The sequence below is a fragment of the Pseudomonas sp. GW456-L12 genome, assembly GCF_059424045.1.
The window spans coordinates 1-54603 of the sequence record NZ_JBWKZA010000027.1; the positions used below are offsets into that span (position 1 = coordinate 1).

The window sequence follows — 54603 nt, forward strand, 5'->3', positions numbered from 1 at the left end:
GTGGCGGCGGCCCACGGATCAATGCCGGAGTGAGGGCATGCCGAGCCTTAGCGAGGCACCGAGTGGTGGGGCAAGAGCGTTTTGCTTACTTTTGCGCTCTTCAAAAGTGAGCCGCCGTAAGGGCGGAACCCTAAGCCGCCGTTACCGCAGAAACGGATATGTACACAAACCAAAAAATACTTGATCGCGATCAATGGCAACCCAACCGCCACTCCGTAATCTCACTGCATCTTGTGTCTTAAGAACTAAAAACATCTATATGTAGTATCTGGGGGGTCAAATGCACAGCACGCTGATCAGGGTGGGCAACAACCGCCTGCACAAACGCGATGGCAGCCGGGTTGCCTTCGATGCGGACAAGATCCGCCAGGCGTTGATCGCCGCCGGCAAGGCCAGCGGCGAGTACGCCGAAGTCGAGGCCGAGAGCTTGCTCAAGGCGGTGCTGGCCCATCTTGAGGGGCATGCGCGGCTGCATGTGGAGCAGATCCAGGACCGGGTCGAGCGGGTGCTGATGGACGCCGGGTTCTTCCTCGCCATGCGCGCCTACATCGTCTACCGCGAACAGCACGGGCGCCTGCGCCGCGACCGCAAGACCCTGGTCGAAGTGGCGGCCTCGATGAACGAGTACCTCGACCGCGAGGACTGGCGGGTGCAGGCCAACGCCAACCAGGGGTATTCCCTGGGCGGGCTGGTGCTCAACGTGTCCGGCAAGGTCACCGCCAACTACTGGCTGGACGAGGTCTACAGCCAGGAGATCGGTCGCGCCCACCGCGAGGCCGACCTGCATATCCACGACCTCGACATGCTCGCCGGCTACTGTGCCGGCTGGTCCCTGCGCACCCTGTTGCATGAAGGCCTCAATGGCGTGCCGGGGCGGGTCGAGGCCGGGCCGCCCAAACACCTGAGCAGCGCCCTGGGGCAGATGGTGAATTTCCTCGGCACCTTGCAGAACGAATGGGCCGGGGCCCAGGCCTTCAGTTCCTTCGACACTTATCTGGCGCCCTATGTGCGCAAGGACCGCCTGAACTACCCGCAGGTGCGCCAGGCGATCCAGGAGTTCATCTACAACCTCAACGTGCCGTCGCGCTGGGGTACCCAGACCCCCTTTACCAACCTGACCTTCGACTGGGTCTGCCCGGAGGATCTGCGCGAGCAGGTCCCGGTGATCGGCGGCGAGGAAATGCCCTTTGCCTACGGCGAGCTGCAAGCGGAAATGGACCTGCTCAACCGCGCCTATATCGAAGTGATGCAGGCCGGCGACGCCAAGGGCCGGGTGTTCACCTTTCCGATCCCGACCTACAACATCACCCATGATTTTCCCTGGGACAGCGAGAACGCCGACCGCCTGTTCGAGATGACCGCCCGCTACGGGCTGCCGTACTTCCAGAACTTCCTCAATTCGGACATGCAGCCCAACCAGGTGCGTTCCATGTGCTGCCGCCTGCAACTGGACGTGCGCGAGCTGCTCAAGCGCGGCGGCGGGCTGTTCGGCTCGGCGGAGCAGACCGGCTCGCTCGGCGTGGTGACGCTCAACTGCGCGCGCCTGGGCCATGTGTTCAAGGGCAATACCAGCGGCCTGCTGCAACGCCTGGACGCGCTGATGGAACTGGCGATGGAGAGCCTGGAGGTCAAGCGCAAGGTGATCCAGCACCATATGGACGCCGGCCTGTACCCCTACACCCAGCGTTACCTGGGCACGCTGCGCAATCACTTCTCGACCATCGGCCTCAATGGCCTGCACGAAATGCTGCGCAACTTCAGCGGCGACGAGCAGGGCATGCACACCGAACAGGGGCGCCAGTTCGCCCTCAGGCTGCTGGACCATGTGCGCGCGACCCTGGTGCGCTTCCAGGAAGAAACCGGCCACCTCTACAACCTCGAGGCGACCCCGGCCGAAGGCACCACCTATCGCTTCGCCAAGGAGGACCTCAAGCGTTACCCCGGCATTCTCCAGGCCGGCAGCCGTGAGGCGCCGTACTACACCAACTCCTCGCAGTTGCCGGTGGGGCATACCGACGATCCGTTCGAGGCCCTGGAGCTGCAGGACGAACTGCAATGCAAATACACCGGCGGCACCGTGCTGCACCTGTACATGGCCGAGCGGATTTCCTCGACCGCGGCCTGCAAGCAGCTGGTGCGCAAGGCCCTGGGGCGCTTCCGCCTGCCGTACCTGACGGTGACCCCGACCTTTTCCATCTGCCCGGTGCACGGCTACCTCGACGGCGAGCACGAGTTCTGCCCCAAGTGCGACGAAGCCCTGCTGCAGGCCCAGGCCTCGGGCGCTGTGCACTGACCTACCTTTCCCAACCGCAAGGAGTTCCACCATGAACCCACAGCACACACTGCCCCAGGCGCAACGCCAGCGCTGCGAAGTCTGGACCCGGGTGATGGGTTATCACCGCCCGGTCTCGGCCTTCAACCCGGGTAAACAGTCCGAGCACCGCGAGCGCGTGCACTTCACCGAACAGGCGACCGCGGCCGGTTGCCAATGAGCCGAAAGATGCGGGTCGGGGGCATGGTGCCCCTGACCACTCTCGACTACCCGGGGCTGCTCGCCTGCGTGCTGTTCTGCCAGGGCTGCGCCTGGCGTTGCCGCTACTGCCACAACCCGCAACTGATCCCGCCGCGTGGCAGCGAGGAGCTGGACTGGTGCCGGGTCCTGAGTTTCCTGCAACGCCGCCAGGACCTGCTGGACGCGGTGGTGTTCAGTGGCGGCGAGCCGACCCTGCAGGATGGTTTGCCGGCGGCGATGGATGAAGTGCGGGCCATGGGTTTTCGCATCGGCCTGCACAGCGCCGGCATCAAGCCGGCGGCCTTTGCCCGGGCGGTGGCCGGCGCCGACTGGGTCGGCTTCGACGTCAAGGCCCTGGCCGAAGACGGCCCGATGATTACCGGCGTGCCGGGCAGCGGCAAGGCCAACTGGCGCAGCCTGGAGCTGCTGCTGGCCAGCGGCGTCGACTATGAATGCCGTACCACCGTGCACTGGCACCTGTTGCAGCCGGCCCGCCTGCTGCTCCTCGGCCAGCGCCTGCAAGCCCTGGGGGTCAAGCGCTTCGTGGTGCAGATGGTGCGCACCGCGCGCATGCTCGACCCGCAATTGTCGAGCACGCCGCAACAGGTGCTGGTGCCGGACCTGTGGCAGCACCTGCGCGAGATGTTCCCGGTGTTCGTGCTGCGCGGCTAAGGCGCTGGCGCGGATGGAACGGTCGCCGCCGGGGAGGGCAGGCGACCCCTTCGATCAATCGGCCTGCGGCTCGCCGGGGATCGCGATTTTCTGGTCCCCCAGCCAGCGCCGGGCGCCGCAGCCGTTGCGCGAGTAGATGTCCTCGGGGTTGTTGAGCTGGCAGTGTTCCATCGACATGCAGCCGCAACCTATGCATTCCTCCAGGCTCATGTTCAGCCGTTCGAGTTCGGCGATGCGTTGCTGCACCCGGGTTTTCCAGGTGGCGGTCAGGCGCCGCCAGTCCGCGCCCGCCGGGGCGGTGTTGATGGGCAGGCCGGTCAGTTGCTGGATGATTTCATCCAGCGAGAAACCGATGCGCTGGGCGAACACGATATAGGCGACCCGCCTGAGGATCGAGCGCGGGTAGCGGCGGTGGCCGCTGCCCACGCGGATCGAGTGGAGCAACCCGCGGGTCTCGTAGAAACGCAGTGCCGAAGCCATGACGCCACTGCGCCGGGCCACTTCGGTGATGGTCAGCAGCGGTTCGCTGGGCTTTTTCATGGGGCCTCCGAAGGGGCTTTACTTAAAGTTAACTTTAACTTTTATATTCCGTCTGCCTATAAATCAATACCTCTGGTGCAGCGGGAGTCCACGTTCATGAATCGAATTCGCCGAGTAGTCGGTCGAGGCTGTTCTTCAACCCATCGATTGGGCGCGTTGTGCCTCCTCTTGGCGCTGGGCGGCTGTAACGAAAAGGGCGAGCCGGTCGCCGCCGCGGCGCCGGTGGTCGAGGTGACGACCGTGAGCGTGCAGGCGGTGCGTGAGTGGGACCTGTTCAATGGCCGCATCAGCGCGATCGACGCGGTCGACCTGCGGCCACGGGTCAGCGGTTATGTCGACCGGGTGGCGTTTCGCGAGGGCGACGAGGTGGAAAAGGGCCAGACCCTGTTCGTCATCGATCCGCGCCCTTACCGCGAGGCGCTGGCCAGCGCCCAGGCCCGGCTGGCCCGGGCCCGCGCCACGGTGCGCCTGGCCACCGAGCAGGACCGCCGCGGCCAGGCCCTGGTCAAGCAGTCGGCGCTGTCACGGGAGGAGGGCGACATTCGCAGCGCCTCCCTGGCCCAGGGCGTGGCGGACGTGAACGCGGCCGTCGCCGAGGTGGCCACGGCCCAGCTCAACCTCGACTTCACCCAGGTCCGCGCGCCGTTTTCCGGGCGTGTCGGCCGGGCCATGCTGACCCTCGGCAACCTGGCCCAGGCCGACCAGAGCGTGCTGACCAGCATCGTTTCCCAGGACCCGATGTACGTCTATTTCGACGCCGACGAGCAGAGCCTGCTGCGCTACACCGAGCTGCTGGGCAAGGGCCAGCGTCCGGGGGTGAGCAATACCGTGCGGGTCGGCCTGGCCAACGATGTCGGGACCTTCCCCCTGACCGGCACCGTGGACTTCCTGGATAACCAGGTCGACCCGGCCACCGGCACCATCCGCGTGCGCGCGGTGCTGCCCAACCCCGAGCGCCGGCTGACCGCGGGCCTGTTCGCCCGGGTGCGTCTTGAGGGCGGCAGCGAGACCCGTGCGGTGCTGATCGACGACCGCGCGGTGCAAACCGACCAGGACCGCAAATACGTGTACGTCATCGGCCCGCAAAACCAGGCCCTGCGCAAGGACGTGACCCTGGGCCGCCAGCTCGATGGCCTGCGGGTGATCAGCGCCGGGCTGGCCGCCGGTGATCGGGTGGTGCTGAACGGGGCGCAGAAGATCTTCTACCCGGGCATGGCGGTGGAGCCCAAGGAAATCGCCACGCCGACGCAGCAGGCCGCGGCCGCCGCGCCCCAGACACCTTTGGCGAATTAAGGAAGAGCGGCCATGGATTTTTCCAAGTTTTTCATCGACCGACCGATCTTCGCCATCGTGCTGTCGATCATCATTTTCGCCCTCGGCCTGATCGCCATCCCGGTGCTGCCGTCGGGGGAATACCCCGAGGTGGTGCCGACCAGCGTGGTGGTGCGCGCCACCTACCCGGGGGCGAACCCCAAGGAGATCGCCGAGTCGGTCGCCGTGCCCCTGGAAGAGGCGATCAACGGCGTCGAAGGGATCATGTACATGAAGTCGGTCACCGGCTCCAACGGTAGCCTGGCGCTGAGCATCACGTTCGTCCCCGGCGTCGATCCGGACACCGCCGCGGTGCGCGTGCAGAACCGCGTGAGCCAGGCGCTGTCGCGGCTGCCGGAAGAGGTGCGGCAGTATGGTGTGACCACCCAGAAGCAATCGCCGACGCCGCTGATGTACGTCAGCCTGCTGTCCCCGGACAACAGCTACGACTCGTTGTACCTGCGCAATTACCTGACCTTGCACGTCAAGGATGAGCTGTCGCGGCTGTCCGGGATCGGCGATGTCGGGGTCTACGGTTCGGGCGACTACGCGATGCGCATCTGGATGGACCCCAACAGCCTGTCGGCCCGGGGACTGACCGCGGCCGACGTGGTGAACGCGATCCGCGAGCAGAACGTGCAGGTCTCGGCCGGCCAGCTGGGCGCCGAGCCTTCGCCCCAGGGCGCCGACTTCCTGGTGTCGATCAGTGTGCGCGGGCGTTTGCGCAGCGAGCAGGAGTTTGCCGATATCGTCCTCAAGAGCGGGGCGGACGGGCAGTTGGTGAAGCTGTCGGACGTGGCGCGGGTCGAGCTCGGCGCGGGCGACTACACCCTGCGTGCGCGCCTGGACGACCGCAACCAGGCGACGGTGGGGATTTTCCTCTCGCCGGGGGCCAACGCCTTGCAGGTCGCCGAGGCGGTCTACGGCAAGCTTGACGAGTTGTCCCAGCGTTTCCCCGAAGGCGTGGCCTACAAGGCGGTGTGGGACCCGACGGTGTTCGTCCGGGAATCCATCAGCGCGGTGCAGCACACCCTGATGGAGGCGGTGGTGCTGGTGGTGCTGGTGGTGATCCTGTTCCTGCAGACCTGGCGCGCCTCGATCATCCCGCTGATCGCGGTGCCGGTGTCGGTGATCGGCACCTTCGCCTGGCTGTATTTGCTGGGGTATTCGATCAACACCCTGACCCTGTTCGGCCTGGTGCTGGCCATCGGCATCGTGGTCGACGACGCGATTGTGGTGGTGGAAAACGTCGAGCGTTTCATCGAGAAGGGCTATGACCCGCGGGAGGCCGCGCACCGGGCGATGAAGGAGGTGTCCGGGCCGATCATCGCCATCGCCCTGGTGCTGTGCGCGGTGTTCATTCCCATGGCCTTTCTCTCCGGCGTCACCGGCCAGTTCTACAAGCAGTTCGCAGTGACCATCGCGATTTCCACGGTGATCTCGGCGATCAACTCCCTGACCCTGTCGCCGGCCCTGGCGGCCAAGCTGTTCAGGCCCCACGGCGCGCCGCAGGACTGGCTGGAGCGGGGCATCCAGAAGGTGTTCGGGGGCTTTTTCCGCGCCTTCAATCGGATGTTCAAACGCCGCTCCGATGGTTATCACGGCCTGGTGTCCTACTCCCTGGGGCGGCGCGGCTCGGTGTTCTTCCTCTACGCCTTGCTGCTGATCGGCACGGCCTGGCTGTTCAACCTGGTGCCGGGCGGTTTTATCCCGACCCAGGACAAACTCTACCTGTTCGCCGGCGCCAAGCTGCCGGAAGGCGCGTCCCTGGCCCGCACCGATGCGGTGACCAGCGAGCTGATCGAGACGGCACTCTCGGTGGAGGGTGTGGAGACCGTGCCGGCCTTCAGCGGCCTGAATGCCTTGCAATCGGTCAACACGCCGAACGTCATGGCCGCCTACGTGATCCTCAAGCCGTTCGACCAGCGTCAGCGCGGCGCGGTGGAGATCAATGCCGAACTCAACGCCAAGCTGTCCCAGGTCCACGAAGGTTTTGCCTATGCGCTGTTGCCGCCGCCGATCCAGGGGCTGGGCAACGGTTCGGGCTATTCGCTGTACCTCGAGGACCGCGCGGGCCTGGGTTACGGCGCCCTGCAGAATGCCTTGAGCGCCTTCCAGGCCGCGGTGGCGCAGACCCCGGGCATGACTTACCCGGTCAGCTCCTACCAGGCCAACATCCCGCAGTTGGAGGTGCAGGTGGACCGGGTCAAGGTCAAGGCGCAAGGGGTGTCGTTGAGCGATGTGTTCAATACCTTGCAGACCTACCTGGGCTCGGTCTACGTCAATGACTTCAACCTGTTCGGCCGGGTCTACCGGGTCATGGCCCAGGCCGACAGCTCCTACCGGCAGACCGCCGAGGACATCGCCAACCTGCGGGTGCGCAACGACCGGGGCGAGATGGTGCCGCTCGGCGCGATGATCACCGTGACGCCCAGCTACGGCCCCGACCCGGTGGTGCGCTACAACGGCTACCCGGCGGCCGACCTGATCGGCGACTCCGATCCCAAGCAGCTGTCGTCGGGCCAGGTGATCGCCAAGCTGGAAGAGATCGCTGCCCGGGTATTGCCCCGCGGCATCACCCTGGAATGGACCGACCTGAGCTACCAGCAGGTCACCCAAAGCCATGCCGCGGCGGTGGTGTTCCCGCTGGCGGTGATGCTGGTGTTCCTGGTCCTCGCCGCCCTGTACGAGAGCTGGACGCTACCCTTGGCGGTGATCCTGATCGTGCCGGTGTGCATGCTCGCGGCCTTGTCGGGGGTGTGGCTCAGCGGCGGCGACAACAACGTTTTCGTCCAGGTGGGGCTGGTGGTGCTGATGGGGCTGGCCTGCAAGAACGCGATCCTGATCGTCGAGTTCGCCCGGGAGCTGGAGCTCCAGGGCAAGGGCATCATCGAGGCGGCGCTGGAGGCCTGCCGCTTGCGCCTGCGGCCGATCGTCATGACCTCGGTGGCGTTTATCGCCGGCTCCGTGCCCTTGCTGATCGGCAGCGGCGCGGGCAGCGAGATTCGCCGCGCTACCGGGGTCGCGGTGTTCTCCGGCATGCTCGGGGTGACCCTGTTCGGCCTGTTCCTGACCCCGGTGTTCTACGTCGCCTTGCGCAAGCTGGCAGTGCGCTACGCGCCGGCGGTCACGGCGTAACAGGTGGCCCGGGGTGCCAAGACGGGCGCCCCGGGCCTGTCATTCTTGACCACGATCAAGGGCCTTTCCCTGTGGGCGTCGTAGCCTGGGAGCCATTCCCAGTCCCACCCGCACCCCGGGGAACGCCATGGCCAAGAGTTTTCCCATCAGCCCCAAGCACCCCGAACGCATCTGCTGGGGCTGCGACCGCTACTGCGCGGCCAATGCCCTGGCCTGCGGTAACGGCTCGGACCGCACCATGCACCCGGCCGAGATGCTCGGCGACGACTGGTACCTGCACGGCGACTGGGGCATAGAGCCGCCGATCGCGTCGGACAAGGCGCTGGACGAGGAGCGGTCCTGAGCCGGCGCCTCGCCGGAAGGCCGGCGCGCTCACAGCCCGCTGCGGAGCAGTTCCAGGAACCGCGGGCTCGCGTCTATCGAATTGTGCCCCGCGCCCGGGACGACCTCGAGCCTGGCCACGCCGGGGGCGAAATGCGCATAGAGCGTCTCGGTGCTCGAACGCGGGATGACTTCGTCGTGTTCGGCGGCGATCAGCAAAGTCGGCACGGCGATGCGCGGTGCGTATTTCCAGGATTCGAACTTGTCCTGCAGCAGCCACCTCACCGGAAGATAGGGAAACTGGCTGGCGGCGAACTCCTGCAGGCTGTGGAACGGCGTGATCAGCACCAGGCGCGATGCCGGACGCTGGCTGGCCAGGCGCACGGCGACAGCCGCGCCGAGGCTGCGCCCGACCACCACGATATGCGGGTGGGCGGCTTGCACCTTGTCGAACAAGGCCATGGCATCGCGCGTGATGGCCGCCTCGGAGGGCGATCCGGAACTGCCGCCATAGCCTCGGTAGTGCAGCAGGTAGAGCGCATGCTCGGGAAAGGCCCGGGTAAATTCCGGCAGGTTGAGGGACACGTCCTCGGCGTTGCCGCCGAAGTAGAGCAACGCCTTCGGGCCGTCGTGGGGCCTCACGGAAACCAGCACCTCGGCGTCGGCGACCGGCAGCCTGAGCAGCGTGGCGGGGCTGGCGATGGCGCTAGGCTGGGGGAAGTAGATGAGCGAACGCTGCAACGCCCACGCCGCGACGCAGAGCGCCAGGTACAAGGCGCCGAGCAATGCCAGGAACGAAACCATTCGTGACATGTGGCTCACCTCCGTTGGGCGACGAAGCGCTGCTGAACGACCGCCGGCGGTCGCTTGCGGCGCCCCAGGATAGGCTCATATGCCGGCATTGCGCACTCGACCCGGCGCCCGGGGTTGGCGTCGGCGCCTGCTCCGCTAAGCTTGTGGCATTGCTCACCGCCAGAAGGATCGTCCCCAGCCAGGCGCAGCGCAAAACGCCAGGACGGCGGTAGACGGCGAGCCGGGAACTATCGGAAAAGTTCCCCGCTCTTAATTGATTAGAGACCTGATCCGACGGGTGACATTCGGCCCGACAGTATCGGCGATCCCCCAATCAGTGGCTGCGCACGGATTCTTTCATGGACGAACGATTACCCGAGATACCCGGCTACAGCGTGCATAGCCGGCTTGGCCAAGGCGGGATGGCCGAAGTCTACCTGGCAACCCAGGAGTCGCTGCACCGCAAGGTGGCGGTGAAGGTACTGCTCAACGCCAATGACGAGGCGTTCAGCAAGCGCTTCATCCGCGAGGGGCATATCGTCGCCTCGTTGCACCACCCCACGATCATCACCATCCACGACATCAACAGACTGGCCGATGGCCGCTACTACCTGGCCATGGAGTTCGTCGGCGGCGGCGACCTGGCCCAGCACAAGGGCGAGGTGTTCGAGCCGACGCGCGCCCTGGATATCGTCCGGCAGATCGCCACCGGCCTCGCCGTGGTGCATGAGCAGGGCCTGATCCACCGCGATATCAAGCCGGCGAACATCCTCTTCCGCAGCGACGGCACGGTGGTGATCACCGATTTCGGCATCGCCAAGGCGCTGGAGATGGACAGCGAGCTCACTGGGCTCGGCATCGCGGTCGGCAGCCCGGCCTACAGCAGCCCGGAACAGACGCAGTGCCAGCCGCTGGATATCCGCACCGACATCTACAGCCTGGGCGTGATCTTCCTGGAGATGCTCATCGGCACCAATCCGTTCCGCGGTGCCAGCTATACCCAGACCGTGATGAACCACGTGCAGATGCCGGCGCCGAGCTTGCCGGCGCACATCAGCCCGTACAAGGCGCTGCTCGAGCGGATGCTGGCGAAGGACCCCAACCAGCGCTTCGCCGACTGCCGGGCGCTGTTGCAGGCACTCGATGAGCTGGACCAGCCAGAGCAACCGGACGAACCGGACGAGCCCAGCGAGGTGGAGCTGGAATCTACCCGCTTCGTGCCGGCCCTGATCGATCCTGCGCCGCCCCAGGCCGAGCCCGAGCCCGAGCCTGCCCGCCGGCGCAGCCCGAACAGGCGCCTGGCACTGTGGGCACTCGGCAGCCTGCTGCTGCTCGGCGCGGCCAGCGGCACCGGCCTGTACCTGCAGCAGCGGATCGAGATCACCGAGCTGCTGGCACATGGCGAACAGCGCCTGGCGGCGGGCCAGCTGGTCGAGCCGGCGCAGGACAATGCCGAGTATTTCTTCAACCAGGCCTTGCAGCTCGACGAAGCCAGCGCGCAGGCCCGGCAAGGACTGCAACGGGTAGCTGCGGCGCGGATCGCCGGCTACCGGCAACTGGCCGAGCAGCGCATCGCCGAAGAACACCTGCTGGAGCCCGAGGATGACAGCGCGGTGTTCTATTACCGGCAGATACTCGACCTGGAGCCGAGTAACGCCCAGGCGCTGTCCGGGTTGAACCAGGTGGCGCTGCTCTACGCCGAGATGAGCGAAAGCGCGTATGCCAAGGGCGATAAAGACCTGGCGCGGGCCTATATCAAGCATGGCCTGGAGGCCCGTCCGGACAGCCCCGAACTGCTCGCACTCCGGGACCAGCATGAGCAGCGCAAACGCACTGGCCAAGCGCCGCGCCCGTCCGCTGCGCCGCCTTCCCCGCGGCCCTCGGCACCTCAATCGACCGGCGAGCGGGCGGAACAGCCGAATGCGCTCAAGCGCCTGTGGAACAGGCTCTTTTGAGGTGACCAGGGCACGCGGAGCCGAGGCCGAGACAAAAAAGGCTATGTCTCAATAGCGTGTTGCAAGAACCCGTCTGAAAGGTAGGCATCCACCCAGGAGGCCTACCGATCATGGATACGCAAGCCTTTCACCACTGGCTGGCGTCGTCGCGCAGGTCCGGGTGGTCGCGCTCGCGGAAGCGGCGCAGTCCTTCCTGGGTTTCCGGCTCATGGATGGAGCGGTTGAAGCACTCGGCTTCGATGCGCAGGCCCTCGGCCAGGGGCTGGCCGTAGCCGCGGATGACCGCCTCCTTGTCCGAGCGCATGGCGGGCTGGGGCAGGGTGCAGAGCAGATGCGCCAGTTCCAGCGCGCGCTCCAGCGAGCGGCCCTTGGCGACGACCTCGTTGACCAGGCCGATAGCCAGCGCCTCGCTGGCGCAGATCACCTTGCCAGTGAGGATCAACTCCAGTGCCCGGCCCATGCCGACGATGCGTGGCAGGCGCTGGGTGCCGCCATCGCCCAGGCCGATATTCCAGCGGCGGCAGGTCACGCCGAAGGTGGCGTGTTCCTCGGCGATGCGCATATCGGCGAAGCAGGCCCACTCCAGGCCGCCGGCGTAGGCCACGCCATTCACCGCGGCGATCACCGGCTTGTAGATATCCGTCCAGCGGCTCGGGCCGATGATCCCGGGGCGCTCGCCGCGATTGTGCGCGGCGATCTCGTCCGGGGTGGTGGGCACCAGGTCGAGTGCCGCCTTGAGGTCGCCGCCGGCACAGAAGGCCTGGTCGCCGGCACCGGTGATGATGGCCACGAGGGCGTGCGGATCGTCGCGAAAACGGCTCCAGGCCTCGATCAGTTCCAGGTGGGTGGTGGGGCCGATGCAATTGCGTTTCTGCGGCCGGTTGAAGCGGATGATCCTGATCGGTCCCTGGGTTTCGTAGTCGATTTCGGTGAAGGCCATGGCCGCCGCACCTCCTGTGGTTGGCGAGGGATATCCAGTACCCGGCCAGGCTTTCGGGCGCAGGTAAGGCACAACCTGCGAGTGTAGCCGGCGGGTTTTCCCGGTCTCCCCGGTCGGCCGATGGTTACCGATCGGAGGTCTGCAGCTCGCCTTTCGCCAGGGCGGATGGAACGGCCTCGATCCTGGCCAGGCGCCGGAGCAGCGGGGTGGTCATCAGGGTGGTGGCGATGGCCACCATCAGCAACAGGAAGAACGCGCTCTGGGAGATCAGCCCCATGTCCAGGCCCACGGAGAGCACGATGATCTCGATCAGGCCACGGGTGTTCATCAATATCGCAACGCTGCGCGAGACCTCCACGGACAGGCCGGCCAGGCGTCCGGCGAGGTAGCAGCCGGCGGTTTTACCCAGCACCGCGGCGACGAAGAAGGCCAGCAGCCACAGCCAGCTGTCGAGCGGCGCCAGGGCGCCGAGGTCCATCTTCAGGCCGGTGGCGGCGAAGTAGAAGGGCACCAGCCCGATGTTGACGAAGCCTTCCATATGGCGGTACCAGTGCTGGCGCCGCTCGCGCAGCAGCCAGCCGGCGATCAGCCCGCCCAGGGCGCTGTGCAGGCCGATCAGGGTGGTGATCCAGCCGCACAGCAGGGCGGTCGCCAGCATCAGCGCCATGCTCATATCGGCGGCGGGGGCCGCGCCGCGGGTCGCGGGCAGCCGCGTAAACAAGGTGTGCAGCAGCGGGCGCAGGCCCCAGCGGGCGAGGGCGAGGAACAGGACGATGAAGGTCAGCTGGCGCAGCACCCCGAACAGCGAGCTGTCGCTGCTGGACAGGGCGACGATGACCGTCAGCAGCACCCAGCCAATGATGTCGGTGATGGCGGCGGCCGCGATGCCCACGGTTCCGGCCAGCGAGTGCTCCAGCCCCAGGTCGCTGATGATTCGCACCAGCACCGGCAGAGCGGTGATCGACAGCGCGATGCCGCAGAACAGCACATAGCCGAGCCGGGGTTGGGCGGGCGCCAGGGCGCCGTGGGAGAGCAGCCCGACCATGGCCCCGAGGGCGAAGGCCAGGATCACTCCGCCGGCGGCCACCGAGAGGGCGCTGAAGCCGATCTTGTGGCTGCCCAGGTGGTTGCTGTCGAAGCGCAGGCCGATCTGGAACATCAGCAGGACCAGGCCGATATTGCCCAGGGTCTCGATGCCCAGGCGGATGGCCGCCGGAAAGACCGCGGCATGCCACTGCGCGCCGAGGGCCAGCAGCAGGCAGGGACCGAGCAGGATGCCCACGCAGATTTCGCCGATCACCCGCGACTGCCCCCAGCGGGCCAGCAGCGCGCCGCACAGCTGGCTGGCGACGATGATCACCGCCAACTGGAAAAACGGCAGGGCTGAGAACAGTTGCTGGAGCGTCGACATGGCGTCCTCCGCCTATTTTTCCGCGAACGACTCCGCGGCCGTGGTCAGGGCGCCCAAGCGGCGCCGCGCCGTTTCGCCAAAGGGTTTCGAGCGCCGGCTCTGGGCATCGATCTGCACGATCACGGTGCTGGCCAGGGCCGCGCAGCGACCGTCCTGGAACAGCGCCTGCTCCAGGGTCATCGAGCTTTTGCCGAGGGTCGCGACCCGGGTGCCGATCTGCACCGTGCCGGGCCAGCGCAGTTCGGCGCGCAGGTCGAGCTCCAGGCGCGCGATGACAAATTCGCTGCCGGGCTCGGCGAGCGGCGCATGCGGGTCGTAGATGATCTCCACCCGCCCGGTTTCGAGGAAGGTGGCGAACACCGCGTTGTTCACATGGCCCTGGCGGTCGGTATCGGCGTAGCGGATCTTGTCCGAGGAACGGACGGCGAAGTCATGCAGGGCGGGATCATTGGACATGGCGTGCTCCAGTCTCGAGGGGGGTGGCCAGGGTGGCCGCGCGCGCCAGCCCGCCAAAGGCGTCCAGCAGGCGTTCGCGCCAGGCATGCAGGGCGTCGTTGGGGGCCAGCAGTTCTTCGCCGCTGGTGCAGCGCGCCCACATGAACATGCCGAACACACAATAGTCGGCGTAGGCCGGGGCTTCGCCGGCCAGGAAGGGCTGGCCCTTGAGGGTCTGGCGAAGCGGGGTCAGGACCTGGCGCAGCTGTTCCAGATGCTGGGCCTGGGGGGCCACCAGCTGTTCCAGCGAGGTGCCGAAGTGCGCTTCGCGGGAGCTGCGGAAATAGGCCCGGTCCTCGGCGGCCAGTTGTGCGTAGACATCCAGCAGGATCACCCGGGCCACGGCGGGCAGCAGCATGCTGTCGGCCCAGCGGTTGACGAAAGTCGACAGTGCGAGGGCCTCGCGGCCACCGAACAGTGACGGGCGCTCGGGGTAACGCTGTTCCAGGTGCAGGGCGATGCGCCAGGAGTCGCTGATGCTCTGGTCGCCATCCACCAGCACCGGGACCGCGCCTTGTCGGGAGAAGGCGATACGCGCCTTGTCGCTGAAACGCCAGGCGATGCGCTGGCTTTGCAGCCCCTTGTGGGCCAGGGCCATGCGGGTCTTCCAACAGTGCGGGCTGAAGCGCAGGTCCGGGTCGGCGCCGGCCAGTTCGTAGAGAGTCAGGGATGCGCTGCTCATGCTTGGTTTTCCTTTGCTGTGGACTGTGCTTGCGCTCCGCTCATGCAGGTCGTTCATGGCGTGGGTCCTGGCGGCCGGGGTGTCGGCTGGCCGATGGCGCCCGGCAGCGGGCGCGGGCGTTGCGGCAGCAGGGTCAGGAGCATGCCGGCGGTCACCACCAGCAAGCCGGCGATGGCGCTGCTGTCCGCTTGCTCGCCGAGCAGCAGGGCGGCCAGCACCATGGCCGTGCCCGGCACCAGCGCGGCGAAGGTGGAACCGAGCGAAGCGCCGAGCAACTGGACCGAGCGGCTGTAGAAGAACAACGCCACCGTCGACACCAGCAGGCCCTGGTAGACCACCTGGATGCCGATATCCCAGAGCGGCGCCTGGAGGATCCGCAGCCCGCTGCTGGCCAGGTAGAGCGGCAGGTACAGGACCATTGAGCACACCGAGACGATCGCCGTGGCGTGCAGAGCGGCGCTGCCGGACCATTTCGACACCAGGGTATAGATCGCCCACAGCAGGCCGCCGAGCAGGAACATCAGGTAGGCGTAGGGCGAGGCCTGGGCCCCGGCGAAACTGTGCCAGCCGGCCAGCAGCACGCCGCCGATGATCAGCGCGGTGCCGGCGTTCGCCCGGGCGCCGAGGCGGGTGCCGAACAGCCGCGCGCTGATCAGGATCGACAACAGGATCATGCTGCCGGGAGTCACCACCGCGAACAGCTCCACCGGGGCCAGGGCCAGCCCCTGGGCCACCACCAGCATGTACGGCGCGCCGATGCCGATGACCATCAGGCCGATGGTTGTCCAGCTCAGGCCCCGGCGGCCATGGCGGAGCAGGTAGGGCAGCAGGATCAGCCCGGAGACGCTGTAGCGGATGCAGGTGATGTCGTAGGCATCCAGCGGCGTGCGGGTCAGCCCCAGCCGGGTGACCACCGGGAACGCGCCCCAGATCAAGGCCGCGGCGAGGCCGCACAGAATGCCGGCCCAGCGCTGTTCGGGACTGACGGTAAGCGTCATGAGCGGGTCCTCGCTGCGGCGTCCCGGGGGCTAGCGGTGGCCGATCTTCACCGAGCCGGCGTTGCCGCGCTTGCGCAGGTAGGCGTACTCGATGTCGTTGAGCAGCATCTGCGCCCGGTTGATGTGGCGCGAGGCGTAGTTGACGCTGGTGAGGAAGTGCGCCAGCTCCTCGGTCTCGGCGAAGTGGCCGTTGTCATGGGCGACCTTGGAGAGGTCCAGGTTGCGGCGGTTCTCCAGCTTGTCCAGGTAGTCGATGTCGATCACCCGGAACGCCGCGCCGATGCTCAGGCCACGGGCATTGAGCACCTTGTGCCATTCGAAGGGCGGGTTGATCAGCACATCGCCCGGTTCGACGTAGACGGTGTCGGCCTCGTAGTCGCCGCCTGGTGCCTCGCGGCCGCTGCTGGTTTCGAACATCAGGTCGTAGTCGCGGAACTGGTCGCCCAGCTGGGGCGGGCGGGTGCTCCACTTCTTGGTGCCGGCGATCATCACGAAAATATTCAGGGTCGGGAAAATGTGCCAGTCGCTGCCCACCGCGCCGCGGGCCGGCTCGCCGTATTCCTGGGTGCTGTAGCCGAGGAACATATGGCCGGTGACTTTCCAGGCGTCGATGTTGAACCAGGGTTTGCTGAAGACGTGCTGCTTGACCAGGTTGAAGGCGTCCTTGCCCCACTCGTAGGGGTCGTTGTAGCTCGAGGAAATGGTGCCCAGGTGCGAGTAGACGTCGAGGTGGTGGGTGAAGATGTCGTCGAGGAATTCCTGCCCGGTGCCGACGCGGCCGGTGACGTAGTTGTAGTCCGAGGCGCCGTTTTCGTCGCGCATCGACACTGGCTGGTCGCCGGACTTGACCCGCCATTGCAGGTTTTTCCCCGAGCCGACCTGATCGAAGAATGCCCGTTGCGAGAATTCCTCGCCGATGGGCGCGAGTTTGCGCAGCAGGGCCGGTTTGCTGAACCCCTCGGTGAAGCGCTCGACCTTGTCGCGGGTGAGCTCGCCCTTGTGCTCGGAGGGCTCGATGACGTTGATGTAGCCATACTGGATACGACTGTTCGAAACCATTTCGTAGACTCCTTTTTCCTGACGTAAAAAGAGAAAACCGCTCGCGCCCACGACCGTTGTTACCGGGCGTGACTGCGCAGGTGAAGCCGACTTCCTTCCGTGGTGCGGAACGAAAGTCGTGGACCAGTACATCAAGCATGCTTACCGGACAGCGCCTATCGGCTATGATTGACAAGGCTGTCAAAGATCGCAGTGTTGGTATCTTTGACAACGTTGTCAACAATTATGTGAGCAGTGATTTTTATGGCGGGTGTCAGGCAGTTTGACGAAGAAAAAGTGTTGTCGGCGGTCCTTGAAGTGTTCTGGCGCAAGGGCTGGCAGTCCACCTCCATGGCCGACCTGGCCGAGGCGGCCGAGGTCCAGCGCGGCTCGCTGTACCATGCCTACGGCGGCAAGGAAGCGTTGTTCCTGCTGGCGTTCGAAGCCTACGCCACGCGCTTTTTGGGCAACGCCGCCAAGGCCCTCGAGGCCGCGGATGCCGAAACCGCGCTACGGCGGTTTTTCCAGGTGGCGATCAGCAACATGACCAGCGGCACACCGGCCAAAGGCTGCCTGACCACCAAGACGGCCACCGACGCCGACACCATCGGCCCACGCATCCAGCAACGCTTGCGCGAGCTGCTGGACGCCCTGCAACTGACCATCAGCACTGCGCTGTCGGCCGAGCGAATCCGGGGCGACCTGGTCCTGGCGCCGAATGAAGCGGCGCAGGTCATGGTCACCTTCACCCGCGGGCTGGCGGTGATGGAGCGCATCTACCAGGAGCCGGAGCGTTTGCGCAGCACGGCCGACTCCCTGGTGCGCATGCTGGTGCCGAGCGTCCAGGCGCGGGCCTGAGCCTCTGCGCCGCTTTAGCGGTTGTCGCTCCCGAGCGACTGCTTCCAGTCCCGCAGCACCTCGATCAGGGCGCGCAGCTTGGGCGGGACGTGCCGGCGGTTGGCGTAGTACAGCCACATGGCCGGCAGCGGCTGGCAGGTGCCGGGCAGGACTTCCACCAGCTGGCCGTTGGCGAGGTCGTCGGCGATCCGTTCGCGAATGAACACATGGGCAATGCCCACTCCGGCGCGGGCGGCCTCGATCACCGCCTGGGTGTCGGTGCTGATGAAGCGCCCGGGCACATCCAGCTTCACCTCGTGCTGGCCGTCGTGCAGCTGCCATTTGTGCATCTGCCCGCTGCTGGGAAAACGAAAGCGCACACAGCAATGCTGGTGCAGCTCGTCGATGCTGCGCGGCGCCGGGTGGCGCGCCAGGTACTGCGGGCTGGCCACCAGGGCGCATTGCAGCGGCGGGGTGATCTGCACCGCGTGCATGCCCGGGTGCAGGGCGTCGGCCAGGCGGATACCGGCGTCGAGCTGTTCCTTGACGATGTCCACCAACTGATCTTCGTAGCGTATTTCCAGGGTGACCCTGGGGTAGCGCTGGAAGAAGTCCTCGAGCAGCGGGGCGACGATCAGGTGCTTGGCCATATGCAAGGCACTGATGCGCAGGTGCCCCGACGGCTCGCCCTGGGTTTCCCCCAGCTCCTCCCTGGCCTGCAGCAGGCTGCGGTAACCGGCTTCGCTGCTTTCGTGAAAGCGCTGGCCGCTCTCCGTCAGGCTGACGCCACGGGTGGTGCGGTGGAACAGCCTGGTCTGCAGTTCGCTTTCCAGTTGGTTGATGGCCAGGCTCACGGCCGCCGGGGTCACGCCCAGCACGGCGGCGGCGCGGGTGAAGTTGCCGGTCTCGACCACCGCCATGAAGAGGTGCAGACCGGCCAGTGGATCGCGTCGGCTCATTGTTAGGAATACTTAATAGTCTTGTAGGGGGAATGTGGATTCTCTTAAAGCTACGAGCTTCATAGACTCTTTTCAACCGCAAAGGAGTCCCGCCATGCACTGGCCCGTCACCCTCAAACCCGCCCGGCAGATGCTCGACAAAGGCATCGCCAAAGCCATGCAGATGCAGCTGTCGGTGTGCATCGCCATTGTCGATTCGGGCAGCAACCTGCTGGCGTTCGTGCGCATGGACGACGCCGTGCCGGGGGCGATCGACCTGGCCCAGCGCAAGGCCCGGACTTCGGCGCTGTTCCGGACCGCCAGCGCCGAACTCGGCGCGTTGTCCGGGCCGGGGCAGTCGTTGTGGTCGATCGAGCAGAGCAACGGCGGCTTGACCAGCTTTGCCGGTGGCCTGCCCATCGTCGATCAGGCGGGGCGCTACCTGGGCGCCATCGGCGTCTCCGGCGGCACCGCGGTTGAAGACGACATCATCGCCCGGGCTTGCCTCTGAGCCCTGGCCCCCGACATTCTCCTGGAGAACCCAAGATGAGCAAAAAACGTATTCTGGTCACCGGCGCCGGTTCGGGCTTTGGTCGTGCGGTGGCGCTGCGCCTGGCAGCCAACGGCCATGAAGTGATCGCCGGGGTGCAGATCACCCCGCAGGTCACCGAACTGCGCGAACTCGCCGCCAGCCTGGACCTCAAGCTGCGGGTGGAGAAGCTCGACATCACCTCGGCCCGCGACCGGGCCCATGCCTGGCAGTGGGACATCGACGTGCTGCTGAACAACGCCGGCGACGCCGAGACCGGCGCCATAGCGGAAATCCCGGTGGATATCCTGCGCTCCCAGTTCGAGACCAACGTGTTCGCCAACCTGGAGCTGACCCAGGGCTTCGTGCGGCAGATGGTCGAGCGGCGCAAGGGCAAGATCGTCTTCGTGTCGTCGATCGCCGGCCTGCTCACCGGGCCCTTCACCGGCGCCTACTGCGCCTCCAAGCATGCCCTGGAGTCCATCGCCGAGGCCCTGCACATGGAGCTGGCGGAGTTCGGCATCCAGGTCGCGACCATCAACCCCGGGCCGTATTCCACCGGCTTCAACGACCGGATGATGGAAACCTGGAAAAGCTGGTACGACCCGCAGAAACACTTCACCGATCACTCCGGGCTGAAGTTCCCCTTCGAGCAATACGATCCCGAGGAAATGGTGGCGAAGATGGTCGAGGTGGTGGAGGCGGATGGTGGGGCTTTCAGGAACCTGCTGCCGGCGCACTTCGTCGACATCGTCAAGCAGGACCAGCAGGACGCCTGGACGCGCCAGCAGTCCTGAGGCCGGTTCAAAAGGTCTGCCCCATGGAGAACTGGAATACCTGGGTGTCGGCGTTGTCGGGTTTGCGCACCGGGTACGCCAGGTTGAAGCTCAAGGGCCCGAGCGGGCTGTACCAGGTCACGCCGACTCCCACCGAGCTGGCCATCTGGGCGAGGTCGACGCCGTCGCAACCCTGGGTGGTGCTCAGGTAGCACTTGTCCGAATAGACGCTGCCGACGTCCCAGAACACCGAGGTGCGCACCGACTTGTTGTCCTTGATGAAGGGCATCGGGAACAGGTATTCCACGCCTCCGGTGATCAGGATGTTGCCGCCCAGGGCGTCGGTGTCGCGGTCGGAGTAATACGCCTGGCCGGCGCTGGCATAGGTACCGGTGGCGGGGGTGTTGCGCGGGCCCAGGGTGCCGCTTTCGAAGCCGCGCACCGAGCCTTCGCCGCCGGCGGTGTAGTTCTCATAGAAGGGCAGGCCGTCGGTCGAGCCGTAGCCGTTGCCATAACCGAGCTTGGTATGGAAACGCAGCGAGGTGGCGCTGCTGAGCGGCAGGAAGGCCTGCCCGCTGTAGTCGAGCTTGTAGAAACTCAGGTCGCTGCCGGGCACCGTCAGCGTCAGGTTGAGGCTCTGCGAGTGCCCGCGGCTGGCCAGCACACCGCGGTTGAGGGTCGATTCCGACCAGCCGAGGTTGGCCTTGAAGTTGGTGAATTCCTTGCCCTCGCGCTCGATGAAGTCGTAGATCTCGTCGGCGCTGTAGGTGCCCGGCTCGATGCTGTCGTGTTGCACGGTCAGGCCGAAGTTCAGACGCGAGGTTTCGTTGATCGGATAGCCCAGCGAGGTGCCGGCGCCATAGCTGTTGATGGAGTAGTAGGAGACGCCGTCATCGTAGTAATCGTTGTAGTCGGTGCTGCTGTAGAACAGGTTGTAGCCCAGGCTCACGCCGTCCGGGGTGAAGTAGGGGTTGGTGAAGCCGAAGTTGTACTTGCTTTGGTATTCCGAGCGGGTCAGGCCCAGGCTGGTGTAGTTGCCGGTCCCCAGGAAGTTGTTCTGGGTGATGGAGCCGCCGAGGATCAGGCCGGAGCTCTGGGCAAAACCGACACTGGCGGTAATCGAGCCGGAAGCCTGCTCTTCAACCGCGTAGTTGACGTCTATCTGGTCGTCGACCCCGGGCACGGCCGGGGTCTCGACATTGACCTCCTTGAAGAATCCCAGGCGCTCCAGGCGAGTCTTGGACTGGTCGATCAGGTAGGTCGATGCCCAGCCGCCTTCCATCTGGCGCATTTCCCGGCGCAGTACCTTGTCGTCGGTCTTGGTATTGCCGCGAAAGTTGATACGGTTGGCGTAGGCGCGCTTGCCTGGGTCGACCACGAAAGTGATATCGACGGTGTGATCCTCGTCGTGGGGCTGTGGTACACCGTTGACGTTGGCGAAGGTGTAACCGTCGTTGCCCAGCCTGCGGGTGATCAGCTCGGACGTGCTGGTCATCAGTTTGCGCGAGAACACCTGGCCCTTTTCCACCAGCAACAGCGACCGGACCTGCTCTTCAGGCACCTTCAGCTGGCCGCTGAGCTTGACCTCGCGAACCGTGTATTTCCGGCCTTCGTTGATGTTGACCGTGATGTACACGTACTTCTTGTCAGGGGTTAGGGAAACCTGGGTCGAGGCGATGTCCATGTTGATGTAGCCGCGGTCCAGGTAATAGGAGCGCAGGCGCTCCAGATCGCCGGAGAGTTTCTCGCGGGCGTACTTGTCGTCGTTCCTGAAGAAGGACAGCCAGTTGCTGGTCTTGAGCTGGAACTGATCGGTCAGCTCCTGCTGGGTGAACACCGTGTTGCCCACCACGTTGATGTGCTGGATGGCGGCCACGCTGCCCTCGTCGATGCCGATCTTCAGTTGTACACGGTTGCGCGGCTGCGCCAGTACTTCGGCGTCGACCGTGGCCGAGTAGCGACCCTGGGCGACATATTGGCGTTGCAGTTCGTTGCGCACGCCTTCCAGGGTGGCGCGTTGGAAGATCTCGCCTTCGGCCAGGCCGGATTGCTTGAGGCCTTTCATCAGGTCGTCGGTGGAAATCGCCTTGTTGCCTTCTATGACGATGCCGGAGAGCGACGGTCGTTCGACCACGGTGATGATCAGCACGTCACCGTCGCGCCCCAGTTGGATGTCCTGGAAGAAGCCGGTCTTGAACAGGGCGCGGGTGGATTCCACCAGACGCTGGTCATCGACTTCGTCGCCGACGTTCAGCGGCAAGGCGCCGAACACGCTGCCGGCGGAGACCCGTTGCAGTCCGTTGATCCGGATATCGGAGATTTTGAAACCTTGGGCGTGGGCCAGAGTGGCATTGAGCAGCAGCGCAACCGAGCAGAGCAGGCGCGAAAAATTCATCGGGATCTTTTCCAGGACACATCGACAAGCAGCGCAGGCGCGTTTGAATGACCCGCCGCAGACGGGACAACCCACAGCGGCCTGGCGGGTGGAGGTCAAGCATAAGAGTGCGGGGTGTTTGGTGCGGTTAACCGAATGTCAAGTTAGGTAAAGGTTGGGCCTGGGGCGATGACGCTGCATGGCGCGCAGGGGATAATGCGCCGGTGCCCTTTCAAGAGTTCGCCATGATTTGCGTATTGCTCGTCGACGATGACCAGGAACTGACTGGCATGCTCATCCAGTACCTGGAGCGTGAAGGTTTTGCGGCGACCGCCGTGCACTCGGGCGAGGAGGGCGAGGCCCAGGCGCTTTCCGGAGGCTACGACATCGTGGTGCTGGACGTGATGCTACCGCGCCTGTCGGGCATCGAGGTGCTTCGGCGCATCCGTGCCAGCAGCCAGATCCCAGTGGTGTTGCTCACCGCCCGTGGTGACAACATCGACAAGATCACCGGCCTGGAACTGGGCGCCGACGACTACGTGCCCAAGCCCAGCTCGCCGGGCGAACTGGTGGCGCGCTTGCGGGCGATCATGCGCCGGGTGCAGCCGGCCGAGCCGCCGACCAAGGAGGTGATCAGGACCGGCACCCTGGCCCTGTGGCCCGGCAAGCGCCAGGCCCAATGGCAGGGCAGCGAGCTGGAGCTGACCAGCACCGAGTTCAGCCTGCTCGAAGAGCTGGCCCGTTGCGCGGGGCAGGTGGTGAGCAAACAGGACCTGTCGCTCAAGGCCCTGGGGCGTCCCTTGACCCGCTACGACCGGCGTATCGATGTGCATATCAGCAGCATTCGCCAGAAGCTTGGCCCGCGCCCCGATACCAAGGCCTGGATTCAGAGCGTGCGTGGCCTGGGCTACCTGTTGATCGCCGGATGATGAAGCCCAGCCGGCTGTTCTGGAAACTGTTCCTGGCTTTCTGGCTGGCCACCAGCCTGACCTTCCTGGTCGGGCTGGGCATCCTGCTGCTGGGCAGCTTCGTTCCCGGAGATCCGCATCTGGAAGCGATCCTGGCCAGCGAGGAGCAGTTGCTGCAACAGTACGGCATCGATTCCGGCAGGCAGCTGTTGACGGTCTGGCAGCACCCGCCGGACCAGGCCATTGGCGTCTATGACAGCAGCGGCCAACTGTTGGCCGGATCGCCAGTCGCGCACCTGGCCTATGAAAAGACGCTGGTCAGCAAGGAAGGGCTCAGGCTTTCGCTCAGGTCTTCCTTGGTGCCTGGCGATCACCGCCGACCGCCGGGGCGTTTGATTCCGCTGTTGATCGGTACGCTGATGAGCGCGCTGTTCAGTGCTTACATGGCCTATTACCTGGCCTGGCCACTGGCCTATCTGCGACGGGCGATGGGCGACGTCGCCCAGGGGCGTTTCGAGACCCGGGTCAAGCCGATGATGGGCTCGCGCCGCGATGAAATCGTCGACCTGGCCGAAGACTGCGACCGCATGGCCAATCAGTTGAAACTGTTGGTGGAGGCCCAGCAACATCTGCTGCATGACATTTCCCACGAACTGCGCTCGCCCTTGACCCGCATGCAGGCGGCCATTGGCCTGTTGCAGCAGGACCCGGTACGCCAGGAAATGCTTGGGCGCATCGAGCGCGAGTCGGAGCGCATGGACACGCTGATCGAAGCGCTGTTGACCCTGGCGCGCCTTCAGGGCCGGCCCGAGAGCATCGAGAGCGAGCCGCTGGATATCATCGAGTTGCTGGCGGTGATAGTCGAAGACGCGCGGTTCGAGGCAGGCATGAAAAGCTGTCAGGTCAGTCTGCAGGCCTGTCCGGATTTTGTCAGCCGGTGCAACGGCGAGCTGCTGTATCGCTGTTTCGAGAACGTTATTCGCAATGCGGTGCGCCATACCGCGGCGGGAACCGGGGTCCAGGTCAGCGCGCGCAGCGATCTGCCCGGCCAGTGCCTGATCGTGCGCATCATCGACCAAGGCCCTGGCGTCGAAAGCACGCGCTTGCAGAGTATTTTTCAGCCGTTCGAGCGTGGCCCGGGCGAGGCGGCCAGCGGTTTCGGCCTGGGCCTGGCGATCGCCGCCAGGGCTGTGGAGCTGCACGGTGGCAGCATCGAGGCCCACAACGAGCCGGGCACCGGGCTGGCCGTGGCGATCCGCCTGCCTCGACGGGCCTGATCTTTACACGAAATTACACTGCCTTGACGGCCCTGTACGTCGCCCCTCAGTAGACTTGCGGCTCAAGCGTACTTCAGCGTTTTTGCTGTTCTGGCGGGGCCATTGAGTGGAGGTGGCGATGTTTCTGGTGCATAAAAAGGGATTCGTTTCCGGCAAGAAAATGGTCGATGGGCTGGTGCCCTACGACTTCTTCTGTGAGGACAATCCGGCCATCAACCTGTTCGTGTTCACCGGTTCCAGCGCCCCCGGCAAGGTGGTGGAGGAGCAGACACTCTGGGGGTTCACCCGTCTGGAGCGTTTCGAGGCGCTGACCCGGACCCTGGTGTTGAACAAGAAGGGCCAGGGCTGGTTTCAAACGGTCAACGTGCTCACGGGCCCCGCGCAGAATGGCACCCAGAGCCTGAAGTTCCAGCGGGTGCTGAAGATCATCAAGCATGCCGACCCCTCGGGACGCGTCGCCAGCAAGGTGGAGTACGAGATCCACACCGACGAAGGCGATACCTATTTCACCCGCCGGCCCGCGGCCACCAACAGCGGAAAGACTGTCATCTATGCAGCGGATTGCTGACTTCTGAAGGGATGCGGGGCTGGCGTGCTCCTGTAGAAGTAGGAGCGAGGCTTGCCCGCGATGGCAATAGATCAGGCGGCGCCGGTCCGCCGGATCGTCACGGCCGTACCGGCCGATCGCAGCCTTCGGCAGCGGCTACAGGTGTGCGGTCGGTCGACACTCGATTGCCCGGACTGTGCCGGGCCACAAGATCACCGCCTAGCCGAACGTCACTCCTGCCGCGAGTTGCGGGTACTGGTTTTCATTTCGTCCAGGCATTGCCGCAGCAGCCGGGCATCCCTCGGCAAGCGCGTGGCCAGCTCGTCCCAGCCATGGAATTTCAGCTGCACGGGCATTTCCACCAGGCCGCTGATGGCGTCCCAGAAGGCGTCCCAGTTGGCGCCGTACCCATTGGGGAAGCCCAGGGCCTCGCGCAGGGTGGCGTGCAGTTCGGCGGTGCTGGTCACCGCGTTCAGGTCAATGTCCAGCCGCTGGAGTCGGGGCATGTTGTGCGCCTTCGAAATTCTCGGCTGCGCAGGATACCCCGGCTTGGCGCGATTGCTCAGCCCGGCAGCGCGCCCAGTTCGAGTTTGTAACCCACTCCGTACAACGACTGGATCGGGTCTTCCCCGGGGCAGGCCTGGGCCAGTTTGCGCCGCAGGTTGCGCACGTGACTGTCGACGGTGCGGTCGGTCACCACCCGGTGGTCGGAGTACAGGCGGTCGAGCAACTGGTCGCGGGAGAACACCCGGCCCGGGGCGGCGGCCAGGGTCTTGAGCAGGCGCAGCTCCACCGGGGTCAGGTCCAGGGCGATACCGTCGAACGAGGCGCGGTAGCGCTCTTCGTCGATCTGCAGGCGGGCCTGTGCGAGTGCCGTCAGTTGCGGGCTGCGGCGCAGGATGGCCTTGACTCGGGCCACCACTTCACGCGGGCTGAAGGGCTTGCAGATGTAGTCGTCGGCGCCCAGGTCGAGGCCCAGCAGGCGGTCCACTTCCTCGACCCGGGCGGTGATCATGATGATCGGCACTTCGCTGAACCGCCGCAGCTCCTGGCACACCTCCAGGCCGTCGCGCCCGGGCAGCATCAGGTCGAGCAGGATCAGTCGCGGCCGGTGGGCGCGTACCGCTGGCACCACGTCCAGGCCGTTGTCCAGGCTCAGGCTGGGGTAGCCGGCGGCATCCAGATAGTCGCGCAGCAAGGCGGCGAGTTTCGGTTCGTCTTCGACGATCAGGATCGGTTGTCCGGTGCTCATGCTTCAGCCTTGCCGGGCAGGCGCAGGGTCAGCCACAGGCCGCCCAGGGGCGAGTGATCGGCGTCGAGGCTGCCGCCGTGGGCCAGGGCGATGCTGCGACAGATCGCCAGGCCCAGGCCGGCGCCGCCGCTGGCGCGGTTGCGCGAGGCCTCGCCACGGTAGAAGCGCTCGAACAGCCGCGGCAGTTGTTCGGCGTCGACCCCGGGGCCGGAGTCGATGAAATCGACCCGCAGGTTATCGCCCTCGACGCAGGCGCGGATGCGCAGCTGGCCGCCGGTATCGGTGTAGCGCAGGGTGTTTTCCAGCAGGTTGGCGAACAGTTGTTGCAGGCGCTTGGGGTCGGCGTCCAGCTGCATCGGCCGCTCCGGCAGTTTCAACTCGACCTCAAGCCGTGCGGCCTGGCAGCGCTCCTGGAACATCGCCACGCTGGCCTGCAGCAGCTCGTTGAGCGAGCACTCGCTCTTGCGGTAGGTGAGGGCGCCGACGTCGGCCAGGGACAGCTCGTACAGGTCGTCCACCAGCTTGCTGAGCATGCCCACTTCGTTTTGCAGCGATTGCATCGAGTGCCGGTCGAGCTTGCGTACGCCGTCCTCGATGGCCTCCAGTTCGCCACGCAACACCGACAGCGGGGTGCGCAGCTCGTGGGAGACATCGGCCATGAGTTCGCGGCGCATTTGTTCGTTGCGCTCCAGGGTGTAGGCCAACAGATTGAAGTCGCGGGCCAGTTGGCCGACTTCATCGTTGGAGGCCACGGCCACCCGGTTGCTGTACTCCCCGGCAGCCAGGCGGTGGGTGGCCGCGGCCACGCGCTTGACCGGGTCGAGCAGGGCGCGCGAAATCCACCAGGCAATCAGCATCGCCAGCAGCAGCGAGGCCACGCCCACCGCCAGGCTGGTGCGCAGCTGGTACTGGAAGAAACGTTCGCCGCCGGCTTCGCTGACACTCTGGAACGGCGATACCGCCAGCCAGCCGACCGTGCTGCCGGCCACCTCGATCGGCCGCAGCAGGGCATCGTCGGCGATCGCCGCATAGCCGATCACCAGCTGCTTGTCGCGGTCCAGCAGGGCAATGCGAAACAGCGCGCCGGTCAGGTCCGAGGTCAGCGGCAGTTTCAGCTTGCGGATCTGCGATTGCTCTTTGGGTCCCGGGCGCATGATGTCGAACCAGCGGTCGGGGTTGTCGCGGATGAATTCCCAGTCACCTGCCTGCGCGTAGGCCTGGGCCAGGCGCGGCAGCACTGGCTCCATGCGTTGCAGCGCCTGTTCGTTGAGGTAGCCGAGGAAGCCACGGCCGAAGCTCCAGCCGGTGGCCAGGCCCATGCTCAGGATGACGAATAGCACGCTGGCCAGGACGGCGCCGAACAGTTTGGTGGAGATACTCAGTTTCATGGGCTCGCGGGGCTGGAGGAATGGCCCGCTCATTTAGGCCCCGGCGCGGCAAAGATTCAAGGTCGCCGGGTAATCTTCAATTTTCCTGCACATTTGCTTCGCAGCATGGCGGACAGGCACAAGCCATCCCGTTTTGCAGAGGCATTTATGTCGACCAAACTTTTCGCCAAATCCCTGGTGACCGCCGCGGTCATCGTTTCCCTGATGCTGCTGTTGGTGTTGAGCGGTTGTTCGCCAGCGGCGCCCGAAGCCGCCGCCGAGGTCCCCAAGGTCTCGGTGATCACCGTGCAGCCGCAAAGCCAGGCCCTGAGCACCGAGCTGGCGGGGCGCACTCAGGCGTTCCTGGTGGCCGAGATCCGCCCCCAGGTCGGCGGCATTGTCCAGAAGCGGCTGTTCGTCGAAGGCGCCGAGGTCAAGGCCGGGGACAGCCTCTACCAGCTGGATGCCGCCAGCTACAAGGCGGCCCTGGCGGAAGCCCAGGCCACCCTGGCCAAGGCCCGCGCCACCCTGAAGTCGGCCCAGGTCACCGCTACCCGCGATGCCCAACTGGCGAAGATCGATGCCATCAGCCAGCAGGACAACGAAGACGCCCAGGCCAGCCTGTTGACTGCCCAGGCCGAGCTGCAGGTGGCCCAGGCCGGCGTCGAGACGGCGCGCATCAACCTGGCCTATACCCGCATCGGCTCGCCCATCGGCGGGCGCATCGAAACCTCCACCGTGACTCCCGGGGCCCTGGTGGTGGCCAACCAGGACACGGCGCTGACCACGGTGCAGCAACTGGACCCGATCTATGTCGATGTCACCCAGTCCACCACCGAGCTGCTGCGCCTCAAGCGCGACCTGGCCAGCGGCGCGCTGCAAGGCAACGCAGCGGATGAAATGCCCGTCAGCCTCAAGTTCGACGACGGCAGCACCTATGCCCATGAGGGCCGCCTGAAGTTCAGCGGGGTCAGCGTCAGCCAGGGTACCGGCACCGTGACCCTGCGTGCCGTGTTCCCTAACCCGGAGCGCCTGCTGCTGCCGGGCATGTACGTGCGGGCGGTGCTGGAGCAGGCCCGCGACGAACAGGCGATCCTGATTCCGCAACGGGCAGTGAGCCGTAGCGCCAGTGGCATGACCTCGGTGCTGGTGGTGGTCGAAGGCAAGGTCGAGCAACGCCAGGTGACCATCGACCGCGCGGTGGGCAACCAGTGGTGGGTGACGGCCGGCCTCAGCGCTGGTGATCAACTGATAGTCGAGGGCGGGCAGAAGGTCCGGGTTGGCGCCGCGGTGGTGGCGCAGAACAACGGCACCGGTACCCGCAGCCGTGTGCCGCAGGCACCGTCCACCGCCCTGGCGCAGGAGGGTTGAGCATGGCGCGTTTCTTTATCGACCGACCGATTTTTGCCTGGGTCATCGCCATCGTCATCATGCTCGCCGGGGCCTTGTCCATCAGCCAGTTGCCCCTGGAACAGTACCCGGACATCGCGCCGCCGACGGTGCGGATCTCCGCCACCTACACCGGTGCCTCGGCCAAGACCGTGGAAGACTCGGTGACCCAGGTCATCGAGCAGCAGCTGACCGGCCTGGACAACCTGACCTACATGTCGGCCACCAGCAGCTCGGCGGGCAGCGCCAGCATCAACCTGACCTTCGCCGCCGGCACCGACCCGGACGTGGCGCAGATGCAGGTGCAGAACAAGCTGCAGCAAGCCGAGTCGCGCCTGCCTCAGTCGGTGCAGAGCGAAGGCCTGACCGTGACCAAGGGCGGTTCGGACTTCCTGATGATCGCCGCCCTGGCCTCGGACGACGAGAGCGTCACCGGCACCCAGATCGGCGACTACATCTCCAGCACCTTGCTTGACCAGATCAGCCGGATCGATGGCGTCGGCGAGGTGCAGACCCTGGGCTCGGGCTACGCCATGCGCATCTGGCTGGACCCGGCCAAGCTGGAGAAATATGCCCTGATGCCGTCCGACGTCAGCGCAGCCCTGGAGGCGCAGAACACCGAAGTCTCCGCCGGGCAGTTGGGCGCCATGCCGGCGGTGCCCGGGCAGCAACTGAACGCGACCATTACCGCGCGCAGCAAGCTGCAGACCGAGGACGAGTTCCGCAATGTGGTGGTCAAGTCGTCCAGCGACGGCGCGGTGGTGCTGCTGAGCGATGTGGGGCGAGTCGAACTGGGCAGCGAAAGCTATGACATGAGTTCGGCGCTCAATGGCCGGCCTGCTTCGGCCATGGGCATCAAACTGGCGACCGGGGCCAACGCCCTGAGCGTCGGCGACGCGGTCAAGGCCAAGCTCAAGGAACTGGAACAGTTCTACCCGGCGCAGATGCAACTGAAGAACGTCATCGCCTACGACACCACGCCCTTTGTCAGTCTGTCCATCGAGGAGGTGGTCAAGTCCCTCGGCGAAGCCATCGTCCTGGTGGTGCTGATCATGTTCCTGTTCCTGCAGAACTTTCGGGCCACGCTGATCCCGGCGATCACCGTGCCGGTGGTGCTGCTGGGTACCTTCGGCGTGTTGGCGCTGCTCGGCTATTCGATCAACACCCTGACCATGTTCGCCATGGTCCTGGCCATCGGCCTGCTGGTGGACGACGCCATCGTGGTGGTGGAGAACGTCGAGCGGGTGATGGTCGAGCAAGGGCTGCCGCCCCTGGAGGCCACGCGCCAGTCGATGGCGGAAATCACCAGCGCGTTGATCGGCATCGCCCTGGTGCTCAGCGCGGTGTTCATTCCCATGGCGTTTTTCGGCGGTTCCACCGGGGTTATCTACCGGCAGTTCTCGGTGACCATCGTCTCGGCCATGCTGCTCTCGGTGCTGGTGGCGATGACTCTGACCCCGGCGCTGTGCGCGACGTTGCTCAAGCCAACCGATGCCCAGGGGCATGGACCGCAGCGGGGTTTCTTCGGCTGGTTCAACCGCCATTTCGAGCGCAGCGCCCAGGCTTATCAGCGGCTGGTCGGCGGCATCCTGCAACGCAGCCGTAGCAGCCTTCTGCTGTACGGGGTGCTCCTGCTGGTCATGGGTGTCGGCTATGTCAATCTGCCGACTTCGTTCCTGCCGGACGAAGACCAGGGCACCCTGATGGCGCAGATCCAGCTGCCGGTGGGCGCCACTGACAGTCGCACCCAGGCGGTGATGAAACAGTTCGAGAGTTACATGCTCGAACAGCCGGAGGTCGAGGCTTTGATCAGCATCAGCGGCCTGGGCATGGGCGGCAACAGCCAGAACACCGGCCGCGCCTTTATCAAGCTCAAGGACTGGAGCCAGCGCCTGGGCGCCGGCCAAGACTCGGCGTCGATTGCCCAACGCGCGACCCTGGCGCTGGCGAGCATCGGCGATGCCAATGTATTCGTCATGCAGCCGCCAGCGGTGCGCGGCCTGGGGCAAAGCTCGGGCTTCGACCTGCAGCTCAAGGACCTCGCCGGCCTGGGCCACGACGCCCTGGTGGCGTCTCGCGAGCAGTTCATTCAGCTGGCGCAGCAGGACCCGCGCCTGCTCGGGGTCCGCAGCAACGGCCTGGACGACACGCCGCAGCTCAAGGTCAGCATCGACGATCGCAAGGCCGGAGCCCTGAGCCTGAGCACCAGCGACATCAACAGCACCCTGTCCACGGCACTGGGCGGCACCTACGTCAACGACTTCCTCAACCAGGGGCGGGTGAAGAAGGTCTATGTGCAGGGCGAGGCCGCGGCGCGGATGCAGGCGCAAGACCTGGACCATTGGTTCGTGCGTAACGCCAACGATGAAATGGTGCCGTTCTCGTCTTTCGCCAGCAGCGCCTGGAGCTACGGTTCGCCGTTGCTCGAACGCTACAACGGCATCTCCTCCCTGGAGGTGGTGGGCGATCCGGCGCCGGGGGTGAGTTCCGGGGTGGCCATGGACGTGGTCGAGTCCATCGTCAAGCAACTGCCCGAGGGTATCGGCTATGAGTGGACCGGGCAGTCCTATCAACTGCGCCTGTCCGGCTCCCAGGCGCCGTTGCTCTACGGGATTTCGATTCTGTTCGTGTTCCTCTGCCTGGCGGCCTTGTACGAAAGTTGGTCAGTGCCGTTCTCGGTGATGCTGGTGGTGCCCCTGGGCGTGGTCGGGGCGGTGCTGGCGACCCGGTTCAGTGGGCTGAGCAACGACGTGTACTTCCAGGTGGGGCTGTTGACCACCGTGGGGCTGTCGGCGAAGAACGCGATCCTGATCGTCGAGTTCGCCAAACACCTGCAAGAGCAGGGCGCCAGCCTGCTGGAGGCGACCCTGACCGCGGTGCGCCAGCGCCTGCGGCCGATCCTCATGACTTCTTTGGCCTTTATGTTTGGCGTGCTGCCCCTGGCCTTGAGCTCCGGCGCCGGTTCGGCCGGACGCCGGGCTATCGGCACCGGGGTGCTGGGCGGCATGTTCAGCGCCACGGTGCTGGGGATCTTCTTCGTGCCGCTGTTCTTCGTGCTGATCCGTCGCCGCTTTACCCGTGCTTCCACCCCCTCCACTCAACCCGCTGCAACAGGTGACGCATGATCAAATTTCGTTGGGCCCTGGTGCCTGCCCTGGCGCTGCTCGGTGGCTGCATCAATCTGGCGCCCGAGTACCAGCGCCCCGAGGCGCCGGTTGCCGAGCAATGGTTGCCGGGCAGCAAGGCATCCACCGGGGAGGCCGCCGCCGATATCCATTGGCAGCAGTTCTTCACCGACAGCCGCCTGACGCGCTTGCAGGCCCTGGCCCTGGCCAACAACCGCGACCTGCGCCTGGCCAGTCTGAATATCGAAAAGGCCCAGGCGCAGTACCGCATCCAGCGCGCGGCGCTGTTCCCGGCGATCGATGCCGGGGTCAGCGGCACCCACAGCCGCACGCCGGGCTCGACATCCGGCACGGGCGTGGCCAGCACCAGCCACGACTACAGCGCGCAACTGGGCCTGAGCAGTTACGAGCTGGATGTATTCGGCCGGTTGCGCAACCTCAAGGACGAGGCGCTGGAAGACTACCTGTCGCTGGCCGAAACCCGGCGCAGCACGCAGATCAGCCTGGTGGCCGAGGTGGCCACGGCCTGGCTGACCCTGGCGGCGGACAACGAGCTGTTGCGCCTGGCCCAGGAGACCCTGCGCAGCCAGCAGGCGACCTACGAGCTGACCCAACGTAGCCATGCGTTGGGCGGTTCCTCCGGACTGGCCCTGGCCCAGGCGCAGACCACCGTGGAGTCGGCCCGCGGCGATGCGGCGGTGTACGCCAGCCAGATCCTCCAGGACCGCAACGCGCTGCGCCTGCTGGTGGGCAGCGAGATCCCCGACGAGCTGCTGCCCGGCGCCAGCCTGCAATCGGCGGCGCTGCTGGTGCGGGTGCCGGACGAGTTGCCGTCCAGCCTGTTGCAACGCCGTCCCGACGTGCTGGCGGCGGAACATACGCTGAAGTCGGCGAACATCGATATCGGCGCGGCGCGGGCGGCGTTCTTTCCCAGCATCAGCCTGACCGCCAACGCCGGCTCGGCGAGTTCGGCGCTGTCCGGGTTGTTCAAGGCCGGCAGCGGCGCCTGGACCTTCGCCCCGAGCATCAGCCTGCCGCTGTTCGACGCCGGCAGTAACCGTGCGACCCTGGACGCGGCCAAGGTCGAGCGCGAGATCCAGGTGCAGACCTACCAGCAGACCGTGCAGAGCGCCTTCAAGGAAGTTGCCGATGCCCTGGCCGAACGCAGCACCCTGGCTGAACGCCTGGACGCCCAGCAGGCCCTGACCGACGCCAGCCGCAAAAGCTTCGAACTGGCCGACGCGCTGTATCGCGGTGGCTCGCAAAGCTACCTCGAAGCCCTGGACGCCCAGCGTTCGCTGTACAGCGCGGAGCAGGACCTGATCAGCCTGCGCCTGACCGAGCAGAGTAACCGGGTGACCCTGTACAAGGTGCTGGGCGGCGGCTGGCAGTGAGCGCACGGCCTATATCAGGTGGGCGGCGAAGCCTTGCTGGCCGGTGGCGATCTCCGGCTGCAAGGTAAGCTCCGGGATCCGGTAGGCGCCGGCGTTCTGTGGGCGGAAGGCGATGGGCGCGGATTGTTGCAGCTGGTCGAGGCGCTGCCCGAGCTGGTCGCAGATCGTGGCGAAACGCGCCGCGTCGATGCGCCCGGTGCGGTAGATCACGAAGGGCGGCAGCACGTCGAAGCCCGGGTAATAGAGGATGCCGTGGTGGATCGGGAACAGCAGGTCGTCCATCGGCCCGTTGATGCCCCGCGGGCCATAGTGGGATTCCCAGCCGCCGGCGCTGACGATCAGCATCGCCCGCTTGCCCGTCAGGGTGCCTTCGCCGTAGCGGTCGCCCCAGCGCGCATCCGAATGCTCGCCCACGCCATAGGCAAAACCATAGGCGTAGACCCGTTCCACCCAGCCCTTGAGAATCGCCGGCATGGAGAACCACCACAGGGGAAATTGCAGCAGCACGGTGTCGGCCCAGAGCAGTTTTTCCTGCTCGCGGGCGATGTCCGCCGACTGCAGGCCTTCTTCGAAGGCGCGCTTGGAGTCCAGGGACGGATCGAAGCGGCTGTTGTCCGCCCGGCCCAGGCTGTCGTCGGCATCCAGCGGCGCCTTCCAGTCCATCGCATACAGGTCCGAAACCTGGACCGCGTGGCCGGCGGCCCCCAGGCGCTTGATCGTGAAGTCCTTGAGCGAGCCGTTCAAGGAGCGGGGTTCGGGGTGGGCATACACCAGAAGTACATTCATCACAGGGTCTCCAATGTCGGGAGACAGCAGGATCGGTCGCTGCCAGGTATATTGGAAATGAATATCTAATATCCCAGGTATTGTCGTGAATAATTTAAGGCGCTTGGACATCAACCTGCTGCTGACCCTGGATGTGCTGCTCGCCGAGCACAACGTGACCCGCGCGGCGCAACGCCTGAACCTGTCGCAACCCTCGGTCAGCGTGCATTTGGCCAAGCTGCGGGAGATTTTCGGCGACCCGTTGTTGCTGCCGGGCCCGCGCGGCATGCGGCCCACCGCTAGGGCCGACGAGTTGCGCGAGCCGTTGCGCCGGGCGCTGGAGGCCCTGGAGCTGGCGGTGTCGCCGGCCAGCCCGTTCGACCCGGGCGCGGCGGCCAATACCTGGAGCGTGTCGGCGTCCGACTACGGCGAGTCGACGGTGATCCTGCCGGCGCTGGCCGGCTTGCGCGCGGCGGCCCCCGGAACCCGGCTGGCGGTGCTCGAATTGGAGCCGGGGCGTCTGGTCCAGCAGGCTGAGCAGGGCATCATCGACCTGGCCCTGCACACCAGCGAGGACTCGCCGCCGGGGCTGCGCCGCCGCGTGCTGTTCAGCGAGCGTTACGTGCTGGTGGGCCGCGCCTGCAACGACGCCCGAGCCTGGCGCAGTTCGCCAAGCTGGAACATGTGGTGGTGTCGCCCGATGGCGGCGGTTTCCACGGCGCCACCGACAGCGCGCTGGGCGAGGTGGGCCTGACGCGCCGGGTGGTGCTGTCGGTGCCGCATTTTCTGTTTGTCCTCTCGGCGCTGGCGAGCACCGACCTGGTGGCGATGCTGCCGTCGCGCCTGGTGCGCGACAACCCGGCGCTGAAGGTGGTCGAGCCGCCGCTGGAAGTCCCGGGTTATGACATGGCCATGCTCTGGCACGAGCGCTGCCACCGCGACCCGGCCCATCAATGGCTGCGGGAGTTCATCGTCGCCTCGCTGTGAACGCTGCTACGGCTCTTCCCTGGCCGGCGTTTCCCAGGGCGCGCCCTGGGCAAAGCGCGCCTCGATCCAGTGCTTGAAGGCCTGGGTGGTGGCACTGCTGAAGCGCGCCGACGGGCGCAGCAGGAAGATCCCCGAGTCGCTGTCCAGCTGCCACTGCGGCAGCACCCGGACCAGATGCCCCGAGGCGAGGTCCTGGTTCATCAGCCAGTCGCCGCCGGCAAGAATGCCGACGCCGGCCCGGGCCGCGGCCAGCAGTGCTTCGTTGTCGTTGCTCTGCAAGGTGCCGTGGATACGCACGGTTTCCAGCCGGCCCTGGCGGGTCAGCCGCCAGTCGGGCCAGGAACGCAGGCCGGTAAAGCCCAGGCAGTTGTGGCTGGCAAGATCGGCGGGCAGCCGCGGTTCGCCATGGCGTTGCAGGTAGTCGGGCGACGCGCAGAGGATGCGCCGGTGCGCACAGAGTTTACGCGCCACCAGCTGGCTGTCGGCCAGTTCGCCGATGCGGATCGCCGCGTCGAAACCTTCGCCGACGATGTCGACGAAACGGTCCGAATACTCGGTCTCCAGCGTCACCCCGGGATGGGCCAGGGCGAACTCGGCGAGGATCGGGCTGAGCCAGCGCCGGCCCATGGCGGCCGGCAAGGCCAGGCGCAGGCGCCCGCGGATCTGCGCGGCGCCCTGGGAGGCTTCGTGTTCGGCTGCGCTGATCAGGCCCGCCGCCTGTCGCAAGCGCTCCACTAGCCGCGCGCCTTCGTCGGTGAAGCGCAATTGCCGGGTGGTGCGTTGCACCAGGCGAATGCCCAGGCGGCTTTCCAGCGCCGCCAGGCGCTTGGACAGCACCGAAGGGTGGCGCTGCAAGGCCCGCCCGGCGGCGGCGAAAGAGCCGTGCTCGAAGAGCGCCATCAAGGTGGCGAGTTCATCGGCCTGTCGGCTGTCGAACGGATCCATGTGCCTGGGCTGCCTCGTGGTGCGGCCAAATGGCCGGAAGGGACGGAAAGGATCGGCTTCAAGGTATCAGCACGATGGCGCCTTGCGCGCGTCCGTCGTGCAGGTCGGCGTGGGCCTGGGCCACGTCGGCCAAGGGGTAACGCTGCCAGATCCGCGGCTGGATGATACCCGTGGCGAAGGCGTCCAGCACATCGGCGGCGCGCGCCTGGTACTCGCTGGCGCTGGCGGTGTGGGCGGCGAGGGACGGGCGGGTGAGAAATAGCGAGCCCTTGGTGTTGAGCATGCCGACCTGCACCGCCTCCGGAGCGCCCGACGCCGCGCCGAAGGACACCAGCAGGCCGCGGGGACGCAGGCTGTCGAGGGAGGCTTCGAAGGACACCCGGCCGATCGGGTCGTACACCACATCGACCTTGTGCCCTTGAGTGACCTCGACGACCTGTTGGGCGAGGGTCGCGGCGTCGAACACCAGCACCTCGTCGCAACCGGCGGCCCGGGCCCGCTCGATGCTTTGCGCCTTGGAGACGACGCCGATGACCGTGGCCCCCAGGTGCTTGGCCCAAGGCACCATCAACTGGCCCAGGGCCCCGGCGGCGCCATAGATCAGCACCCGGGTGCCAGGGCCGACGGGGTAGGTGGTCTTGAGCAGGTACTGGGCGGTGATGCCCTTGAACAGCAGGGCCGCGGCGGCGTCCGAGGCCAGCGCCGGCGGCAGCTTGACCAGGTGCTCGGCCGGGTACAGGCGGGCGCTGGCATACGCGCCGAGGGGCCCGGTGGCATAGGCGACGCGGTCGCCCACCTGGACCTGGGTGACGCCAGGGCCGATCACCTTGACCAGCCCCGCGCCCTCCAGCCCGAGCCCGCAGGGCAGGGCAACCGGCACCGCGCCGCTGCGCTGGCTGAGGTCCAGTGGATTGACGCCGATGGCCGTCTGCTCCAGCCAGACCTCGCCGGCACCGGGCGCCTGGACTTGCACCTGCTCGAACTGCAGGACCTGGGGGGCGCCGACTTGGTGAAGCTGTACGCGGGTGAGCATGCTCGATCTCCTTGGAAGCTTTGCGGTAGGGCGCAGGGTGTAGGAAACGAGGATAGGGCTGTGCTACAGGCTCAACAATCTGGTCTGTTTGCATTTGACTGCTGCATGCGGTGCAGCAGTTGACAGGAAAATCCCGGCGCGAGGCCGGGATTCCCGGGGGTAAGGCAGGCGCTTGCGCAGCGTTACGTCACGGCGCTGCAGAAGCGGCGGATGGCCTCGCAGGCCTGGCGCAACGATCGATCGTCCAGGGCATAGGCGATGCGAATGTAGGGGCCCAGGCCAAAGGCGCTGCCATGCACCACCGCGACATCGGCTTCGTCGAGCAGGGCGTGGGCCACGTCCTCGTCGCTGGCCAGTAAACGCCCGCCGGGCGAGGTGCGCCCGATCAGCCCGGCGCAGCTGGCGAAGGCATAGAACGCCCCGGCCGGCCGGGCGCAGTGCAGCCCGGGCGTGTCGTTGAGCAACTCGACCATCAGGTCGCGGCGGCGCTGGAACACCGCGCGGCTGTGCTGGATGAAGTCCTTGGGGCCGCTCAGCGCGGCCAGCGCCGCCTGCTGGGAAATGGCGCTGGCGCCGGAGGTCTGTTGGCCCTGGAGTTTTTCCATGGCGTCCAGCAGCCAGCGCGGACCCGTGGCGAAACCGATGCGCCAGCCGGTCATGGCGTAGGCCTTGGACACACCGTTCATGGTCAGGGTGCGCGCGGCCAGGCGCGGCTCGACCTGGGCCAGGGTATGGAACGGCTGGTCGTCGAAGATCAGGTGCTCGTAGATGTCGTCCGCGAGGATCAGCACCTGCGGCTGGGCCAGCAGCACCTCGGCCAGGGCCTGGAGTTCGCCGCGGCTGTACACCGCGCCGGTCGGGTTGGAGGGCGAGTTGAGGATCAACCAGCGGGTTCGCGGACTGATTGCCGCGGCCAGGGCCGCCGGGGTCAGCTTGAAGCCACTCGCGGCGTCGCAGGTGACGATGTTCGGCGTGCCGCCGCACAACTGGACCATCTCCGGGTAGCTGACCCAGTAGGGCGCCGGGACTATCACTTGATCGCCGTCGTTCAGGGTCGCGGCCAGGGCGTTGTAGATCACTTGCTTGCCGCCATTGCTGACGATGCTGTCCTGCCAGCCTGCTTCCAGGCGGTTTTCGTCGCGGAACTTGGCGGCCACCGCTTCGCGCAGCGCACGCACGCCGGCCACCTGGGTGTAGCGGGTATGGCCGCTCTCGATGGCCTGTATGGCGGCCTGGCGTATGTGCTCGGGGGTGTCGAAGTCCGGCTCGCCGGCGCACAGCGAGATGATCTGCGCGCCTTGCGCCCGGCGTTCCGCCACCCGATCCATGATGCGGTAGGTCGCCGAAGGCCGGGCACTGGCCAGGCGCTGGTTGAGGCGCTGGATATCGTTACTCATGCGCGGCTTCTCCACTCGGTCAGGTTCATCAGTTCCAGGGTCGAGCGGCCTTCGCTCAGCGCCTGCATCATCTGCGCCTCCTTGTGGGCGCGGGCCTCGCCTGCGGCCAGGGTGCGGGCGGCGTCGGCCTGGGGAATGACGATCACGCCGTCATCGTCGGCCACCAGCAGGTCGCCCGGCGCGACCCAGGCACCATTGAAATTGAACGGACGACCCACCGAGGGCGCGCTGGCCTTGAGGGTGCCCTTGACCGAGATACCGCGGGCGAAGACCGGGAACCGGCGCTTTTTCAGGGCGGCGATATCGCGCACGCCGCCGTCGATCACCAGCCCGACCACGCCGGCCGCTTCGGCGGCCACGGTGAGCACTTCGCCCCAGTAACCGGCGATGAAATTGTCGGTGCCCACCACCAGCACACTGCCGCGGGGCACCCGCTCCATGGCCAGGTGCAGGGCCAGGTTGTCGCCCGGCGAGCATTGCAGCGGGTAGGCCGGGGCGGCGATGAAGGCGCCGTCCCAGACCGGACGGATCGCGCTGTCGACGGCGCAGGGCAGGTGCGAGGCTTCATACAGCGTCGAGCTGCCGAGTACTTTGGCCCGCTCGTGGAAGTCGAGGGGCAGGGGGAGCGTGGTCATCGGACTTGCCTCTGCAGGTGGTGGTAACCCAGGGCGGCCCGGGCTTCCTTGAGGGTCTTGCCTTGATCGATCAAGGCACGGATATCGGCTTCGACCGCTTCGATCTGGCGGGCACAGGCCGCCACTTCGGCGGCGCGGGCGCGGGGCACCACCACCACGCCGTTGGCGTCGGCGACCACGATGTCGCGGGCACAGACCCGGGCGCCGCCGATGGACACCGGCTGGTTCACCGACTGCACTTGCACCCGGTCCTTGCCGGTGCGCATGAAGCGGCCCTGGCTGAACAGTGGATAGCCGTCGCCCAGGGCCTTGCTGACATCGCGGCAGACACCGTCGATCACCGTGGCGGCGATCCGTCGGCTGCCGGCGTACTGGGTCATGATGTCGCCCCAGACGGTGCAGTCGGTGCGGCCGCCGTTGGCAATCACCACCACGTCGCCCGGGGCCACGTCGTCGATGAAGTCACCGACGGTGCCGGGTGGCACGCTGGCCGAGACGTACTGCACGGTGAACGCCGGGCCGACCACCACCTGGCGGTAGTTGTCCAGCGGCGCGATGCCCAGGCACTGGCCGGGCAGGCCGAGCTTGTCCAGGGCATCGGAGACGCCGGGGGTATCCAGGCCGGCGAACAGCTCGACCAGTTGCTGATCATTCATGTGCGTGCTCCACCGCGATGGCTTCGAACTGGCGGTCATGCATCACCTCGGCGACCGAGCGGCCAGCGCGCACCGCCTCGACCATGGCGTGCTGGCGACGGTCGATGCGCTCGCCCAGGTCGAGGACTTTTTCGATATGCCGGGCGGCGACAAACACCGTGCCGCAGCGGTCGGCGATCACGTAGTCGTCTTCGCTTACTTGGACCCCGGCAATCTGCACCGGCACGCCGGCGTCGAGCTGGATCACCCGGTTGCGCGCGCTGATCATGGTCACGCCACGGCCATAGACCGGGTAGCCGATGGCGGCGCTGCCGTCGATGTCACGGCTGTAACCGTCGATCACGCTGCCGCGGATCCGTTTGTGCTGCGCCGCGTTGGCGAGGATGTCGCCCCAGCAGGAAATGCCTTCCAGGCCGCCGGCGATCACCAGGATGCGATCGGCGCTGGCGATCCGTTCGACCACCGGGGAAATCAGGTGCACGGTCGGTGCGCTGTCGGTCTTGGCGCCCAGCAGCACGGTGCTGGCGCGGCCGACGATCTTCGGGCAGTCCCACAACGGCCGCAGGCCGACGGTGGCGCCGGGCAGGCCAAGGAAATCGAGGGCGTCGGACACCGTGTTGGTGTCCAGCGCCGTCAGGCGATCAAGCAAGGTGGCAGTGCTCATGGGGTAACCCCTGTGGTGACGGAGGGCCCCAGTGTCGACGAGCGCATTTGATAGGTATATTACGAATCAAGTAAGCCTTGCATACGAAAAACCTATGGTGCCGCCATGATCAATTTTCGCTTGATTCGTCATCTCTGGCTGTTCCTGGCAGTGGCCGAGGAACAGAACTTCAGCCGCGCCGCCAAGCGCCTGGGCATGTCGCAACCGCCGCTGACCGAGCAGATCCAGGTGCTGGAGCAGGCCCTCAAGGTCAAGCTCTTCGACCGTTCGCGCCGGGGTGCCAAGCTGACCCCGGTGGGCCAGGCCATCCTGCCGGCGGTGCGCAAGTTCGCCGAGCAGCTGGAGCGCCTGGAGATGGCCGTGCACGAGGCGGTGGCGGGGCAGTCGGGGGTGCTGACCATCGGCGCCATCACCACGGCGATGCTCGATGTGCTGCCGGCGCTGATCGAGAAACTGAAGACCCAGTATCCGCAGCTCACAGTGTCGGTGCGGGAGATCGACAGTGTCGAGGCAATCCCGGCCCTGGAGGCCGGCGACATCGACCTGGCCTTCGCCCGCGTGGAGGGTGAGCTGGGCAGCAGCGTACGCTCGATTGCGCTGACCGAGGATCGCCTGGCGGTGGCGCTGCCCAGCAACCATCCATTGGCCGCGCGTTCGCGCATCAGCCTGGCGAGCCTGGCGGGTGAGCCACTGGTGTTGTCGTCGCGCAAAGTCAGCCCGATGTATTTCGACAACCTGATCGCCACCTGCCGCGCCAGCGGTTTTTCCCCGCGGGTGTTACACGAGGTGCGTTCGGTGGCTTCGCAGATCGCCTTTGTCAGTTGCGGGCAGGGCATTGCCCTGGTGCCGGCGTCCTTGAAAAAGGTCGCGCCGAGCAATGTGGTGCTGCGCCCGCTGAGCCAGCGGCTGAACGTGGTCACCACCGCGCTGGCCTGGAACCCGACACGCACCAACCCGCTGGTGGAGGAACTGGTGGCGCAGTTCCAGGGCAAGGGCCGGGTCAACGTTCCATAGGTTTGCCGTATGGGTGCCTTCTTGAATCCGGAATTTACATAAGTCCCGCGTCCCCGGAGAGTGCGCGATGCGCCGGCCGTTACCGTCTGCCGGCGGCGATTCGTCAGAGGAGCGTTCAACGTGGCTGCGCAAGCAGAATTCATCGCTACACAGGTGCCGCTGACCGTGCAGGGCGTCGAGCTGAGTATCGCCAGCCTGCATCGCGCCGGCGAGCGGGCGCCGATCCTGTTCCTGCACGGCTTTGGCTCGACCAAGGAAGACTACGCCGACATCGTGCGTCAGGCGGCTTTCGCCGGGCGGCCGTTCGTGGCCTACGATGCGCCGGGCTGCGGCGCGAGCCATTGTGCCGACCTGGGGAGAATCTCCATCCCGTTCCTGCTCGACACCGCGCTGCAGATCCTCGAACACTTCCAGATCGAGCGCTTCCATCTGGTCGGGCATTCCATGGGCGGCCTGACCGCGCTGATGTTGGCCCATAAGCTTGCGGGGCGGGTGCTGAGCTTCGTCGATATCGAAGGCAATATCGCCCCGGAAGACTGCTTCCTCAGCCGGCAGATAGTCGACTACCCCGAGGTCGACGCCGAGCGCTTCTTCGACGATTTCATCGAGCGCGCCCGACAGGCGCCAGCCTACGCCAGCGCGCTGTATGCCGCCAGCCTGCGGCACAAGGTGCGCCCCGGCGCGGTGCGCGGGATCTTCGAGTCGATGGTCTGGCTCTCGGATCATGGCGAGCTGATGGACACGTTTCTCGGCCTGGGCTGCCCGCGGATGTTCATGTACGGCGAGCAGAATGCCCATCTGTCCTACCTGGCGCATATCCAGGCCCAGGGCGTGCGGCTGGCGCAGATCCCGGCCTGTGGGCACTTTCCGATGTATTCCAACCCCATGGCGATGTGGCAGCACATCGCCGAGTTCCAGGCCGGCGCGCACGCCGGTTGAAGCCTGTAACCTGCCGCGCTTGCGCTACAGCGTTTTTACGAGGAGCCGCCCCATGCTGATCGATCACCTTGACCATCTGGTCCTGACCACCGTGGACCCCGAGGCCTGCCAGGACTTTTACCTGCGGGTGCTGGGCATGACCCTGGAAACCTTCGGCAACGGCCGCATGGCGTTTCGTTTCGGCAACCAGAAGATCAACCTGCACGTGCGCGGGCAGGAGTTCGAGCCCAAGGCGCATCTGCCGGTGCCGGGCGCGCTGGACCTGTGCTTTATCAGTGCCCAGCCGCTGGAGGCAGTGGTCGCCCATCTGCAGCGGCACAACTGGCCGATCGTCGAAGGGCCGGTGCAGCGCACGGGCGCCACCGGGCCGATCCGTTCGGTCTACGTGCGCGACCCCGACCTCAACCTGATCGAAATCTCGCAATACCTGTAGCGCAAACGCTTCGCCCCGTTGGCTCGGGGCCTTGCGTATCCCCATCCCTCTGGCGGCATTAGTCTTGAACGATCATTCACGGTTACCGGGCGTCCCCGGCATTGTTGTCCTGGGGCTGTTGCAGATCCTGGTCTGGGGCGGTTCGTTCTTCCTGATGGCGGTGATGGCCGGGCCGATCATCAAGGACACCGGCTGGGCCAGCCAGTGGGTGTATGGCGCGCTGTCCCTGAGCATCCTCGTCTCGGCGTTGCTGGCGCCCCTGACCAGCCGGCTGATCGCCCGGCATGGCGGGCGCGGGGTGCTGGCCAGCAGTGGCCTGGCGGTCGCCGCGGGTCTGGGTCTGATGGCCGCTTCGACAACACTGGCGATGTTCCTCCTGGCCTGGGTGGTGATCGGCCTGGGGATGGCGCTGGGTTTGTACGAAGCCTTGTTCGCCAGCCTGGGCGCGCTTTATGGCGAGCGGGCGGGCAGCGCGATCACCGGCATCACCTTGATTTCCGGGTTTGCCAGCACCCTGGCATGGCCACTGGTGGCGCTGCTGATCGAGCACATCGGTTGGCGCGCCACCTGCCAGGTGTATGCCGTGCTGCTGGCGCTGACCGTGGCGCCGCTGTACCTGTGGGCATTGCCGCGCGGGCGCGGGTCCCTGGCGAAACAGCAAACCGCCGTTGCCGCCGTGGTCGCGATCGACCGGCGTATTTATGGGCTGCTGACCACGATCTTCGCCCTGGGCGCGGTGATCATGACGGCGATCTCCGTGCAACTGGTTTCCCTGCTGCAGGGCCTGGGATATTCCCTGGCCGCGGCCATTGGTTTTGGCGCGTTGCTGGGGCCCAGCCAGGTAGGCTCGCGGGTGCTGCAAGTATTCGCGCGCAAGCGGCACCCGGTGTGGACTGCCTTGATCTCCGTCACCCTGGTGGCCTCGGGGCTGCTGCTGGTGGCGCTGGCGCCTGGCGCGACGGCGCTCGGCCTGGTGCTTTACGGCGCCGGCAATGGCCTGCGCGCCATCGTTCGCGGCCTGCTGCCGCTGGCCCTGATGTCACCGGCGGACTATGTCCTGCTGATGGGGCGCATGTCACGGCCATCGCTGATCGGCCAGGCCCTGACGCCGCTGGCCGGCGGCTTCCTGTTGCAAGCGCTGGGGGCGGGCGGGGTGCTGGCAACACTCTGCTCGCTGGCGCTGCTGAATGTGCTGTTGGTGGGGTGGTTGATCAGGCTGGTATCACACGCTCCGCAAAGACCGTCATGACAGTCCTGTTAGTCTGTCGATGCCCGCCACAGGATAAAAGAAGCAGGGAAGGGGGCTTGCGCCAGACACGACGGATGCCGGCGCCGGGCATTGAATTATTTTATTCCTGTTCTTGACATGCCCGGCGAACAAGTCCAGAATTGCGTCCATTCCTGATTCAGGAACGCGAAAAATCCCTTAGAATTCAAAGGGTTGGAAGCTAGATCAAGTTCAGGTTTCCAGCTTCGAGTTGTATGCCTTTGATGCGGTTGCAAAGCATCGAAAGTTTGGCCGAGTAGCAAAATGGTTATGCAGCGGATTGCAAATCCGCCTACGCCGGTTCGATTCCGACCTCGGCCTCCAAACTGAAAAGCCCGTAGATCAATGATCTACGGGCTTTTTTATTGGCTGGAGGAAAGTGAAGTTGGGCACTGTGGAGCTTTGTCCTCCCAGAAATCCCTTGGATGAGTTCAGCGGGACTCTTTTGTGACCTGCTAGCGCCATCAAAATGCGTCCTCTCTTATCCGCCTCCCTGTAACGAGCCTGTTGCGCCAACGAGCCTGCTGCCTCCGGCACCAGGCGTGTCCGGCTGAGTGCTCAACGAACTATCGGAATCACTGGCGACGGCGATCAAGGACTGATTGTTTTGATTACGTATCAGGCGTTATCGCAAAGTTTCCAGAGATAATCAGTGAAGTGATTTTGTCTAGATGTCTTGAAATAAGGACTCAACTAAATATAAGTGACTCTGGTGCTCGTCAGCCGGATGAGTGGTTAACTTTTTTCTCCATACGAAAGTGGCCAGCATCTTGTACGATACTGGCCATTTTTTACATGCACTTACCGAGGGGTGTTACGCATTTGCCACGTTCTTCTGCCCGGCCGAAATGAGTGGGTTAAGAGTTCGACCGTGATCCTTGACAAGATTGTCTTCGATAACGATGGCGCTGTTGCAGGAAACGTAGTATTCAGTTGTGCGGGACTTGTCTTGTACGGCCATCAAGTAGCCCCTTGGGTCGCTACGTTTCCAGGTATCGCTTGCGCCTTGATCTAATGACCAGAAATCGTCATTGCCGTCTTTCTGCCATGTGCTAATGGCTACTTTAACTACTGCACTTGCACCGTTTGTGACTGTGATACTCATGTTCATATTCCTTTTTGATTGTACATTCCATGAGTTGGCTCCCTATTTAAAATCAAGTTGCAGACTTGCCACTGCTACTGAAAAACAGCAGTTAGGTTAACTCATTGAGATGTTGTGGAGTATTATGGCAAGGCGATTGATATCGGCGTCAAGGACGGTACCAGTTTCTTGCGCCAATATGTTTTATTTCCTCCTTTCGATCATGGGTAGGAATACAGTCAAACCTGTAAACAGGTAAAAGCAAGGTACCTTCACCTTTATAAAATGGCGGTTCCGACGAGTGGTAGAGTTAGTGTCTTAGTCGCTTGTTTTTTATTGTTTTATCGCGTTTATTTATGTGGGTTCTGCATCGAGACTTTCAACCTGGCGTAAAGATGTTCCATCGGTGCGAAGGCCTGGCTATCGAACCCGACAGACGACATGCTCTTGCGGCGGTCGTTCGTTGCGCTTGGGCACATCTTCCAACTGGGTTTTTACAGCGCTAAGGTCATGCGGTTGAGTCTGGGTTGGCGGGGCGAATTTACTGAGGATCTGTCGCTGCATCACCGCCAGTCGAAGGGGTGAGCATGACGAATCGAATCGGTGGAAGCTGAGAGGCACGGATGTTTCGGTCTGCCAGCATGCCCAGGGCAGGAGCAGGGCGGTGAGAGAGGAAGAGTTCGGCTTGGTAATGGAGCACTAAACGCAGCTCAGGAAATAGAAGGTTTTGTCTGTCGAGCTGTAAGTTTTCCTGCGCCGGTTCGATTCCGACCTCGGCTTCCAAACTGAAAAGCCCGTAGATCAATAATCTACGGGCTTTTTTATTGGCTGGAAGAAAGCAGGCGTTATAACGAGCGGGAAGGGTTACCGATAATCCAGAAACACGGTCATTGCTCCGTTTACCGTTCCGGGTGTAGCCGTCACGTCAGTCCTGATGTAGGACGCCTGCATCGGAATGGCAAACGAGCCACCTGCCGTTTTGTTGTATCCATCGACCGTTACCGAGGAGCCCATGGTTGCCGGAGCGCCCTGGGCGTTTTCAACCCGGATCTTTATGCCGCTCGCGCTTGAACCGCCAGTAAGCGGCAATACCCCAGGCGAGTTCGCAATCACGCCGCCAACCGGGTCAAGGGTATAGCCAATCCGGTTATAGCCCTTGGGGCAGTTGTTGATCTGTATCTGGAAGCTCTGGGTGCCGGCTGTCGAGCCGATGCGGTCCAGGCGATTCAGCAAGGTCTTGGGTAGCTTTACCGTTTGGTTCGGCACCGAGCAGGTGCCGTCGATCGGGGTGATAGTGCCTTTCAGATAGATATAAAGTTTGGTCGTTTGTCCTTGAGTTACGAGAGAGTAGTAGAACGGTGAAGCGTTGAAGCCTGCCAGGGAGCCGCCTAGATTTGCTCGACCATCGCCGAGTAACTGCACTTCGATTGGCTGGCTGAACTCGATCGAGAAATCTCCAGTTCCGTAGGCTGTTCCATTGATCAACAAACGAGTCGATATGCCCGAGACGTTCGTGGTGATTACTGATGAGGTTGAGGTTGATGCGCCGCCATTTGGGAAGCTGGCAAGCCTTGTGGCTGTGCACTTCGATTGGCCGCATATCTGCGACGGAGTGATGTAATGTCGAGCCAGTATGGTTCCACTGGCCGTGTTCTTCGGGATCGACAGTTGCTGTCCAAATGCATCCACATCCGCAGCCCTCGCCGACGGCGACACGGCGAAGGCCATGAGTGCAATGATGCAAAGTTGCGGCGCGCTGAACAGGGCGCTGATCATTTTTCTTGCTGTGGTTTTCATTGCCTGTTTCTCTCTGATCGACCTTGAATAGGGGTCGTGGGTGAATCGCTCTTGCGCACCCTGGTTCCATGCGTTCGGAAATGAATCTCTTTGTTTAGGCGAAGATTGTTGGCGACGTGTGTATTTCACTAAGCATTCAGCCGATAACAAGACGCGGGTTCAGCGACAAACAAAGAGTTCTGATCTTTAACCTGGCTCAACTGGATAGGTCGCCTGAGTGCTGTACCGCTACGCCATCGTCGTTGATGCTTTCGAACTCGATCTTTGTTGCTCCGCCTGGCGCCAGGGAAGATGCCCCCTCGATTGCGAATGATTGGCTTGAATAGGGGGGCAGCATTGTCGCGGGAACCGGATAGCTGTTCGAACCGCTCTTGACGTTCACCGTGCCGAAAGAAATGTGAAACGCGGAATCATTCCTTATTTCCAGGCCGGGCTTGCCCTCCTTGGGCACCCTGCGCCATTGCAGCCTGGAGGGGGCCTGGTCAACGTCGCCTGGCAAGCCGGCGGGCCGGTAAAACAACTTGATGCGCTGGCGCACGGCAATCTGCAGGATGTTTTCATCCTTCGACTTCTGGGGGATTTCCTGCACGCTCAACCAGAACACCGACTCCCTGTCCGCGGGTAGCCCCATGCCTTGGTAGAGAATGCGCAACTGCTGCCGGGCGTTCCCGTTCAGGCGTTTCAGGGGAGGGGTGAGGGCAAAGGGGACGTCCTGATCGGTGCTCGTGCCGAAGGGCTCGATCCAGGACTGGATCATGATGGGTGTCGATTCATCGTTCAGCACCAGCATGGAAGTTTCTTTCTTCGGTCCGGTCAGTACCACTCGAGTTTCATTCAATGAGATACCGGCATGGGAGGGCAGGGCAAACAACGACAGAAGTCCGGCAAATGCCACACTCATGGCAAGGGGCTTTTTCATGGAGTTTCTCGAAAGTGTTGAAAGAGACATCGGTGCGCTTCTTTCTTATGGCGTGTTCATTAGTCAATGCGGGTGATTGTGGGACTTTCATCGCATGCCTTTATAAATGCCTGGGGATACTAGTGGCACTGGACTTTCCCAGGTATCAGTCGATTCTTAAAACGCTGGTGACCCCTGGGGCCCTGGGATAGAAGTGCACAATCGGGAGTATTCCGTGACTTTTGGCAGGTATAGCGCGACCTACTCGCTATATTGATGGCGTCCCATCCACCGGCTCGCTATCGCAGTCCGTTCAAGATATTGGCTTGGCGGGTAAGGGAGTTCTGTGCCCTGTTCGCCGAGTTGGATAAGCAGCAAGCCAGCCCCGCCTCGAACGCTTGCGTCGATACGCTAGCCCGTCCGATCACCGCTCAACCGAGGTGCTCGCACGCGTGCTTCTGCCGGCTACGTCCAGGTTTCTTCAAGCCGTTCAGGTTTCTTCAGAATTGTCTTCGAGACATGCGCGGCCGCTCTGATTAGAGTGGTCCCGCTTGCCCGGCCAGGTGTGTTTACGATGGATTGCTGAACGGCCAACAGCTGGTCAGGGTGGGCACCAATTCAGATCCGATATTGTGCCGGGTGATGTTGCGGTGCCTTTGAATAATCCCTCGCTGAAAAAATCCGGAAGAGTGATGCAGCTCTTTCTCTGTCCTTAGGCTTCGTTGATCGCTCCTTCGCGGTTTGGCCTATGGCCTGTGTCTTCGGCTCCGCTGGCCCATGAGTTCAGCCATCCTAGGATCCCTGCGCCGGTTGGGCAAAATCTGCCTTTGCCTGTCTCTTAATTAATAATTCTTTTAAAATCATATGGTTATGATTTTTTTGGTGTGATAGCCTGCTGGCATCTCTGGTTTTATCAGTGGCATGCAGCTTTCTTCTGCGCCGGTTCGGTTCCGGCCGTAGCCCCCACCGATAGAAACAGCTCTGTAGATCTATGATTTACGGAGCTTTTTGTTTATGGGCAGGCTCGATATTCAGTCTTGAATTTGACGCCAACGAACTTGCTTCAAAGGGAGGGGATGTATATATTTCACCCCCTTGCCGCAAGGCACTGAAACGGCTCAAGCCTTTCAGACTGCAACACCGCGCTACCGCCCGAATGGCGAAACTGGTAGACGCATGGGACTTAAAATCCCCCGCTCGTAAGGGCGTGCCGGTTCGATTCCGGCTTCGGGCACCATCTATTTCAAGGGTTTGCTGGCGAAAGCTGATGCAAACCCTTGTTCGTTTCCGGCCCGCAAATTCAAATCCGGCCTGCGATTTACGCGGTTGGAGAGGCTTTCTTGCCTTTCTGCTGGCGGAGGTATTTCTCTGTCATTGCCATTGGGCAAAAGTCACTGGCGTATTGCAGAGACGTCTACGCAGCTCTGCAGATGGATGTAATAAGGACATTAGGTGTTTCGGAAAGTGATTCTGTTGGTGTTGGTCAACTGCCTGAGCGCCTGCGCCGCGGTGGCGATGCGCATGGACTACGACCACCCTTGCCCCTACAAGGGCGTGCGCCTGGACTGGTGGTTGGTAGGCACCTCCCATGGAAAGCTGATTCCCTTTTTACTGATCGATGCACCGTTTTCCTTGGTGGTCGATACGGTGTTTTTTCCATTCGAGTATCAGTACAGCTGCAATGACTAATCTGTTTTTGGCTTTCGTCTGCAAAGCGGGAGCCCTGCGCAATTTGTCGATGGCCTGGGGTGATGCGTATTCGCCATTAGCACACCAGCCCTAATCGTCTGCTGCCGAGGCCGGGCATATAGTGCGGATGACCATCCTCGTCGGGGTGGCTCTCACAAGAAAGTGCCGATACGAAAAAGGAGATTCACCATGTCATTCAAGAAAATCGTCTACGCCTCCGCAGTGGTTTTGGCCCTCACCGCCTCGAACGCCCACGCATTCGCCAGAGACTGTAACGACTCGCTGTGGAAGTTCAGCGGCATCGAAGCACTGACCTGCATCTTCTCGGGCCAATGGTAATCCGCCGTTTCCCGGGTTGAAGCTGTCCCAACGACAAGGCTGACTGTGAATGGCCGCTCAATCCGGTCAGCCTTGTTGTTTTTCCATTCCTGCGCATTCATCGCGCGGTTCTCAATCCGCCATCCGGCCATTGGTCGATATTTGCCGGTTGCGCAGGGGACGGTTCTGCTGGCTGGCAAAACGCAGCAGTCTGTATGACTGGTAATGAGTACGCGGTGAACTGGGAGACACCACAGTTCTACTTTCACCTCGTCACGGCCTACAACATCCTGCGACATAACGGCGTGCCGCTCGGTAAAGCCGACTATGTGCAGCACATGTTCGCCTACTTGCGGCAGTAAGCGACTGTCTGATTTCCCAGGCGGACTAAAAGAAAAGTGCTGAACCGGGCGTCAAGGCTCGGTTTTATCGCGTTTGTCAGGAGGGTTTTTTCTGTTGAAGCGCGCCGATATGTCTTGGTAGGTCTCGTTATCGGTTGCCGCGAGCAGTGTCTGGCCATCCTTCAAGGTGGCCAGAAATGTCACTTCGGTATTGTGGCCCGCCAGAAGATAGCCGGCGACGGCTCCTACCGGCCCAAGAAACATGGCACCCACCACTCCAAGGCCTATGGCACTCTTTATGTTCTTGTTCGAATCGGTATTTTCGACGATGAGTTCCTTGAATTCGGAGACGAGAAAGCTTTTCCCTACTAGAGGTTTATTGGGAGTCTTGAGCGTGATGGTTCCGCGCAGATACTCCGCATCACCCTGGGGGAAGTCACCGGCCAGCACTATGATCTTTGCCATCTGGAAAGGCCCCAAGGCGATCATTTTTAGGGGGCCATTGCGCGCCTTAAGGGGTAGAGCGTCAACGCTGCGACGACGACTGGCGGCACCATTGGTCTATGGCAGGGCGAAAACACTGCCAGACCTGGGCATGGACAGTCATGCGCGGCAGCTTAAGGCTGCGCTTGAGCGGCGTGGCTTTCCAGGCCCGGATGCGCCAGGTATCGATAAAAAGAAGATATTGAGTATCGATATGCTCAAGCGCTGGCCGGATGAGTTGGGACGGGCGCGGAACAGGGGATACACTTGCCGCCAAGCCTCTGGTGGGCTGGACGGATGAACCAAGGAAGAGCCTCAGTGATAACTATTCAAAACGCGGCACCCAGACTGTCTTATGCAGAACTTGCCAAGATGGTTGAGCAAAAGAGGGCGGTAGAGCAGGTCAATCTGCTTGAAGCCAAATTGAACCCAGCCTTCCTGGCCAAACTTGAGGCCGCGATAGAAAACGCGGATATGGAGCAGGAAGTTCAGCCGATTTTCCCTATCGAAGTTTGACCGACCTGGTGCCGGGTGATACTCGGCCAGATCCGACAATATTGCTCAGTTTCAAGACAAGGACGAAGGATGCGAATTTTTACCGGTGAGTGGGCTCGATGGCTGATGGCGGCTGGTATCACCGCCTTGGCAATGGCGACTAACGCGCAGGCGCAAACGACGCCTCAGGCAGCCCGGGAGATAAAGGGCTTGCTAGACTTTGTCGAGCACAGCCAGTGCCAGTTCGTGCGTAATGGCACCGAGTATCCAGCCCCCCAGGCACGGCAGCACCTGGAGAAAAAACTGAATTACCTCGAAGGCAAGAACATGGTGAGCAGCGCGGAGGACTTTATCGACCTCGCGGCCACTAAAAGCAGCATGAGCGGCAAGGCCTATGAGGTGCACTGTGCTACGGGATCGCAACCGGCTAGCGCCTGGTTGAAGGCCGAGCTGCAGAGGCTGCGTCAGCCTCACTGAGTCGTTCTTGCGTTAAAACAAGCCCAGCTCATTGCTGGGCTTTTTGTTTCTGAAAAACAGGAAAGCGCAGCTCATCGATATGGAAACAAGCGACCGACTGGTCCAACGTTCAGCCGGTCGCGGCAGGGGGTGAGGTCAGCTACTCCGGAATGAATCACTCAGGAGATGACCGGAATATCCTCGATAAACTTGATTCGCTCACCGTTATAGAAGATCTCGATAGCGGTATAGAGCGGTGAGTTGGGAGGCATTACCCGGGTGAACCTGACTTGTGCGCAGCTGAGTTGCTGAATCCACTGTCCCGGCCTTTGCACCAGGTGCAGATCCAGCAAGAGTATGGTCGGGTTGATACCTTGTGGCGTTCGCATCGTCAGATAGGCTTCGACCCCTGGGTTGGCAACTTCAACGTCTCCAACGACATGAAGCTCGTCCGGTTTGGGTGGCATGGCGTTCAACCAGGCATGCCAGTTCGTGCATTTCGTAGTCATTTTTTCGTTCCTTGAGAAATGAAGCCCGAAGCTTGGGGTACTGCGGTTTCGTATGGCGCTTCGTGTGCCATCGAATCGAATACCGGCTGCCCGATCCTCTCTATCCATATCCAAGAGCGGTGCTGAAGAGGTCGGATGAATACGACCGGAAGTCCATGCTTAAAGGTGTAGATGAGGAACGGGGCAGGGTCCCGTGGTCTGGACGAGTGGTACCCACTGGTGGCGCCTGAGCCAGAGCTGAGCGGTTCTGTAGAAGCAAGAAAGCAGAAGCCCGGACATGGCCGGGCCTCGTTGGATGGGTGCCTGTTCAGCGCGAAGAATAGGGCTTGCCTTCACGCCCTGCGTTTTCTACCGACAACCTGCGTCTACGCCTTTGAACCCAGCTCCAGAGTGCGTGCACAGGATGAATGAACATCGCCAGCACGCACAGCAGCAGGACAATGAAGATGGACATCAGACCGAGACCTTCATGGGAAAACATCGTGGGTTACTCCTGTAGTTCACTTTGTCGGTCCCGCAAGGGTAGGCACTCAGACGCTTCGCTTCATGAAGGTTGCTTAAAGATAGTTTCATCTGTGTCCGAGCCATGGGGGCAGAAGAGGGCGCCGCCGGGCGAAGGCAGGTACGAAAAAGCCCGGCGCTGGACCGGGCTTTTCATGCGGGGCGATGCTGACCAAACGAGGGTGTTGAAACCGATTCAGCTGGAGAGCATGAGGCTGGGTCTATCGATCATTCTTGCTCGAGGAGACGCTGGCGTTGCCCAGGCCTTTCGAGTTGTGGTCCCCGGGCGTGGTGTCCGAGATCGCAGTGGCTTTTGACAGTCCGCGGGTATCTTTGGAATGAGCCACGCCGGAAGTGGTCGAGCCATGGCCGTTGCTGTCATTACGAATGCTGCCGTAATGGTTGCCATTTTCTCCAAGATTGCGAACCGATTTGCCGGCTGGGTCGCTTTTCAGGCCGCCGTTATGGCCCTTGCTGCTGACCCCTCCCGAGTGACCACCTGCCTGGCCACCATGACCACCACTGTTACCACCGCCATGCCCCCCGCCGTTGCCACCGCCATTTCCGCCACCATGGCCACCACCGTCCTTGGCATAAGCGGACGTCATGGGGAGCAGAGGAGCTGCAGCCAGCATCAGTACACAGGTCACGGCAGTCACGAGATTTTTTTTCTTTAAAAGCATGATCGCTTCCATAGATAAGGAGAGGTTTGCATGAACTAAGACGCAATCGGCTGTCTATAGTTCGGGTGTCATGACGAATGGCACCACGGCTGGATTCATGCAGAGGATTGCAGAGATGACGACTCGTTCGGTTGTAGCTGTTTTAGCAAGCGCCGCGTTTTTATTCGGCTCGACTGCCTTGTATGCGGACCCAGGGAACGGCAAGGGCAACCCCCATGGCAATCAGGGCGGACATGGCAATAAAGGCAACAAATCCCAGGACTACAAGCAGGGCGGGAGGTATGACGGCCCTCAAGTCGATGTCGGCGGTGTTCGCGTGATCATTGGCGACAGTCGTGACTACTGGTCACCCGGGCCGGCCCTGCCGCCGGGCATCCAGAAAAACCTGGCCCGAGGCAAGCCACTGCCGCCGGGCATCGCGAAAAAACTCGATGGCCGGATGCTCGGTCGCCTACCGCACTATGACGGCTATGAGTGGCAACAGGCCGGCACTGACTTGATCCTGGTCGCCATCGCGACAGGCATCATCTACGAAGTCCTGCACGACGCCCTGGACTGATTCCGGGCCGGCCCACCAGCAAGCCCGGTGCAAGACCGGGCTTTTTGCTTGACATGCGGCGTCCGGCACTCCCCTAACATCCTGATGCTGGTTCGATTCCAGTGCCCCCTGTTTTTTCGTTGGCTCAAGTACGGATAACCGCCTTGGCGGAGATTTTGCCGAGCCACCTCTTTCAGCAACATTCCAGCGCGATCTGATAATTGAGTGGAGCGTTTCGGAAGTGTCCTAGGGACGCCGATTTGGCGCCGTTCTAAGGTTTCAGCGTTCGCCGTGTGCGCTTTTTTGACTGGCATCGACTATCGAGCCGGCTGCGTTTCGCCCATTGAAAAAGTGCATGGCGACAGGCAGGGAGAGCGGCCTGGGTGGCTGCTCCGGACTGAACCGATCGCATGTTTGCATTCAATTAAAGGAATAAATAATGCCCACTCAAAATGTTGGTAAGTTCTTTGATTTTCGCGCCAGGGTTACCGCACCCGCGTGGACGATCGATCCTGATAATGGCCTGGGGGCGAGTGGTATTCCCGGCGCCTCACGTCG

52 protein-coding genes, 2 tRNA genes and 3 pseudogenes (1 of these 57 only partly in view) are annotated in these 54603 nt (G+C 63.9%); 30 read left to right on the top strand and 27 right to left on the bottom strand.

The features are described from left to right. Positions 1 to 280: 280 nt before the first annotated feature. Genes AC07Y9_RS25265 through AC07Y9_RS25275 form a run of 3 tightly spaced genes read left to right on the top strand, consistent with a single transcriptional unit; the run spans position 281 to position 3184 of the window. The gene (locus AC07Y9_RS25265) at positions 281 to 2293 is read left to right on the top strand and encodes a ribonucleoside triphosphate reductase (RefSeq protein WP_102680422.1); all 2013 of its coding nucleotides are present in this window, start codon (positions 281 to 283) and stop codon (positions 2291 to 2293) included. 31 nt (positions 2294 to 2324) lie between these two features. Further along, entirely contained in the window at positions 2325 to 2492 is a 168-nt protein-coding gene (gene nrdD, locus AC07Y9_RS25270; RefSeq protein WP_102680423.1) for an anaerobic ribonucleoside-triphosphate reductase, read from the top strand. After that, positions 2489 to 3184 (top strand): anaerobic ribonucleoside-triphosphate reductase activating protein, encoded by a 696-nt coding sequence (locus AC07Y9_RS25275; RefSeq protein WP_173679798.1) that lies wholly within the window; start codon positions 2489 to 2491, stop codon positions 3182 to 3184. Before nrdD ends, AC07Y9_RS25275 begins: the two co-directional genes overlap by 4 nt. A gap of 54 nt (positions 3185 to 3238) precedes the next feature. Here AC07Y9_RS25275 and soxR read toward each other — a convergent pair whose 3' ends face one another. Next, positions 3239 to 3724, bottom strand: a complete 486-nt coding sequence (gene soxR / locus AC07Y9_RS25280) for a redox-sensitive transcriptional activator SoxR (protein WP_007923596.1) — start codon at positions 3722 to 3724, stop codon at positions 3239 to 3241. Positions 3725 to 3820: 96 nt separating this feature from the next. Between soxR and AC07Y9_RS25285 the strand changes: the two genes are divergently transcribed. From AC07Y9_RS25285 to AC07Y9_RS25295, 3 genes are all read left to right on the top strand, one after another. Beyond that, positions 3821 to 5017 (top strand): efflux RND transporter periplasmic adaptor subunit, encoded by a 1197-nt coding sequence (locus AC07Y9_RS25285; RefSeq protein ID WP_102680425.1) that lies wholly within the window; start codon positions 3821 to 3823, stop codon positions 5015 to 5017. A gap of 12 nt (positions 5018 to 5029) precedes the next feature. Next, positions 5030 to 8173, top strand: coding sequence for an efflux RND transporter permease subunit (locus tag AC07Y9_RS25290; RefSeq protein ID WP_102680426.1), 3144 nt, complete (start codon positions 5030 to 5032; stop codon positions 8171 to 8173). Positions 8174 to 8300: 127 nt separating this feature from the next. After that, entirely contained in the window at positions 8301 to 8516 is a 216-nt protein-coding gene (locus AC07Y9_RS25295) for a DUF3079 domain-containing protein (protein ID WP_102680427.1), read from the top strand. Positions 8517 to 8545: 29 nt separating this feature from the next. On the opposite strand, the gene AC07Y9_RS25300 is transcribed toward AC07Y9_RS25295, so the two are convergent. Then, positions 8546 to 9307, bottom strand: a complete 762-nt coding sequence (locus tag AC07Y9_RS25300; protein ID WP_102680428.1) for an alpha/beta hydrolase — start codon at positions 9305 to 9307, stop codon at positions 8546 to 8548. A 338-nt stretch (positions 9308 to 9645) separates the two neighbouring features. On the opposite strand from AC07Y9_RS25300, the gene AC07Y9_RS25305 reads away from it, so the two are divergent. Then, positions 9646 to 11241 carry a serine/threonine-protein kinase gene (locus AC07Y9_RS25305; RefSeq protein WP_102680429.1) on the top strand — a complete coding sequence of 532 codons (1596 nt, stop codon included), beginning with the start codon at positions 9646 to 9648 and terminating at the stop codon, positions 11239 to 11241. Positions 11242 to 11368: 127 nt separating this feature from the next. On the opposite strand, the gene AC07Y9_RS25310 is transcribed toward AC07Y9_RS25305, so the two are convergent. The 6 genes from AC07Y9_RS25310 to AC07Y9_RS25335 form a co-directional block, all read right to left on the bottom strand. Further along, positions 11369 to 12181 (bottom strand): enoyl-CoA hydratase/isomerase family protein, encoded by an 813-nt coding sequence (locus AC07Y9_RS25310; protein ID WP_007923602.1) that lies wholly within the window; start codon positions 12179 to 12181, stop codon positions 11369 to 11371. 124 nt (positions 12182 to 12305) lie between these two features. Continuing rightward, positions 12306 to 13592, bottom strand: a complete 1287-nt coding sequence (locus tag AC07Y9_RS25315) for a cation:proton antiporter (RefSeq protein WP_102680430.1) — start codon at positions 13590 to 13592, stop codon at positions 12306 to 12308. 12 nt (positions 13593 to 13604) lie between these two features. Further along, on the bottom strand, positions 13605 to 14048 hold the full coding sequence (locus tag AC07Y9_RS25320; RefSeq protein ID WP_007923604.1) for an acyl-CoA thioesterase: 444 nt from the start codon (positions 14046 to 14048) through the stop codon (positions 13605 to 13607). After that, positions 14038 to 14826 carry a glutathione S-transferase family protein gene (locus AC07Y9_RS25325; RefSeq protein ID WP_102680431.1) on the bottom strand — a complete coding sequence of 263 codons (789 nt, stop codon included), beginning with the start codon at positions 14824 to 14826 and terminating at the stop codon, positions 14038 to 14040. Before AC07Y9_RS25325 ends, AC07Y9_RS25320 begins: the two co-directional genes overlap by 11 nt. Continuing rightward, entirely contained in the window at positions 14823 to 15767 is a 945-nt protein-coding gene (locus AC07Y9_RS25330; protein ID WP_102680432.1) for a DMT family transporter, read from the bottom strand. The genes AC07Y9_RS25325 and AC07Y9_RS25330 overlap by 4 nt, the downstream gene beginning before the upstream one ends. 30 nt (positions 15768 to 15797) lie before the next feature. Next, positions 15798 to 16826: a cupin domain-containing protein gene (locus AC07Y9_RS25335; protein ID WP_007923607.1), complete on the bottom strand. Its 1029-nt coding sequence runs from the start codon at positions 16824 to 16826 to the stop codon at positions 15798 to 15800. A 276-nt stretch (positions 16827 to 17102) separates the two neighbouring features. Here AC07Y9_RS25335 and AC07Y9_RS25340 point away from each other — a divergent pair, with 276 nt between their 5' ends. Next, positions 17103 to 17663, top strand: coding sequence for a TetR/AcrR family transcriptional regulator (locus AC07Y9_RS25340; RefSeq protein ID WP_256580975.1), 561 nt, complete (start codon positions 17103 to 17105; stop codon positions 17661 to 17663). Between the two features lie 14 nt (positions 17664 to 17677). On the opposite strand, the gene AC07Y9_RS25345 is transcribed toward AC07Y9_RS25340, so the two are convergent. Beyond that, positions 17678 to 18601, bottom strand: coding sequence for a LysR family transcriptional regulator (locus tag AC07Y9_RS25345; RefSeq protein WP_102680434.1), 924 nt, complete (start codon positions 18599 to 18601; stop codon positions 17678 to 17680). 94 nt (positions 18602 to 18695) lie between these two features. On the opposite strand from AC07Y9_RS25345, the gene AC07Y9_RS25350 reads away from it, so the two are divergent. Beyond that, the gene (locus tag AC07Y9_RS25350) at positions 18696 to 19091 is read left to right on the top strand and encodes a GlcG/HbpS family heme-binding protein (RefSeq protein ID WP_102680435.1); all 396 of its coding nucleotides are present in this window, start codon (positions 18696 to 18698) and stop codon (positions 19089 to 19091) included. A gap of 35 nt (positions 19092 to 19126) precedes the next feature. Beyond that, positions 19127 to 19906: an SDR family oxidoreductase gene (locus AC07Y9_RS25355; RefSeq protein ID WP_101338247.1), complete on the top strand. Its 780-nt coding sequence runs from the start codon at positions 19127 to 19129 to the stop codon at positions 19904 to 19906. A gap of 7 nt (positions 19907 to 19913) precedes the next feature. Here the strand turns inward: AC07Y9_RS25355 and bamA are convergent, their stop codons facing one another. After that, positions 19914 to 22280 carry an outer membrane protein assembly factor BamA gene (gene bamA, locus AC07Y9_RS25360; RefSeq protein ID WP_101338246.1) on the bottom strand — a complete coding sequence of 789 codons (2367 nt, stop codon included), beginning with the start codon at positions 22278 to 22280 and terminating at the stop codon, positions 19914 to 19916. Positions 22281 to 22504: 224 nt separating this feature from the next. Between bamA and AC07Y9_RS25365 the strand changes: the two genes are divergently transcribed. The 3 genes from AC07Y9_RS25365 to AC07Y9_RS25375 all read left to right on the top strand — a co-directional run bounded on the left by AC07Y9_RS25365 (position 22505) and on the right by AC07Y9_RS25375 (position 25012). Next, complete coding sequence (locus AC07Y9_RS25365; protein ID WP_102680436.1) at positions 22505 to 23188, top strand: response regulator transcription factor; 684 nt, start codon at positions 22505 to 22507, stop codon at positions 23186 to 23188. Continuing rightward, a complete protein-coding gene (locus AC07Y9_RS25370; RefSeq protein WP_101338245.1) occupies positions 23185 to 24444 on the top strand; it encodes a sensor histidine kinase in 1260 nt (419 codons plus the stop codon). The genes AC07Y9_RS25365 and AC07Y9_RS25370 overlap by 4 nt, the downstream gene beginning before the upstream one ends. Before the next feature lie 118 nt (positions 24445 to 24562). Further along, the gene (locus tag AC07Y9_RS25375) at positions 24563 to 25012 is read left to right on the top strand and encodes a hypothetical protein (RefSeq protein ID WP_101338244.1); all 450 of its coding nucleotides are present in this window, start codon (positions 24563 to 24565) and stop codon (positions 25010 to 25012) included. 198 nt (positions 25013 to 25210) lie between these two features. Here AC07Y9_RS25375 and AC07Y9_RS25380 read toward each other — a convergent pair. The 3 genes and pseudogenes from AC07Y9_RS25380 to baeS all read right to left on the bottom strand — a co-directional run bounded on the left by AC07Y9_RS25380 (position 25211) and on the right by baeS (position 27664). Then, a pseudogene (locus AC07Y9_RS25380) lies at positions 25211 to 25497 on the bottom strand (barstar family protein). Between the two features lie 56 nt (positions 25498 to 25553). Continuing rightward, complete coding sequence (locus AC07Y9_RS25385; RefSeq protein ID WP_101338242.1) at positions 25554 to 26243, bottom strand: response regulator; 690 nt, start codon at positions 26241 to 26243, stop codon at positions 25554 to 25556. After that, entirely contained in the window at positions 26240 to 27664 is a 1425-nt protein-coding gene (baeS, locus tag AC07Y9_RS25390) for a sensor histidine kinase efflux regulator BaeS (protein ID WP_102680437.1), read from the bottom strand. Before baeS ends, AC07Y9_RS25385 begins: the two co-directional genes overlap by 4 nt. A 114-nt stretch (positions 27665 to 27778) precedes the next feature. Between baeS and AC07Y9_RS25395 the strand changes: the two genes are divergently transcribed. The 3 genes from AC07Y9_RS25395 to AC07Y9_RS25405 are packed head-to-tail and all read left to right on the top strand — an operon-like array spanning position 27779 to position 33518. Next, the gene (locus AC07Y9_RS25395; RefSeq protein ID WP_102680438.1) at positions 27779 to 28981 is read left to right on the top strand and encodes an efflux RND transporter periplasmic adaptor subunit; all 1203 of its coding nucleotides are present in this window, start codon (positions 27779 to 27781) and stop codon (positions 28979 to 28981) included. 2 nt (positions 28982 to 28983) lie between these two features. Further along, on the top strand, positions 28984 to 32124 hold the full coding sequence (locus tag AC07Y9_RS25400; RefSeq protein WP_101338239.1) for an efflux RND transporter permease subunit: 3141 nt from the start codon (positions 28984 to 28986) through the stop codon (positions 32122 to 32124). Next, positions 32121 to 33518 (top strand): efflux transporter outer membrane subunit, encoded by a 1398-nt coding sequence (locus AC07Y9_RS25405; protein WP_102680439.1) that lies wholly within the window; start codon positions 32121 to 32123, stop codon positions 33516 to 33518. The genes AC07Y9_RS25400 and AC07Y9_RS25405 overlap by 4 nt, the downstream gene beginning before the upstream one ends. Before the next feature lie 9 nt (positions 33519 to 33527). Here AC07Y9_RS25405 and AC07Y9_RS25410 read toward each other — a convergent pair whose 3' ends face one another. Next, positions 33528 to 34304 (bottom strand): NAD(P)H-dependent oxidoreductase, encoded by a 777-nt coding sequence (locus AC07Y9_RS25410; protein ID WP_102680440.1) that lies wholly within the window; start codon positions 34302 to 34304, stop codon positions 33528 to 33530. A gap of 85 nt (positions 34305 to 34389) precedes the next feature. Between AC07Y9_RS25410 and AC07Y9_RS25415 the strand changes: the two are divergent. After that, positions 34390 to 35270, top strand: a pseudogene (locus tag AC07Y9_RS25415) (LysR family transcriptional regulator). A gap of 6 nt (positions 35271 to 35276) precedes the next feature. Here the strand turns inward: AC07Y9_RS25415 and AC07Y9_RS25420 are convergent. The 6 genes from AC07Y9_RS25420 to AC07Y9_RS25445 all read right to left on the bottom strand — a co-directional run bounded on the left by AC07Y9_RS25420 (position 35277) and on the right by AC07Y9_RS25445 (position 40600). Then, positions 35277 to 36215: a LysR family transcriptional regulator gene (locus AC07Y9_RS25420; RefSeq protein ID WP_053261528.1), complete on the bottom strand. Its 939-nt coding sequence runs from the start codon at positions 36213 to 36215 to the stop codon at positions 35277 to 35279. Positions 36216 to 36273: 58 nt separating this feature from the next. Beyond that, positions 36274 to 37248, bottom strand: a complete 975-nt coding sequence (locus tag AC07Y9_RS25425) for a quinone oxidoreductase family protein (RefSeq protein ID WP_102680441.1) — start codon at positions 37246 to 37248, stop codon at positions 36274 to 36276. A gap of 182 nt (positions 37249 to 37430) precedes the next feature. Continuing rightward, a complete protein-coding gene (locus AC07Y9_RS25430) occupies positions 37431 to 38645 on the bottom strand; it encodes a pyridoxal phosphate-dependent aminotransferase (RefSeq protein ID WP_102680442.1) in 1215 nt (404 codons plus the stop codon). Further along, complete coding sequence (locus tag AC07Y9_RS25435) at positions 38642 to 39280, bottom strand: RraA family protein (RefSeq protein WP_102680443.1); 639 nt, start codon at positions 39278 to 39280, stop codon at positions 38642 to 38644. The genes AC07Y9_RS25430 and AC07Y9_RS25435 overlap by 4 nt, the downstream gene beginning before the upstream one ends. Further along, on the bottom strand, positions 39277 to 39936 hold the full coding sequence (locus AC07Y9_RS25440) for an RraA family protein (RefSeq protein WP_102680444.1): 660 nt from the start codon (positions 39934 to 39936) through the stop codon (positions 39277 to 39279). The genes AC07Y9_RS25435 and AC07Y9_RS25440 overlap by 4 nt, the downstream gene beginning before the upstream one ends. Next, positions 39929 to 40600: an RraA family protein gene (locus AC07Y9_RS25445; protein WP_102680445.1), complete on the bottom strand. Its 672-nt coding sequence runs from the start codon at positions 40598 to 40600 to the stop codon at positions 39929 to 39931. Before AC07Y9_RS25445 ends, AC07Y9_RS25440 begins: the two co-directional genes overlap by 8 nt. Before the next feature lie 105 nt (positions 40601 to 40705). Between AC07Y9_RS25445 and AC07Y9_RS25450 the strand changes: the two genes are divergently transcribed. From AC07Y9_RS25450 to AC07Y9_RS25470, 5 genes are all read left to right on the top strand, one after another. Continuing rightward, the gene (locus AC07Y9_RS25450) at positions 40706 to 41614 is read left to right on the top strand and encodes a LysR family transcriptional regulator (protein WP_102680446.1); all 909 of its coding nucleotides are present in this window, start codon (positions 40706 to 40708) and stop codon (positions 41612 to 41614) included. 120 nt (positions 41615 to 41734) lie between these two features. Continuing rightward, entirely contained in the window at positions 41735 to 42553 is an 819-nt protein-coding gene (locus AC07Y9_RS25455) for an alpha/beta fold hydrolase (protein WP_102680447.1), read from the top strand. Between the two features lie 55 nt (positions 42554 to 42608). Further along, positions 42609 to 42986, top strand: coding sequence for a VOC family protein (locus AC07Y9_RS25460; RefSeq protein ID WP_101339444.1), 378 nt, complete (start codon positions 42609 to 42611; stop codon positions 42984 to 42986). 115 nt (positions 42987 to 43101) lie between these two features. Further along, positions 43102 to 44235, top strand: coding sequence for an MFS transporter (locus AC07Y9_RS25465; RefSeq protein ID WP_102680469.1), 1134 nt, complete (start codon positions 43102 to 43104; stop codon positions 44233 to 44235). A gap of 268 nt (positions 44236 to 44503) precedes the next feature. Further along, positions 44504 to 44577: transfer RNA gene (locus tag AC07Y9_RS25470), tRNA-Cys, on the top strand. A gap of 490 nt (positions 44578 to 45067) precedes the next feature. Here the strand turns inward: AC07Y9_RS25470 and AC07Y9_RS25475 are convergent. From AC07Y9_RS25475 to AC07Y9_RS25485, 3 genes are all read right to left on the bottom strand, one after another. Further along, positions 45068 to 45358 (bottom strand): hypothetical protein, encoded by a 291-nt coding sequence (locus tag AC07Y9_RS25475; RefSeq protein WP_102680448.1) that lies wholly within the window; start codon positions 45356 to 45358, stop codon positions 45068 to 45070. A gap of 843 nt (positions 45359 to 46201) precedes the next feature. Further along, a complete protein-coding gene (locus AC07Y9_RS25480) occupies positions 46202 to 47134 on the bottom strand; it encodes a fimbrial protein (RefSeq protein WP_102680449.1) in 933 nt (310 codons plus the stop codon). A 196-nt stretch (positions 47135 to 47330) separates the two neighbouring features. Next, the gene (locus tag AC07Y9_RS25485) at positions 47331 to 48053 is read right to left on the bottom strand and encodes a fimbrial biogenesis chaperone (protein ID WP_102680450.1); all 723 of its coding nucleotides are present in this window, start codon (positions 48051 to 48053) and stop codon (positions 47331 to 47333) included. Positions 48054 to 49182: 1129 nt separating this feature from the next. Here AC07Y9_RS25485 and AC07Y9_RS25490 point away from each other — a divergent pair. From AC07Y9_RS25490 to AC07Y9_RS25505, 4 genes and pseudogenes are all read left to right on the top strand, one after another. Then, positions 49183 to 49269: transfer RNA gene (locus AC07Y9_RS25490), tRNA-Leu, on the top strand. Between the two features lie 215 nt (positions 49270 to 49484). After that, positions 49485 to 49721 carry a YceK/YidQ family lipoprotein gene (locus AC07Y9_RS25495; RefSeq protein WP_102680451.1) on the top strand — a complete coding sequence of 79 codons (237 nt, stop codon included), beginning with the start codon at positions 49485 to 49487 and terminating at the stop codon, positions 49719 to 49721. 189 nt (positions 49722 to 49910) lie between these two features. Next, positions 49911 to 50060 (top strand): hypothetical protein, encoded by a 150-nt coding sequence (locus tag AC07Y9_RS25500; protein WP_007921689.1) that lies wholly within the window; start codon positions 49911 to 49913, stop codon positions 50058 to 50060. A gap of 179 nt (positions 50061 to 50239) precedes the next feature. After that, positions 50240 to 50401, top strand: a pseudogene (locus tag AC07Y9_RS25505) (DUF1993 family protein); the annotation flags it as partial. Between the two features lie 51 nt (positions 50402 to 50452). Here AC07Y9_RS25505 and AC07Y9_RS25510 read toward each other — a convergent pair. Further along, positions 50453 to 50845, bottom strand: coding sequence for a hypothetical protein (locus AC07Y9_RS25510; protein ID WP_037033833.1), 393 nt, complete (start codon positions 50843 to 50845; stop codon positions 50453 to 50455). A gap of 336 nt (positions 50846 to 51181) precedes the next feature. Between AC07Y9_RS25510 and AC07Y9_RS25515 the strand changes: the two genes are divergently transcribed. Further along, complete coding sequence (locus AC07Y9_RS25515; protein ID WP_178082609.1) at positions 51182 to 51379, top strand: hypothetical protein; 198 nt, start codon at positions 51182 to 51184, stop codon at positions 51377 to 51379. 69 nt (positions 51380 to 51448) lie between these two features. Then, positions 51449 to 51835 (top strand): YfeK family protein, encoded by a 387-nt coding sequence (locus AC07Y9_RS25520; protein ID WP_053261515.1) that lies wholly within the window; start codon positions 51449 to 51451, stop codon positions 51833 to 51835. Between the two features lie 158 nt (positions 51836 to 51993). On the opposite strand, the gene AC07Y9_RS25525 is transcribed toward AC07Y9_RS25520, so the two are convergent. From AC07Y9_RS25525 to AC07Y9_RS25535, 3 genes are all read right to left on the bottom strand, one after another. Beyond that, positions 51994 to 52323, bottom strand: a complete 330-nt coding sequence (locus tag AC07Y9_RS25525) for a hypothetical protein (protein ID WP_053261514.1) — start codon at positions 52321 to 52323, stop codon at positions 51994 to 51996. Between the two features lie 307 nt (positions 52324 to 52630). Next, entirely contained in the window at positions 52631 to 52804 is a 174-nt protein-coding gene (locus AC07Y9_RS25530; protein ID WP_009044242.1) for a hypothetical protein, read from the bottom strand. 241 nt (positions 52805 to 53045) lie between these two features. Continuing rightward, positions 53046 to 53507: a hypothetical protein gene (locus AC07Y9_RS25535; protein WP_007921699.1), complete on the bottom strand. Its 462-nt coding sequence runs from the start codon at positions 53505 to 53507 to the stop codon at positions 53046 to 53048. A gap of 115 nt (positions 53508 to 53622) precedes the next feature. Between AC07Y9_RS25535 and AC07Y9_RS25540 the strand changes: the two genes are divergently transcribed. Both AC07Y9_RS25540 and AC07Y9_RS25545 read left to right on the top strand, forming a co-directional pair. Further along, complete coding sequence (locus tag AC07Y9_RS25540; protein WP_007921700.1) at positions 53623 to 54066, top strand: anti-virulence regulator CigR family protein; 444 nt, start codon at positions 53623 to 53625, stop codon at positions 54064 to 54066. A gap of 418 nt (positions 54067 to 54484) precedes the next feature. Continuing rightward, a protein-coding gene (locus tag AC07Y9_RS25545) for a fimbrial protein (RefSeq protein WP_102680452.1) crosses the window boundary here: on the top strand, positions 54485 to 54603 show its 5' end (the start). It continues 394 nt past the right edge of the window; 119 of the gene's 513 nt are visible here — the first part of the coding sequence; the start codon lies at positions 54485 to 54487; its stop codon lies off the right edge, out of view.

Bases quoted from the DNA above. Each gene is read 5' to 3' on its own strand.
- AC07Y9_RS25265 (WP_102680422.1), top strand. From the start codon at position 281: ATGCACAGCACGCTGATCAGGGTGGGCAACAACCGCCTGCACAAACGC.
- nrdD (WP_102680423.1), top strand. From the start codon at position 2,325: ATGAACCCACAGCACACACTGCCCCAGGCGCAACGCCAGCGCTGCGAA.
- AC07Y9_RS25275 (WP_173679798.1), top strand. From the start codon at position 2,489: ATGAGCCGAAAGATGCGGGTCGGGGGCATGGTGCCCCTGACCACTCTC.
- soxR (WP_007923596.1), bottom strand. From the start codon at position 3,724: ATGAAAAAGCCCAGCGAACCGCTGCTGACCATCACCGAAGTGGCCCGG.
- AC07Y9_RS25285 (WP_102680425.1), top strand. From the start codon at position 3,821: ATGAATCGAATTCGCCGAGTAGTCGGTCGAGGCTGTTCTTCAACCCAT.
- AC07Y9_RS25290 (WP_102680426.1), top strand. From the start codon at position 5,030: ATGGATTTTTCCAAGTTTTTCATCGACCGACCGATCTTCGCCATCGTG.
- AC07Y9_RS25295 (WP_102680427.1), top strand. From the start codon at position 8,301: ATGGCCAAGAGTTTTCCCATCAGCCCCAAGCACCCCGAACGCATCTGC.
- AC07Y9_RS25300 (WP_102680428.1), bottom strand. From the start codon at position 9,307: ATGTCACGAATGGTTTCGTTCCTGGCATTGCTCGGCGCCTTGTACCTG.
- AC07Y9_RS25305 (WP_102680429.1), top strand. From the start codon at position 9,646: ATGGACGAACGATTACCCGAGATACCCGGCTACAGCGTGCATAGCCGG.
- AC07Y9_RS25310 (WP_007923602.1), bottom strand. From the start codon at position 12,181: ATGGCCTTCACCGAAATCGACTACGAAACCCAGGGACCGATCAGGATC.
- AC07Y9_RS25315 (WP_102680430.1), bottom strand. From the start codon at position 13,592: ATGTCGACGCTCCAGCAACTGTTCTCAGCCCTGCCGTTTTTCCAGTTG.
- AC07Y9_RS25320 (WP_007923604.1), bottom strand. From the start codon at position 14,048: ATGTCCAATGATCCCGCCCTGCATGACTTCGCCGTCCGTTCCTCGGAC.
- AC07Y9_RS25325 (WP_102680431.1), bottom strand. From the start codon at position 14,826: ATGAACGACCTGCATGAGCGGAGCGCAAGCACAGTCCACAGCAAAGGA.
- AC07Y9_RS25330 (WP_102680432.1), bottom strand. From the start codon at position 15,767: ATGACGCTTACCGTCAGTCCCGAACAGCGCTGGGCCGGCATTCTGTGC.
- AC07Y9_RS25335 (WP_007923607.1), bottom strand. From the start codon at position 16,826: ATGGTTTCGAACAGTCGTATCCAGTATGGCTACATCAACGTCATCGAG.
- AC07Y9_RS25345 (WP_102680434.1), bottom strand. From the start codon at position 18,601: ATGAGCCGACGCGATCCACTGGCCGGTCTGCACCTCTTCATGGCGGTG.
- AC07Y9_RS25350 (WP_102680435.1), top strand. From the start codon at position 18,696: ATGCACTGGCCCGTCACCCTCAAACCCGCCCGGCAGATGCTCGACAAA.
- AC07Y9_RS25355 (WP_101338247.1), top strand. From the start codon at position 19,127: ATGAGCAAAAAACGTATTCTGGTCACCGGCGCCGGTTCGGGCTTTGGT.
- bamA (WP_101338246.1), bottom strand. From the start codon at position 22,280: ATGAATTTTTCGCGCCTGCTCTGCTCGGTTGCGCTGCTGCTCAATGCC.
- AC07Y9_RS25365 (WP_102680436.1), top strand. From the start codon at position 22,505: ATGATTTGCGTATTGCTCGTCGACGATGACCAGGAACTGACTGGCATG.
- AC07Y9_RS25370 (WP_101338245.1), top strand. From the start codon at position 23,185: ATGATGAAGCCCAGCCGGCTGTTCTGGAAACTGTTCCTGGCTTTCTGG.
- AC07Y9_RS25375 (WP_101338244.1), top strand. From the start codon at position 24,563: ATGTTTCTGGTGCATAAAAAGGGATTCGTTTCCGGCAAGAAAATGGTC.
- AC07Y9_RS25385 (WP_101338242.1), bottom strand. From the start codon at position 26,243: ATGAGCACCGGACAACCGATCCTGATCGTCGAAGACGAACCGAAACTC.
- baeS (WP_102680437.1), bottom strand. From the start codon at position 27,664: ATGAGCGGGCCATTCCTCCAGCCCCGCGAGCCCATGAAACTGAGTATC.
- AC07Y9_RS25395 (WP_102680438.1), top strand. From the start codon at position 27,779: ATGTCGACCAAACTTTTCGCCAAATCCCTGGTGACCGCCGCGGTCATC.
- AC07Y9_RS25400 (WP_101338239.1), top strand. From the start codon at position 28,984: ATGGCGCGTTTCTTTATCGACCGACCGATTTTTGCCTGGGTCATCGCC.
- AC07Y9_RS25405 (WP_102680439.1), top strand. From the start codon at position 32,121: ATGATCAAATTTCGTTGGGCCCTGGTGCCTGCCCTGGCGCTGCTCGGT.
- AC07Y9_RS25410 (WP_102680440.1), bottom strand. From the start codon at position 34,304: ATGAATGTACTTCTGGTGTATGCCCACCCCGAACCCCGCTCCTTGAAC.
- AC07Y9_RS25420 (WP_053261528.1), bottom strand. From the start codon at position 36,215: ATGGATCCGTTCGACAGCCGACAGGCCGATGAACTCGCCACCTTGATG.
- AC07Y9_RS25425 (WP_102680441.1), bottom strand. From the start codon at position 37,248: ATGCTCACCCGCGTACAGCTTCACCAAGTCGGCGCCCCCCAGGTCCTG.
- AC07Y9_RS25430 (WP_102680442.1), bottom strand. From the start codon at position 38,645: ATGAGTAACGATATCCAGCGCCTCAACCAGCGCCTGGCCAGTGCCCGG.
- AC07Y9_RS25435 (WP_102680443.1), bottom strand. From the start codon at position 39,280: ATGACCACGCTCCCCCTGCCCCTCGACTTCCACGAGCGGGCCAAAGTA.
- AC07Y9_RS25440 (WP_102680444.1), bottom strand. From the start codon at position 39,936: ATGAATGATCAGCAACTGGTCGAGCTGTTCGCCGGCCTGGATACCCCC.
- AC07Y9_RS25445 (WP_102680445.1), bottom strand. From the start codon at position 40,600: ATGAGCACTGCCACCTTGCTTGATCGCCTGACGGCGCTGGACACCAAC.
- AC07Y9_RS25450 (WP_102680446.1), top strand. From the start codon at position 40,706: ATGATCAATTTTCGCTTGATTCGTCATCTCTGGCTGTTCCTGGCAGTG.
- AC07Y9_RS25475 (WP_102680448.1), bottom strand. From the start codon at position 45,358: ATGAGTATCACAGTCACAAACGGTGCAAGTGCAGTAGTTAAAGTAGCC.
- AC07Y9_RS25480 (WP_102680449.1), bottom strand. From the start codon at position 47,134: ATGAAAACCACAGCAAGAAAAATGATCAGCGCCCTGTTCAGCGCGCCG.
- AC07Y9_RS25485 (WP_102680450.1), bottom strand. From the start codon at position 48,053: ATGAAAAAGCCCCTTGCCATGAGTGTGGCATTTGCCGGACTTCTGTCG.
- AC07Y9_RS25500 (WP_007921689.1), top strand. From the start codon at position 49,911: ATGTCATTCAAGAAAATCGTCTACGCCTCCGCAGTGGTTTTGGCCCTC.
- AC07Y9_RS25510 (WP_037033833.1), bottom strand. From the start codon at position 50,845: ATGGCAAAGATCATAGTGCTGGCCGGTGACTTCCCCCAGGGTGATGCG.
- AC07Y9_RS25520 (WP_053261515.1), top strand. From the start codon at position 51,449: ATGCGAATTTTTACCGGTGAGTGGGCTCGATGGCTGATGGCGGCTGGT.
- AC07Y9_RS25525 (WP_053261514.1), bottom strand. From the start codon at position 52,323: ATGACTACGAAATGCACGAACTGGCATGCCTGGTTGAACGCCATGCCA.
- AC07Y9_RS25530 (WP_009044242.1), bottom strand. From the start codon at position 52,804: ATGTTTTCCCATGAAGGTCTCGGTCTGATGTCCATCTTCATTGTCCTG.
- AC07Y9_RS25535 (WP_007921699.1), bottom strand. From the start codon at position 53,507: ATGCTTTTAAAGAAAAAAAATCTCGTGACTGCCGTGACCTGTGTACTG.
- AC07Y9_RS25540 (WP_007921700.1), top strand. From the start codon at position 53,623: ATGACGACTCGTTCGGTTGTAGCTGTTTTAGCAAGCGCCGCGTTTTTA.